Genomic DNA, 57,671 nt, shown 5'->3' with positions numbered 1-57,671 from the left:
ACCATGAACCGCCTTTCCAAACGAATTCTCGGTCTTACCCTCGCCGCCGCAGCCTTGACTTGCTTCTTCGGTCAAAGCGAAGCCGAAGCAGGCGGCTATCGCCAAGCGTATTCCTCGTGGAGCTATCACCCGACGAATACCTATTACTATTCACGATACAGTTACGCACCGACTGTCACGACGACGACCTATCATCATCACTACTGCATCCACTACCCCTCGCGTCCTCGCTACGTCTACTACTACAACCCGGTCCGCCGAACCTACTGGGGCCGTTATGACCTGCAAGAAGCTGGTTATTCGATGTTGAAGAAAGAAGATCGCAAGGAAAAGCTTGACGACATTCCAGAGTCCGCTTTCCCCAAACCAGCTCCGATGCCAGAGATTCCTGAATCGACAGACGGCGTGAAGATGGATCCACCGAAGCTGAAGGATCTTCCTAAGGTTGAAGCAGCCACGGATGCACCGTAGTTCGGCAACCAGTGTTTTGCCGTCCAGATGTTTGATACCAAGAGCCGTGCCTATTCGGTTCCGACCTAGCCAGTTCGGAAATTTGATAGATTCGGCTTTGTGAATGCCCCTTCAATCGAAGGGGCTTTGTTGAGTCCGCTATCAACAAACCCGCTTCCTCGCTAATACTTGTGTTGAGACAACCAGCGAGGATGTGTTGGCGTTCTGAAGATAGAACCCGTCTTCGCTGACGATCGCTAATCGAGCAATCCACCAAAGAAGATGACTCGGCGTAAACTAAAATTTGATTCCCTGGACGAAGTTGTTCAGGAAGCCGAACGCTTGCTTGCGTCGGGCTACATTCGAAATGGTAATTGGTCGTTGGGCCAAGCCTGTCAGCATATTCGTCTGACCGTGGATGCCAACATGGATGGTTATCCGTGGTGGATGTCCATCGCGGCTCCTATACGACCCGTGTTGCGTTGGCTTGTGCTGCCGCGTCTGCTGCGTGGCGATTCGCCTGCCGGAATTAAAACCGCAGGGATGTTCGTGCCGCCGGACGATTTAAGCGATGCCGATGAAGTGGCGTTGCTAGCTGAAACCGTCGCTCGGTTTAAGATTCATCAAGGGACCTTGCACGCACATCCCGGGTTTGGAAGGCTTAGCCGATCGGCGTTTGAGCATTTTCACGCGATGCACGCCGCTCACCATTTGGGATTCCTTGCTTAATCCCAAAGGTCGTCGAGCAGTCGCAAGATGACTGACATGGTGACACTCGAAGGTCACTAAATTATTTACTGGATGGATTCTCATGGACACGCCGCTCGCTAATAAATCGTCGATCGAAGACATTCGTGAACGATTTGACAATGACGTCGAACGGTTCTCTTCACTGGAAACCGGACAAGCCGCCACCATCGATGCGCCACTGGCGATGTCGTTGATCACCGATGCGGCGGTGTCGTGCACCCAACCGATTGGTCGTGTGCTGGATATCGGCTGTGGAGCCGGCAACAACACACTTCGATTGCACCAAGCGGCTGGGTATGACTTCGATGTCGACTTGCTTGATCTAAGCGGTCCGATGCTGGAGCGTGCTGCCGAGCGAATGAGCTCAGTCAATTCAGGCAACGTTCGCACTGTCCAGGCCGACTTCCGATCCGCGCATCTCCCGGAGGGGAGCTACGATGTGATTGTGGCTGCGGCCGTTTTGCATCACTTACGTGACGACGATGATTGGGTTGCCGCGTTCGAAAAGTTGTACCGTTTGCTAGTGCCTGGTGGCAGTGTTTGGATCACGGATCTGGTATTCCACGAGCAACCCGAAGTGCAGGCGATGATGTGGGCTCGGTATGGCGAGTATTTGACGTCGATCGGTGACGCGGACTATCGCGACAAGGTGTTTGCCTACATTGATCGCGAGGACTCACCACGCCCGGTTACCTATCAACTCGAACTTCTTAAAACAGTCGGTTTCAAGACCATCGAGTTGTTGCATAAAAATTCATGTTTTGCCGCCTTCGGTGCGATTAAGTAGTCCACCCAAGCGATCATCATGGTCGTCAGACATGCGTTCTTTCAATTGCCAATGGTGGTTCGCATCAACACGAGGTTGTCATGCACAAGGCTGGATGACCAAATGAATTTTGCATCGGCTTTAGGGTCGTCAAATAGGTCGGTGAAGTTGGTGTAAGCCGGTTTGTTGTCGACGCCGACGAAATCGTTTGTGTAGGTTACTGCGTTGGGCCACGCACTATCGTCGAAGTCGGCTCCGGCCCAGTTTGCGGGAATGGGCCAGTGTGCGGCGAAGTATGCCGTGCCGTCGAGTGTGTCTTCCGTGCTGCATTTCGAACTGTCGCGGATGTTTCCATTGAGTACCAAGCATTCCTTGGACAACAGTGGTGCCGTGTAAAATGTTTGGGCCTTCCAACTTTCGTCGGTGATCGTAACCGTTTCGCCATCGGCGTCTTTCACAACCGCTACCAGGCCCGCGTCACCTTGGTGAAACGGGGCGCCGCGAAATTTCTCGAAACCCAAACCCAGCCTTTCTTCCCAATCGACGCCCATGATTGCGATCGTGAAGGGAGTAGCGGCTCGAAAACGAATCACATTGCTGTTAAACGGTGTCATTGGAACCGGATCGATTGCCAGCAGTTTGCCGTTCACGTAAAGCTCGAAGTAGTTGTCCCCAAAAACGTAAGCGGTGAATACATCTTTGCCACCCGCATCGATGACTGGTACCGCATCCAGATCAAGGTCGGCGACTGAATCGGGCTCGACTCCATTGGCTTCGTTGTAAAGGTCGGGGGCTTTCATCGCCGTTTGGAAATGGGTGTTTGCCGGTACCGTCCACTCGATACCGTCGGTCGACGTGATCGTTCCGATATTGGCAGTACGGGGGTTGTTACCCGTCCACTGGTAAAGTTTGGTGACGTCCGTAGTCGCTTCGCCCTGGGTAAAGGATGGTTGATCGATAGGTTTTCCAACAGTTGCGTTAGAGGTTTCAGCTTGCACAACCGGAGCCGGTACGGTGGAGATCGCGAGCAAGACAATGGTCGCTGTTGCAGTGCAAATCGTTTTTCGATTCATAAGTTTTCTTCAAGTGCCATCTATTGAACAAGCGTTTGGTCAAGGTCCCGATTCGTTTAGAAAGGGGAACGGAATCGCGTCTATGAAGGTATGACCGAAGGAGATGGAATACTGACGCTCAAGGCAGCAGGTTTTGGCATTTTGATCGCATTTGTCACTGAATTAGCAGCAATCGCAGCCGATATTGCCGGCGTGCCGGTTTCAAAAAGGGGCCCTGATTTCAGTGACGAGTATCAACGTCGATAGGAGGATCGACTAAGTTGGCGACTGACACATTCGCTAAAGACGTCGACCAAGCCGTAATGCTTGTTTGAAGTTAACTTGCGAGCCGAGGCCAGATGGGTGCTCTGGAAACTGCCAAACGCTGTCTGTCTATTGATTACGATCAAAGACCAATTCAATTTTGCTCATCAAATGAATCAAACGCGTCGAGTAGACGAGCAACATCTGGCTCAAGCTTTACTGCCGAAGGAAATTGTCAGTGCAACTTTTTCATGGATGCTTTTGCGGCCAACTTTTGTGACGTTCTGGAACGAGATGAAACCGCTGATATTCGCCTTTGGGTTACTGATGGTTCCAGCAAGTCTTGGAACGAGTATCGCCGACGAGCGAGTTTTTGTTTCCAGTGTTCGGCTGACGCTCGGTACCCAATTGAATCGATCGGCCTCTATTCGAAAGGCTGACGTCGACGGAGATGGCGATGTCGACTTAATTGTTGCCAACGGGCGACACTGGCCACAGCAAAATTTTGTATTCCTGAATCAAGGCCGTAGTCGTTTCAATGTGATGCGACCGCTGGGAGTTGACCAGTCGACCAGCTACGCTTGTGAGCCGGCCGATTTCGATGGGGATGGTGATGTCGACATCGCGATCGGCAACGATAACTCACCATGCAAGATCATGATCAACGATGGTACTGGAAAATTTACCTCGGGAGAGGTGTTCGGCAAACCATCCAGTGTTCGCAGTCTTGCCGTGGCGGACATTGATGGTGACGGCGACGTAGATGTTTTGACGACTTGTCGAGGCCAGCCCAATCGCATCTACCTGAACGACGGGAATGCAAACTTTCCGGAGTCGCGGGTGTTTGGCAGTGCCAATGATTCGACGATTGATGTCGCTGTAGCGGACGTCAATGAAGACGGTTTTCTTGATTTGTTGCTCGCCAATCGCGATAGCCAACCCAATGCCCTTTTAATCGCGGACGGGACCGGAAGCTTTCAAGACCCGGTGGCCTTTGGGCGAGATCAGATATCGAGCCGCTGTATTGCAACGGCGGACTTCAACAACGATGGTTATCTTGACTGGGTCGTTGGCAACTTGGCTGCTGTGAATGCGATCTTTCTCGGTGATGGTCAGGGAGGTATTGCCTCGAAGCTTTCACTTGGTGAAACAGCCCGCAATACTTACAGCGTCGATTTCGCAGATTTTGACCAAGACGGTCATCTGGACATTGTCTTCGGAAACGTGGGCCAACCCAATGCGGTCTTCTTTAGCCGAGATGGCGGGACAAGATTCAAAGAGACTTTGTTTGGGGCGACCGACACAGCGACTTATGGCTTATGTGTAGGCGACTTCAACGAAGACCAATTTCCTGACATCGCCGTCGCGAACTCAGATGACTTAAACCGCGTGTTTCTCAATCAAGCAAAGAAGACTCCATGACTCAGTTTTTCGCCTTGAAGACGACGTTCGTACTTACAGTCTGCTTTGTCGTCACGGGGCATGCCAGTGAGACGAACGATTGGCCAGGCTTTCGTGGGCCAGGGGGACGCGGTGTTGCCTACGATCAAACGACGGCTGAATCTTGGGATGCGACCGATCCGAATGAAGCGGCCATTCGTTGGAAGACGAAAGTACCTGGATTAGGGCATTCCAGCCCCACAATCATTGGCGATAAGATCTTCTTGGCTACCGCTGTGCCAGCCGGTGGTGATGCGCCATTGACGGTTGGACGCAACGGTGACATTGCCGCGGCTGACGACGATGGAGAGCAAACTTGGTGGGTGCTGTGTTACGACAAAGCAACCGGAGAAGAGCTTTGGCGGAAGGCTGCTCGTCAAGGGAATCCCAAAGCGACTCGCCATGCCAAAGCCACTCATGCCAACACGACCATCGCCGCCGATGGAAGCCGTTTGGTTGCCTTCTTTGGTTCCGAAGGACTTTACTGCTATGACCACGACGGTAATCTGCTTTGGCACCAGGACCTAGGTGTCATCAACGTCAGTAAATACGGAATTGGTTGGGGCTATGCGAGTTCACCAGCGATTCATGACGATCATCTCGTATTGGTTTGCGATGATCCAAGTGATCCCTATATCGTGGCGTTAAGACTGTCCGACGGTGAAGAGCTATGGCGAAAGTCGCGTGAGGGTGATTGTGAACGAAGCTGGGGAACGGCACTGATTCACTCCAGCGATGACAGCACGCAGGTAGTTGTGAATGGATGGCCTTGGATTGTTTCGTACGATCTTGAAACGGGTGACGAACGTTGGCGAATTGAAGGTGGCGGAGATAATCCAGTGCCGACTCCGTTTGTTCATGACGGGCGGATTTACATTACCAACGCTCATGGCGGGCCGTCACCTATTTATGTCATCAAGACGGACGCGGAAGGCAACTTGAGCGAAACCGAGTCCGCAGCGGAACAGAGCGTGGTTTGGAAGGTTGACCGAGGCGGTAGCTACATGGCAACACCTGTTGTTTGGGGCGACTATCTTTACCTGGGTAACGTGAACGGTGTGGTGCGATGCTTTGATGCCGAATCCGGCGAAAAGATCTACGAGAAACGTCTCGGTGGCGGTGCATCCATTACGGCGTCGTTAGTCGCCGCCGACGACAAAATCTACTGCCCATCGGAAGATGGCAAAATGTATGTCGTCAAAGCAGGCTCTGAATTCGAAGTTCTGGCTGAAAACGAGATGGGTGATCCCTGTTTCGCCACGCCTGCGATCTCTGGCGGAGTGATCTACGCTCGGACGACCACGACTTTGATGGCGATTCAGCCCGCAGCTGAGTGAACGCGAAGGGTTTTCTTCAACAAAGGCACGAATCATGTTCTTTGCGAGCGACGTTTCCTGCGTTCGATGGAACGCTATGCAGCATTATCTCTGTGAATCCCGTGTCTCACCTCAGCGGCCAGCATTAAGCCGGGTTTTCGGTACGGGGCCGAAGCCAAGGTAAAATCCGACGGCCGCCGCTGTATTGCTTAAGATGAAATCTTGAGGCGCGGGGATTGTGTGAACAATGCTGCTGGTGGGCCTAAACGCGAAACTGAAATGGTCAGGTCGGGGCGCGGTAAAAGCTCAATGTTTCACGATATCGGCTACCCAGCTTCTTCAAGAGCCAGGACGAACATCGGAAAAGTTTTCTAAACAGCCTAATAAGTTCGTCGGAATAGCGTCTTCCTTGTAGTGAGGGGGATTAAATCGTGTTTCAGAACCGCCAACGCTGTGAAACGTCTAGATGTTGAACTCGACTCCACGAGTCATCGAGCCCGATTTCCAGGAAGTGGCTGCGCCCACACTGCGGGAAGTCTTTGATGTCGAAGAGTCGCCGTTGCTTCGCTTTGCTTACAGCCTCGTAAGACAGCGTGAGGTGGCTGAAGAGATTGTTCAGGAAGCGTTCTTACAACTGCATATTCGTTGGGATGAAGTCGAGACGCCTCGAGCTTGGTTGTTTCAGACGGTTCGAAATCGTGCATTCGATTTTATCCGCGCACATCGTCGTGAACCTAATGGCGATTCAGAACTGGATGGAAACGATTCTGACGAACGTCAAGAGTCGCCTGACCAGCAACTGCAGCGTCGAGAAGCTGTGGGAGTGCTGTCAAAACTAGTTGACGAATTACAAGAAACGGATCGTGAAATCGTCCAGTTGAAATACTTCGGGGGCTTCCGTTACCGAGAAATTAGCGAACAAACCCAACTCAGTGTCGGAAACGTCGGTTACCGCATGCACCATATTTTGCAAGGGCTTGCATCCAGGCTGCGTCAACTTGGAATCGATGAAATCTCATGAATCAAGAATCAAATCAATCACCGATCGACCCTGACATGGAAATGCGTATCGTTGCGCTTGTTCATGGTGAAGTTTCTGATGCGGAACGTGAAGAACTGCAGCTGTTGATTTCGCAGCAGCCCGACGTTGCAGACTTTTATCAAGAGATCCAACAAGTCAGTGAAACACTCCAGCAGTGGGCGAACGTTGACGGAGCAGGCGGCGACGAAAACTGGAAGCTGTCCAGTGAAAAGCGTGAGTCGCTGCTGTCAGTGATTAGCGAATCGAAAGAGAATCGCAGTGTTGCACCGGAGTCAGTCGAAACGGTCTCTAGCGAGCGAGATTCAATTGGATTGGCAAAGCAAGACGACTCCCAGGCGACTTCAATAAAGTCGCAATCAGACCGGGACGCACAACGAGGGATTGGATGGTTACGCGGTTTTGTGATTGCCGCATCGGTGTTGTGTGTCGCGGGTTTGTTCGGAAGTTGGTTGATTTCTTCGCAACAGGCTCGAACCATGGTGGCCCTTTCGCAGTTTGCGAGTGAAGATGCCGTTCACGTAGAGACGTCGGCCAAAGCGGTCCAAGAGGAATCGCTCGGGCGATCTGCTGGTTCCGTTCTTAACTACGGCGAGATTGACGAGAGTCAGTCTGTTTGGTTGGAAAAGGAAGAGCTTGTTGAAGGGTGGGCGTATGGTAGTGAGACTCTCGATTCTAGTATGGAATCCGATTCCAAGGGATTGAACGGACGGCGACTCAACGAAGCGGGCAGGGCACTGACGCCCACGGACGGTTACGATCGCTTTGGCTACGAACCGTCACCGCCTCCTTCGCCGCCAGTTCAGTTCGACAGCCAATTACAACCGCCGAATGAGCTTGGTATTAGCGGGACTGATTGGCGTTTTCAGCCTTCCGACAGTGTGAACGCCAAAGATCTTGCAGAATACAACCGGCCGTCTTTAGGCGATGGTGATGTGCGTGGGTATCAAGAAAGTCAGTTGGAACTGGAGGCTGCGAAAAACAACGCCTCAATTCCTAGACAAACGTTGGGCCTGCCGATGTTCAGTTCTCGTGATAAGTCGGCGACCCGAGGCATGGGGATGGATGCACTGGCGGTTCCTGAATTGAAGAAACAAGTGCCTTTGCAGGGACAACAAGGCCCCGCAATCGGACGGCGATCCATCAAGTTGGGGGAGGCGGATTCGGTCTCGGAATCCGATGTGGATCTTGAATTGGCAGACCGTTTGAGTATTGAGAAATTGGTACCGGAGGTTCCCCCACTCGAAGTCGCCGGTACTGTTGCTAGAACCCGTTCTGCAGTGAAGGAGAAACGGGAGGTGGCGAATTCATTTGAGTTCGATGCTGAGGAAGAAGTCGCGCAATCGCAGTTCTATTCTTCCGCCGTGATTGGGTTAGGTGAAAAACTCGCTCGGACGGAGCCGTTTTCAACTTTTTCGTTACACGTTAGCGATGTGTCGTTCAAGCTTGCACGTGCAGCGTTAGCACATGGTTCTTGGCCTGCACCTGACAAGGTACGCGTTGAAGAATTCGTTAATGCATTTGACTACGGGGATCCCATGCCGACGCGTGATGAGAAGGTGGCTTGCCAGTTAGAGCAGGCGGTGCATCCGTTTTTGCAACAGCGAAACCTGCTTCGAGTCTCGATGCGGACCGCCGCGGAAGGACGAGCTAGTGACACACCCCTTCGGCTGACATTTCTGTTGGACAACTCAGGTTCGATGGAGCGGATGGATCGTCAGCAAACCGTGCGTCGCGCATTTCGAACGTTAACCGAACAGTTAAAGCCGAACGATCAAGTCACCATGATCAGTTTTGCGAATCAACCGCGTCTGTTGGCTGATCAAATGAGCGGCGAAGGTTTGCAGCAACTCAATACCATCGTCGAAAATCTTCCCAGCGAAGGCGGCACCAACATGGAATCCGCACTTCAACTGGCTTTCGAAAAGGCCCAGGAACAGCAACTCGATTTAGCCCAGAACCGCGTTGTTTTGTTGACTGATGGAGCGGTGAACTTAGGTGATGCGGATCCGGAAAGTTTGTCGCAAACGGTCCAGACGATGCGGGATGCCGGGATCGCTTTCGATGCCGCTGGTATCGGTGCCGACGGGTTAAACGATGATGTTCTGGAAGCACTCACACGGAAGGGAGACGGTCGCTACTACCTACTTGATTCGCAAGAGTCAGCCGACGATGGATTTGCTCGTCAGATTGCAGGAGCACTTCGTCCGTCAGCAAAGAACGTCAAGGTGCAAGTCGAATTCAATCCAGATCGCGTCGGAAATTACCGGCTACTTGGGTTCGAAAAGCATCGTTTGACTAAAGAAGATTTCCGAAATGATCAAGTTGATGCGGCGGAAATGGCGGCTGCGGAAGCCGGTGTGGCGGTGTACCAGTTTGAGCCCAAGCCAGATGGAATGGGGGATGTTGGTTCCGTATCTGTCCGATTCCGAGACATTGTTTCTGGGGTGATGATCGAAAAACGCTGGCCTATTCCTTATCAACCCGATGCGCCGCGATTGGATCAAGCAACTCCTTCCCTTCGCATCGCTGGCACGGCTGCCATGCTCGCAGAGAAGCTTCGCGGCGAAGCACCCGGACAGTCCGTGGATTTGAAGACACTGTTCAACCTCGTGGCAGGCCTTCCTGAACCGGTCCGTCGAGCCGAACGGATTAGCCAGTTGCAACAAATGATCGGCCAAGCTCGGCAGGTCAGCGGGCAGTGAACGAGCGGTGTGCTAGCGGAGAAACGTTTCCGGCACAGACGCTTTCGTTCTGCCAATTCGGCATCGTTTTTCATCATGCGTGATTCCTTGTTCGACAACCAAGTTCCCCCATCGTTCCTGAAACCCATCAACAGAACTATGTACCAGTCACTGCTTACCAAGTTCACATCGCTTGTATTGATGGGGCTGTTCCTTGTGTTGGCAGGTCACGCTGGGGCTCAGGAGAGCCCCGATCGCGAGGCGACGGATGTTGGTGTTACCGACACTCGTTCAGCGGGAATCGAGGGGATTGGGACTATCATTGTCGAAACACGAGGCAAGCAGCCCGAGCCGCCAGTGTTCTTTTCCGCCGCAGCGGAGGCTGATGCAACAATTCGAGATGAACAGATTCATCAGCAGATCAAACTGACAATCAAAGTCATTCAGGGGAAGGCGAAGACTCTCAGTCTGGAGCTCAACGGCGACGGTAGTGTTGTCGACGTGACGGGCGACGAGCTGACTTCGTGGTCCGTTCGGCAAGTGGGTAAAGATCGATTTGTCGATTTGGAATTGAAGGAAGGTGTTGAGGGTGCCGAGTTCGAAATTTCCATACGTTCGAAAAAATTGGCGATTCCTGAGGTCGTTGACCTGACTCATTTAGGACGCGGTGATGCGGTGGGATTCACCAGCACCATTCGTTTGGATGACTCTCCTGAAGTTTCCGTTAGGGTGGTCAAAGCATCAGGTTTTGTTCCGCTTGAATCCAAAGAAAAAGCGATTCGGCTCCAAACATCACTGGGAGGTCAGCTATCACTCTCCTTGAATCATCGGAGCGGTGCGCCCGCGCCAGTGGAGTGGTCGTCAACCACGATTCAAGGCACCCTTCACCCTAACGGGAAATCCATCGATATCCAGTTCGAGGGAACGGCGACGGTTAGCGAGGACGATGTTGAAATTGATTTTTTGTCAGGCAACGCAGCACTCAGTGAGTTACCGGACAACAAAGGCTTTCGATTGCGTCTGGTCAACGCCGACTCCCAACCCGTTTACAAGATGACTTTTCCCGAGGCCGGCCAGTTCAATGTGAAGGTCAATCTGATTGCCTCGTTGATTGACGAAAAGGCGGATGGGCACCGGATGGACTTTAGTATCGCCGCCAGTGCCGTCGTTCCCATCACGCTACTGGGGCTCGACGAAGATATTCAATTTCAGCAGTCGCCCGAGTCCGTGGTGCCGGTACGACAGGACGGTCAATGGGTGGGATATCTTCCGGCCAACGGGCGAGCGAGATTGCAATGGAAACCGATTCGAAAGACCGGCGACGGCAAACTCTTCTTTACCACGACCGGGCAGATTGAAGTTGAAATCGGGGCGGGTTTGATGCGGCAGGATCATCAGATTTCCTATCAAGTTTTACAAGGCCAACTGAAATCACTTAGTGTTCAGATTCACGGTCCCGGTGAGATACTCGACGTTCAGGGAGCCAACATCGTCGCGTGGAAGGTGGAGGATGAAGATGACATGCGTTTGTTGAATGTCACGCTCAGCCGACCGATTTCAGGGACCAGTAGGATTCAGGTGCGAAGCCAGACACCGGTGGGAGCTTTCCCAGTAAGAGTCGAGGGGATGCGGCTTAATCCGGTCGGTGCTATCCGCCATTCAGGATATCTGCGGATCGTTAATTCGGGAGCCGTTCGCTTGGAACCCACCGCGCTCGAGGGGCTCACCCAATTGGCTCCCAACCAGTATCCCGACACGCCAATTGCTGGGAAGCGTCAAGCAGATCCGTCTAAAACAACCACGGGTGAACCTAAGCAAGTCTTCGTCTATCGCTTTCCTCGAGGTACTCACGAGTTCACGGTGATCGCCGACCGTATCGAACCTGAAATTCACGTGTCGGAATTGGTTCTGTATCAGGTTGCGGAATCCGATCGTGTGATCCAGGCGGATATTGAGTTCGACGTGCGTGAAGCGTCCATTCGCGATTGGGAAATTGATATCCCAGCGGGCTATTCCGTCGTCGCGGTCAATGGAGCTAGCGTGGCGGACTATCTCGTTGCCTCGGAAACAAACGCCGAACGTCGATTGTTGAAGGTGATGTTCAGCCATGATGTCGCTGGCCGGCAGTTGCTTTCTCTGTTATTGGAAAAGAGCCAAAACGCGATCGCGGAAGATTGGGTGCTGCCTCGATTGGACTATCCGGACGCCAAGACTGTTCGCGGAAATATCGGCATTGTTGCAGCCGCCGGATTTCGAATCGCGGTGGTGGAATCCAACCGCTTGGTCGAAAAGCCATTGTCTTACTTCCCGAAGCCCGTTGCCGGTTTGCAACAAGCATTTCGGATTCGTGAACCGGCTTGGTCGGCAACGATGCGAATTGAAGTGCTTGAGCGAAATGTGCAAGCCGATGTCTTTCATCTTTATTCGCTCAATCAAGAAACCGTTTACGGCAGCTCGCTGCTGAACTATTTCGTGACCGGATCGCCGGTTTCGGAGTGGCGAATCACGGTGCCTTCGGAGCTCAACAACGTGATGGTCGATGGTCAAGACGTTCGTACTTGGCGGCGTGATGGTGAGACCTTGGTCGTGACGTTGCACCAACCGGTGATGGGAGCCTACACGTTGTTGGTGACCTATGAAGAAAAGCCGGGCGATCAGGAGTCCGCAAGCGAGCAAGGCGGATCGTTTCAAGCGGGGCAGGTTGTACCGTTGGGTGTGCAGGACGAACGAGGGTTCATTCAAATCGTTAGCCCGGTGCAGGTGGAGATGAAAACCGAATCGGTTTCGGAAGACTTGCTCTCACTCGATCCCCTTGAATTGCCTGCTGAGTTTCGCTTGTTGAGCACGGCGCCGGCGCTCGGGACATGGCAATACACTAAACGACCGTTTGACTTGAAGCTGGACGTTCATTGGTTTCAGCCGGGAAGCACGGCCGCACAAGTGGTTGAATTTTCAGAAGCCACCAGCCGGGTATCGGTTGATGGTGAGTTGGTGACCGAAGTGCTTTATTACGTCAAATCGCGTGGTCGCCGTTCGCTTGAAATTCAGATGCCCGATGCCCCCGTTCGGTTATGGGATGTTTCGGTCGATGGAAAAGCCGTTACAGCGAGGCAAGCGGGCGAGTCGACTTTGATTCCTTTGCCTGGCGTGTCGGATCCCAACGCTTCGGTAGAAGTACGGCTTCGGCTAGGAAAGCCGTCTGTCGATGAGTCGCATCCACAGTTGACGCTTCCCAAGGTGATGGTTCCGATTTTAAAAACTCAGTGGAGTATCGCGGGGGACGATAAGTACGTCTTGGTGCCCCAGCATGGAACGGTCCAGCCTGCTCAGCCCGTGACCCGTCCGTCGGGTTTTGCTTGGGTTGCCCAACGCGGAATCATTCCTTTGTTGCTGATCATACTGTTTACCGGAATCGGTTTATGGGCACGGCATCGTTCGGTTGGTCGGGTGGCGGTCGGGTGGCGGTCGCTGGGGCTACTTTCACTAGCGATCGCGATCGTCGGTTCACTGCTTACCGCTGGTGCTGCAGTGGTGGATCGTGAGTTGCTCGGCACGCTTCAGCTTAGTTTGCCAATCTTGACGGAAGGGCAACTTGTTCAGATTCATCTAAGTCAGACTCCCGCGTGGTTAGCTGGCTTGTCGTGGATAGGAGGAATCATGCTTCTGTTCGGTTTGGCCGGCATCGCTGGCTCACTTTTTACAGGCTCGCCAACCGGCGGCGGATTCGCCCGGCAACGATCTGCGGTTTTAGGTAGTCTCGGTGGCGTGCTTGTCGCCTTGGGTGTGTTGCTTCAAGGCGGTGGTGCGCCGTGGTTCTTTGTCCTGCTTGCACTGGCGATCCTGGTACTGCTGTTCGTTCGTCCGGCGATCGAATCCTGTCAACAGATTCAAGGTTGGTTCAAGAACGTGATCGTAAAGCGAAAGACTGCGACCACGACTGGTATCCTGCTTGTGATTCTCGCGTCGATGCAAAGTTCAGGATTCGCCAATGATATCGATGGATATCAAGCCGCGGATTCGATCGAGCAAAAGTGGGTAATGTCCAGTAACGATTCCCGACTGGAAGTCGAGGGGACGATGGTCTTGTCTGGTCAGCCCGGTGACCGTTTCTTGCTGCTACGATCGCCTGGGACGCTGACGGATTTCGAAGGCGAAGGTTTACGGCTGACCAAATCAAAAGTGGATGGAAACGGCCTGTCGTACGTGATCCATATTCCCGTCGAGGGGAAAACGGAAGGGGAAGAATCGGAAGCGGATGATGCTCCAGCGGAAGCCGCCGATGCCGTCCAAGGGCGTTTCGAAGCGAAGTTCCGCTATCAATTGGAATCGGTCAATCCTCTGAAGGGTGTGCCAGTTCTGTCGGGTGCTGCGACGGTACAGCGGATTGATTTCGTATACGACGATGCGGGATGGGAGGTGACTTGTGAGGCGGCGGTTCGGATCGAAAAATCCGAGTCGTCGGAAAACACGCAAGCCCAACTGCTGCTGGGACCCGGGCAGGCAATCGTTTCACTCAAACCAAAAACTCGAGACGTCGCCTCAGAAGAAACACAGTTTTTTGTAGAGAGTTCAAATCTATATGTGCCAAGTCCAGGTGTCGTCGATGGGCGTCATCGTATAAGCATTCGGACCTCGCAAGGTCAAACCCGCGAACTGACACTGCTTGTTCCGAAGGGGTTGACGGTCAGTTCGGTTGCTGGAGTTGCCGATCGGCGTGGCGACAATGCGAAGCGTGAACTGCTCGGCGGGATCGTCAGTTCGTGGCAATTCGATGCCGACTCTGGACGATTGCAAATGGAAATCGAGCCGCCTCAATCGCAACCGTTCGAAGTCATCGTTGAAACGCAGCGTGGGCTCGACCCATTGCCCACCGATGTTGGGCTCAGCCCGATTCACGTGCAGGGAAGCGGCGGTGAGGTTGGATTGGTCGCGGTCGCGTTCGGTCCCGAGGCTCAGCCGGAGAAGCTGGAGGCGAAAGGCATGTCGCCGGTCAACTTGACTGATTTTGATGCATCGTTGGTAACAAATCGAGAAGCCGTGTTGCATCGGGTTTACCGATACGGCGGCGAGCGGGGGGAATTGAAATTGCGAGTCGCGCCGGTGCAACCGGAAGTCCGCGTCAGCAGCAAACAGGTGATTTCGTTAGGCGACGAACGTGTTGTGTTGGCGGTGAACTTCACAGCGGACATCACTCGCACGGGACTCTTTCAATTGAGTTTTCCATTGCCGCCGGGCTTGGAAGTGGAATCACTGACCGGGGATGCGTTGCACCATTGGACTGAGGTGCGTGACGGGGATCAGCATCAAATCATGTTGCATTTGAATGGAAAAACGATTGGTTCCCAGAGTTTCGCAATGACTCTTTCGGGCACCGCACCGATTGATGTGGCGGAGTGGAAAGTCCCACATTTCGCCGTCAATGAAGCGACACGGCAAACGGGCGATTTGGTGATTCGACCGACCACTGGCATTCGTCTTAGGACGATCACTCGTCAAAACTTGTCTGAAACCGATCCTCGCACGATTGGCGGTCAAGCACAGGGTGCGTTGGCGTACCGATTATTGCAACAAGATTGGGACTTGGTGCTTGGCATCGAGAAGCTTGATCCATGGATCACCGGCCAAGTGCTTCATGAGGTTACGCTTCGAGAGGGACAAACACGGTCCGCATTGAAAGCAGACTTCGAGGTCCAGAACGCTTCGATTCGGTCGTTGCAAGTGGTGTTGCCGATTACGGCAAACGACGACTTGATGACCGTTCGGGCGACCGGTGATAGCGTCAGCGACTTGGTCGCCACCGCACCGGATTCCAATGTGTGGGAACTTCGGTTCAAGCGTCGTGTGATCGGGAAGGTGCAATTTGGGATCGACTATGAACGACGGGGGACTCGCGAGGACGAACGCGAAACACTGGCCGCCGCTCGTTTTCCTCAAAACAAGCAACTGTCGTACTACTTTGCGATCCGTCCAGCAGGGCGGTTGGAGTTGGAATTGCCTACGCTGACATCCGGATGGCAACGGGCAGACTGGAACACCGTTCCAACCACGCTTCGCAACGCCGGGAACCGCAATGCACCATCGATCGTGGTTCGCTCGGCAGCCCCATCGGGTTCGTTGGAACTGACCGTTAAACGCCACTCATTGGCCGACGCGTTGAAGCTTCGCGTTGCGGCGGGAACGTTAACCACCGTGTTGTCTCCGCTGGGCAATCAACTCACGTCTGTTGATTTGACCATGGAAGTGATCCAGCGAAGCAGTCTCACGGTACGCTTACCCGAAGGAGGCGAACTGTTCAGTATTTTCGTCAACGGCGAAAGTGTGAACTCGATTCGCTTGAACAGCAAGCAAAACGCTTGGCAGTTCTACATCCTTCCCGGCATGGATGAGCGAACGGCGAAGGTGCGACTTGTGTATTCAGTTACAGGGGACCGGATTAGAAGGTTGGCTTTGACCAGTCCCGAATTGAACGTGCCATTGGAAAACATCCAGTGGAAGGTGATCGCTCCCAAAGGATTTGATTTGATCGATCACGATGGCAATTTGGAACTTGTCGAAGAAGTGAAGCGAGGCATCTATGATCGCAATTCCTATTTGTCCAGTGTCAGTGGCAAACGGAAAGTTCAGGCGAAGCAAGCTGCTGAGCTACTTGAGCAGGCAAATCAGATGCTGCAGGCGGGGGAACAGTCTAAAGCGAAATGGGCTTTCAACAGTGTTGCTAATCAATATGCACTGGATGCAGCGTCGAACGAGGACGCGCGGGTGCAGTTGGAAAACCTGCAAACCCAGCAAGCGATCGTCGGTCTGAACACGCGTCGCCAACGCATGTACCTGGATAACCAGGCGGGCGATGTCGCACTGGGCGATCACGCACAACTCCGCGAGGCGGCCGCGACCAATCCGATCCTACAGCAGGACGAGCTGAATTTTCGTCCTCAGCAATTAAGCGAACTTTTGCGTGGCAACACGACCGAAGACAACGCCGTGCTTCAACGAATCGCCGGGCGCCTGGTGCAGCACCAGCACACCACCGAACCGGCACCGCAAGCCATCTTGATCCACATGCCAGAAGAAGGCTCGGTCTTCACTTTCAAACGCAGCGTCCAGGTCGAAGAGAACGCTCCGCTGACGCTTGATCTGCAGTTCCAATCTCGTCAACGTCTGCAACCTTGGCAAATCTTGGTGACACTTGCTGTGCTGGCCGTTAGTGCTTTGATGCTGATCTGGGGCGGCTTGCGGAAAGGGGCCGATATCAAGTCGCTGTGATGCTTCGCGAGTGACCTACGCTTCATGCGTAGCGTATACGCGAGGCTTGATTGGCACGGATATATGCGAATCCCAGTACACGCCGTGGGGCACTCGTTGTGGGGATCGAAAAGAATGCGAGCGTGCACACCCGCGGCTAGAGCATTTTGAGTTTTGACGTGCCCGATCCCGGTAGCTGGGTTCGCCAGAATTCAGTTTGTGGTTCGTAGGCCGGACCAAGCGCAGCGACGTTCCGGCATTCACGCGACTGCCGGATGGGCGTCGCAAAGCCTCCTTCATCCGGCCTACTTTGGGTCGTTACATGATTGGTTTTTGTAGCTGGATTGGACAGAATTCAGAGCACCGGAGTCTGGCGACACCGCCTACATCCTTTTCTAAAACGCTCTAACGCGGTCGGCTGACTGATGTTGGTGCCAATTCCCTTGGTGCCAAGTATCTAGAGGTTCGTTCTCGCAGAGAGAGGCTTGACCGTAGCCGAAGTCAGTGGGACTCCGGCTACAAACGTATTCTCGATGGTTATCAGGGTTGCGGGCAGAAGCGATTCGGTGAATGCATTCTGCCTGAATGCCTAACCCGGTTGATTCCCCGGGTAGTTGTAGCCAGAAAGCTTACTGCTCTACGGCTTCGAAGATGGCGATTTGGCCATCGTTGCGCAGTCCCTTTTTGTTCTCGCCGCCATTGGGCCAGGACAGGACGATGCCGAAGAGCTTACCGTCTTTTTCAACCGGGCAAAAACCGTGCATGTGCCGCATGTAGGAAAGCGTGTCGTGCGTTGCCGGGGTTAAGAACCCGGCGGGCTTGCCATCTTCAACGACCAAAACGGACGCCGTCTTGGACTTCGGAAGTGGGTTCAATAGTGGCAAGAAGATGCTTTGACCGTTGTGAGAAAGGTTGCATGGGTTGGATCCGGGTGGCAGTTGGACGTAGTAGCCGGAATTGGAACCAGGCATGCGCACTTGAGCACCGCCGGCGGTGAAGGCGTAGACTCGACCGTGAGCACGTGAGGCAACTTCGACAATTTCTTGACCATTGTCGGAGCCGACTTGGACGCCGTGCGCGGTGCTGAATAGACCGCCTTTGCCTTCCTTGCCGCCCCATGCGGTTGGTCCCCAAACCCATTGGCCGTCTTGAATCTCGGCGGTCAGTGCGAAGTCACCGGGAGCGTAACCGATGACGACCACCAGTCGTTTGGCTTCCGGTGCGTATACGACGTCGCAAGGGGTGAACTTGCCTTTGGCCTTGAAGTATGCGTTGACCGTTGGGTTGTCGAATTCGTCGCCTTGGGGTTGGGTAAGCTTGGCGACAACTTCGCCTCGTTTCGAAATGACGACTTGGCCGGTATTGGTCGACGCAAACGCCCAATAGGATTGGCCGTCGATTTCAAAGCAATCGGCACCGTGGGCGTTCATGCCTTTTGCGAAGATCGGGTCTTGGCCTTCGACGAGCGTCCATTGCTTCATGTCCGGGTCCAGCGTGACGAGACCGTGGCGGGCGACAACGGTCACGATTTCTTGGGTGCTGGCATCTTGGTCGGCGTTGTTATGCAGGCCACCTTTGGCTGCGGCGATCATCTTTTCAGATTGTTTGCCTAATTCGGGACGATGTTCCCAGCGGAAGGTTTTGCCATTGGCCGTGAAAGTGTTGGCTGAATCGCTAGCCGATTCCTGGGCTGTCTTTGTGTCGTGATCATGATCGCCATGATCGTGACCCTCATGGGCGAAGCCGTTGACGGCGAAACCGCCAACCAGGGCGAGGTAAACAGCAAAAGTGACTCGGGTGTAAAACACGTTGTCGGAACTCCGGGAGGGGCGAGATGGGAAACTTAGCCCCGCATTGTGGTCGATCGACCAACAAGATTCAATTGCTAAGAATCGACATCGTTTTATGGGGCAGGTAGGCGGTCTCGGGCGGTCTATCCCGAGCGAAGCAGGCGATTTGGCCGGGGCGGCACCTGCAGAAATAGACTGGCAAAATTTTGGCGTTTTCGCTCTCGACATAAAATTCAATCTACCGATACTATTCCGGCTGTCGGTTCCGTCATTGTTTTGGCGAACGGACAGAAGTGTATGGCGTTTTAATGAAATTTCGTTGGGAGCTTCCTGGCGGACGATCGGATGAACGCTGGCAGGACGATCCAAAGCGAGATCACCCAGCCGATAGCACAACGTTGCCATACCCTAGAGGTCCCGCATTGAGAAGCGGGACGTTCGCGAAGGTCAACACGTTATTGCTGCCCCGGATGCGGCCCGATAACAGCGAGGAAAAGTCGGCCATGATTCCCTGAAGATAGGGGAATTTGTTTGGTTGTCGTTTTTTCAGTTTCTCTCAATTGACCTTTTTGAGGCACCCTAGCCATATGATCGCACGGCTACCGCTGCGCTCGCGTAGTAACCACGCTTTCGAATCCCTTCCTTTCATCACCACCATCGGCGACTCATGTGTCGCTGATCCTAGCGAGGCAATCGCCCTCGGACGAACTGCCCAATCGCAGGTCTCGTTTGAGCAAGCTCGCCAGCTAACCGAGCAACACGGCAGCCCGCTGCTGATCGTTTCCAAACCTAAGTTGATTGAGACCTACTGGTCGATGAAAGAGGCGTTGCCAGGCGTCGATCTTTACTATGCGGCCAAAGCGAACCCCGATCACCATATTCTTTCCACGCTATGTGCCGAGAATGGTTTTGTTGATGTTTGTTCGCCGGGCGAAATGCACGCGGCACTAGCGGCTGGATTCACACCCGATCGCATGCTGCACACGCACCCCTGTAAAACAGATTCGAATCTGCTGGAGTGCTATCAAGCTGGGCTGCGTTGGTTCGTCTACGACAACCCAATCGAAGCCGCAAAGATCGCTCGTTTGACCCCCGACGTGAATCTGTTGTTGCGGTTGGCAACGACTGGATCGTCGAGTCGCATTAATCTTTCAGCCAAGTTTGGTTGTGCGACTGACGAGGCTTTGGAAATGTTGGCCGTTGCTCGTTCGATGGGTCTGAATGTTCGCGGTTTCTCATTCCACGTCGGCAGCCAGTGTCTCAATCCTGAAGACTATTGTGCAGTGCTTCGGCAAATCCGCATGGTCTGGGACGACGCGACTGCCGCTGGATATTCCTTGGAAGTGCTCGATATCGGCGGTGGGTTTCCAGCGCCGTATCGAGACGAAGTTCCAACCGCGGAGTCGTTTTGTGGCGTGATTGCGACTGGACTACAAGAAACTTTTGGTGACCTCAACATTCGATTGATTGCCGAGCCCGGACGAGGGATTTGCACCGAGTGTGTGACTCTTGCGACGACCGTGATTGGGAAAAGCACTCGCTGGGGAACCCCTTGGATTTTCATCGATGATGGGATCTATGGTTCGTTCTCTGGAAAGATGTTCGACCACACTGATTTCCCACTGCTTGTTCAAAACGATGGATCGCGGGAAACAGTATCTTGCGTTGTCGCCGGTCCGACTTGTGACTCAAGCGATATCGTTTCGAAGGACCAATTGCTTCCTGAATTGGAACTCGGTGAATTGATCTTGGTTCCGTCGATGGGGGCATACGCTGGTGCCAGCGCTTCGCCTTTCAATGGACTGCCCGTGGCCAAGAGTATTTGCGTGGGTTGACGATGCTGAGTATTGCCATCGTCAGTTATCTGGCGCTGACTATCGTTGTCGGTTGTATTGCCTCCCGCCGTGTTGCGGGGGCACGCGATTTCATGGTGGCTGGGCGATCATTGCCGCTGTACATGAATTTTGCGTGTGTGTTTGCAACCTGGTTTGGGGCCGAAACCGTCTTATCGGTTTCGGCAACATTCGCCGGCGAAGGGCTGAGTGCGATCCCCGGCGATCCGTTTGGGTTTTCTGTTTGCCTGATTTTGGTTGCCGTATTTTTTGCAAAAGCGTTCTATCGACTAGAGCTTTTGACGATCGGCGATTTTTACCGCAAACGATTCGGGAAAACCACCGAAGTGCTTACCTCGGTGGTGATCGCGGCATCTTATCTCGGTTGGGCGGCGGCGCAGCTAACCGCCCTTGGGTTGGTGATCTCGGTTCTATGCAAAAGCATGGGATGGGAATGGATGACCATCAACAACGGGATCTACGTGGGGCTGGTGATCGTCGCCTTTTACACCATGATGGGTGGCATGTGGTCAGTGGCACTGACCGACATGATTCAAACGGGCGTGATCATTGTCGGCTTGATCGTTGTCGCCGTGTTGATGGCGAAAGCGGCAGGCGGTGCAGGCGTTGTCGTTGAATCCGCTTATACCGCTGGACGACTACAGCTATTTCCTGATGGCGGAAAAAGAGAGTGGTTTGTCTATATCGGAGGGTTTCTCACGGCGGCGTTGGGATCGATTCCCCAGCAAGACGTGTTTCAGCGAGTGACGAGTGCGAAGGACGAGCGAACTGCAGTTCGTGGGACCCTCCTCGGGGGACTGTTTTACTGCGTGTTCGCCTTTGTGCCGATGTTCATCGCCTACTGTGCCGTGGTGATTGACCCGGATTATCTCAAGCAATTTGCAAGCGAGGATTTGCGTGAAGTGCAGCGTGCACTGCCTTCGGCGATCATGCTGGCGACTCCATTTTGGGCACAGGCTTTGTTCTTGGGAGCATTACTGTCAGCAATTTTGTCGACTGCGAGCGGGACTCTATTGGCGCCCGCGAGTCTGATCGTTGAAAACGTCGTGCGACCTTTCAGACCAAATATGGATGACAAGACAATGCTGCGATGGCTGCGTAGCGTCTTGCTGGTTTTCGCAATTGCGGCCGTATACCAAGCCGTTAACAGTAACAACACGATGTACCAGATGGTCCAGCAGGCTTACAGTGTTCCGCTTGTCGGCGCGCTGGCACCGCTTGCCGTTGGTTTGGGGTGGGGGCGTGCAACGACGCAGGGTGCTTTGCTTTCCATCTTTGCAGGCGTAGGCACTTGGTTAGCTGTCGACTTTCTCACGCCAGACTTCATCGTGCCGTCACAGTTGTGCGGCTTGGCGGCTAGCTTGTCCGCAATCGTTATCGGATCCTTGATGCCACAATGGATCCCGAACCATCCGAGTTGGGCGAATCCGAGCGTCCACGCGAACGGCGAACCCATCATGGAGATGGTTGCGGAGTCCGCTTGATCGGTGCCGGCCGGCGGACTCTGTGTGACGAGCGATAGGGACGGTCGAAACCCAGTTTCGTAGCGAGGCCAACCGCGGTTTCGCCGGTCACAGCTATTGGGAAAGGTCGTGATTGCCGCTGTTTGCGACGTGTTCTTTTCCCTAATTGCCGAATTGCGTGAAAATACTTGTCTTTGTTGCAGTCGTGGCGTAGAATGGAGTGCAACAAGTCGCTGAGCAGTTTCGGCTCGGTTTCCGCTCTCGACTTGACGTGCTGGGCCGATCATCGGTTTTGGTCGGTTCGCGATTGTCGCAAGATTTCTCGTCTTGGCTGACTCCGGGCCGACAGCCGACCGCTCCTAGGGAGAGGGCGGAAGTGTTGGGAGGTCCACTATGGGTCACCGGCGTTCCAATGATCAGCGATTCAGTTTTTCTCGCTTCGAGAATGACACCGCTTATCGTCCAGCAAACGGGATCAAGTCTTATAAAGACTTGCCTGCCTTCGGCCTTCTTCAGCATGCCGCCGAGCAACTTCCCCAGCGTGATGCGATTGTGTATGGAGATTCGCATTGGTCGTACCGTGAGCTGAATCAACAGGCGATTCGTGCCGCAGCGGTGTTGCAGCGATTGGGTGTGCGACCCGGAGATCGCGTTGGGATTCAGTTGCCCAATGTTCCCGAGTATGTAATCGCGGCCAACGCGATTTGGCGCGCCGGTGGTATCGCGATCGCGATCAGCCCTTTGATGGTTGCCGACGAAGTAGACAAACTGCTGCAGGAAACCGGTTGCCGGCTGGTCGTGTGTTTGGACATGCTCAGTGACACGGTCACCGATCTGGATGTGAAGTTGTTGTTGGTGTCGATTCGCCAGCACTTACCATCGCTGCACCAACTTGGCTACCTATGGATGCGGCACCAGCGAACGGGTTATTGGACGATGCCGTCGGACGAGCGGTGCCGCTGGTTTTGGGATGAAATGCAGGCGGAGGAGATGGAGTACCGCCGAGTGGTGATCCATCCATCAAGCGATGCGGCGTACATCTTGCCAACCGGTGGAACAACGGGAGTTCCCAAAGCGGTGACGCTTAGCCATACAAACCTCGTCGCGAACGCTTGGCAACAGTTTGTTTGGACGCGCCGTTCGTTTGGTCGTGAGAAAATGTTGGCTGTGTTGCCGTTCTTTCATAGCTATGGGATGTCCGCGACGGTTTTGGGAGGCGCTGCGACTGGGGCAACTTTAATCATGCACCATCGTTTTAATAGTAACCAAGTCATTGACCTGCTTCACGAGCATCAGCCAACTGTTTTCCATGCCGTTCCAGCGATGCTGGTAGCGATGAATGAGCGATTTCGCGCGGTGGAACCTGACCTGCGTGGGCTTCGTTGGGTGATCTCCGGTGGTGCGCCGTTGGATGCGGAAGTAGCTGACGAATTCAGTCGCCATACCGGAGCCTTGGTTGTCGAAGGTTATGGATTGAGCGAAGCGTCACCGGTAACCCACGTCGGGCATCTATTCCGTGAACCAGCGTACGGCACGATTGGCTACCCATTGCCCCGTACCGAATCGCGAATCGTGAACGCGGAAGACGGCCTTACCCCGGTGTTGCACGGCGAAGTGGGCGAGCTCATTATCCGTGGCCCCCAAGTCATGATGGGCTATTGGAACGATCGGGCTGCCACCGAAGCGGCGATTCGTGGCGGATGGTTGTATACCGGTGATCTAGCCATGCAAGACACCGCTGGTCGTTACAAGATTGTGGGACGCAAGAAGGATCTGATTATCACGTCGGGATTCAACGTTTATCCCAGCGAAGTGGAGTCGGCTTTAGTTCAAGCCGAATGGATCCAGGAGGCGGCTGTGGTAGGCGTCCCGGATCCCAGCCGCGGTGAGGTTGTAAAAGCGTTTCTGGTGCTTGCGCCGGGATCGAAATGGGATGAAGCGGCTACTCGGGCTCATAGTGAGAAATTGCTTTCAAAGTACAAACGTCCCCGGATGTACGAGGTTTGCGAGGACCTGCCTCGTAACTTTCTCGGCAAGGTGATTCGTCGCTCGCTTCGTGAAGGTGCTCAAACGTCCTCGTCCCAAACGCCCGTGAAAGACGAGGCGATGAATGATGAGACGCTCAGTACCGGCGACTCAGCAAAGGAGACCGCAATATGAAACCGCTTGAACCTGTAGCGATTGTCTCGGGAGTACGCACTCCGTTTGCCAAAGCGATGACCGACTTGAATGATGTCTCAGCGGTTGAGCTAGGGCGAGTTGCTCTATTGGCCGCCGTAGAACGAGCCGGTGTGACGGCCAAAGACATTGATGAAGTCGTGATGGGAAATGTATCGGGGCCACCCGATGCCGCCAACGTGGCTCGTGTGATCGCACTGAGCGCTGGCGTTCCTCAAGACCGAATCGCGCACACCGTCAATCGTAACTGCGCGTCGGGCATGGAATCCATCCTGTCGGGGTGGGATGCGATTCACCGAGGTCGGGCTTCGACCGTGGTCGCAGGCGGGACCGAATCGATGTCGAACATTCCATTGCTTGTTCATCCGAAGGCGGCAAGTCGCTGGATGGAATTGGCACGCGCCCGAACTTTTGCACAAAAGATGAAGGCCGTCATGAAGTTTCGCCCTCGTGACTTCAAGCCAGTCATTGGCATCGAGCTGGGATTAACCGATCCGGTTTCTGGATTGAATATGGGCGAGACCGCGGAGGTTCTTGCGAAAGAGTTTGGCATCACGCGCGAGCAGCAAGACAAGTTCGCGATGGAGAGCCATCAGAAGGCAGAAACGGCTCAAAAAGCTTGTTTTCTGTCCGGTGAGATCACGCCAGTTGCGACGGGAGACGCGGTATCGTTCGAGAAAGACAATGCGATTCGATACAGGCAATCCATGGCGGCGCTCGCCAAGTTGCGTCCGATCTTTGATAAACAAGGATCTGTTACTGCTGGTAATAGTTGTCCGTTAACGGACGGTGCGGCATGTCTTGTCTTGTCGGCGGCAGACCGGCTGGACCGTTTCTCCGGTTCGCCGATTGGTTACGTGACGGACTATGCAATCGCGGGATGTGATCCTCGCCGGATGGGTTTAGGGCCAGTCTATGCAATCGCCAAACTGCTCGATCGGACCGGATTGAAGCTAGACGATTTTGATCTGGTGGAGATCAACGAGGCCTTTGCGGCGCAAGTGCTGGCGTGCCAAGTGGCGTTAGCTTCTAGAAAGTTCGCGCAAGATGAGTTGGGGCGATCGGAGGCCGTTGGCGTGCTCGATCCAGCCAAGCTAAATGTGCACGGCGGAGCGATTGCTTTGGGGCATCCGGTCGGCACAACAGGAACACGTTTGGTGTTAACGATGCTTCGATCGCTCAAACAAACCGGTGGGCGGCGAGGGTTGGCCAGTCTTTGTGTGGGGGGCGGCCAGGGTGTGGCGATGATTTTGGAAACAGAACTGGGAGAATGAAATGAATACGGCGATTTATCACAACTTCACCGTGACCGAAGACAAACGCGGTGTGGTCACCGTTTCAATCGATGTGCCGGGGAAACCCTTCAACATCCTGACACGGGATGTAATGGAGGAACTCAGTCAGATTGTCGATTCGATTGAGCACGCTGCTGGAATTCGATTGGTGGTGTTTGAAAGCGGCAAGGAAAGCGGTTTTCTCGCTGGCGCGGACGTGTCGGCGATTGCGGAAATCGATTCTGTTAAAGAGGCGACCCGGTTGATCGTCGCTGGGCAATCTTTGTTTCAACGCATTGCATGGCTACCGATGACAACCATGTTGGTGATTGACGGGCCATGTTTAGGCGGAGGTTTGGAGTGGGCGTTGGCGTGCGATTACCGAATCGCCAGAGCAAACAGCCACACGAAGATTGGACTTCCCGAGATCAAGTTAGGGTTGATCCCCGGATGGGGCGGAACCCAACGTTTGCCCCGATTAGTAGGGATCGGTACTGCCTTAGACATGATCTTGAAAGGCAAGCACCTTAATGCGCAAGACGCGGTGCGAGTCGGACTAATTGATCAAGCGATTGATCCGGAACAGTGGCAAACGCAACGCGATCACTTTGTTACGAAAGTGCTTTATCGTAAGCAGGGACGTGCACATGGGTGGATGACGAAACTCAAGATCCGATTGTCACAAATGGGGTGGATTCGTCAAGGAATCTTGTCGGTAGCCCGTAAAAAGGTCGCATCGAAGTCGCTTCATTATCCAGCTTTGAACGCCGCCATTCGGGCAATCGATGCGGGCTTTGAGCGTGGGCCGATCGGTTATCAAGTGGAGCGGGAAGAGTTCGTTAAGCTTCTCAATACGTCCACATCCAAGCGGTTATTGGGACTGTTTTTTGCTCGCGAAAAGGCTCGCAAGTTTTCAACCTGGACCGAAGACGTGACGCCCGCTCTGCATCATTCACCGATTCGCCGCGTCGGTGTGATCGGAGCAGGGGCGATGGGAGCGGGAATCGCTCAGCTTGCGGCGGTCCGAGATTTTGACGTGGTCGTCAAAGAGATCGACGACAAGCAATTGCAATCAGGGCGAATACGAGTGACGAAGCTCATGAAGAGTTTGGCCTCGCGTCAAGATTGGTCGGAAGCGAAGCTGAAGTCGACACTCGATCGAGTTTCTTACACGACCAAGCCAATCGAATTGAACGGTTGTGATTTGGTGATCGAAGCAGTTGTCGAACGCGATGAAGTGAAGGCGAAGGTGTTTGCTGAAATGGACCGCGTGACTCGCCCGACTGCCGTCTTGGCTAGCAATACGTCCTCGCTTTCGGTGTCCCGAATGAGCGAGGCGACCGAGCATCCTGAACGGGTAGCCGGCCTGCATTTTTTCAATCCTGTTCATAGGATGGAATTGGTGGAAGTGATTCGCTGTGAAAACACGGATCAGGCCACCGTTGCTCGTCTAATCGGCTTTGTCAAAGCGATGGGCAAGACACCGGTGGTGACCGCTGACACATCAGGATTTCTGGTCAACCGAGTGCTGTTTCCTTATCTAGGGGAAGCAGTGCGGATGTTGGGCGAAGGCTATACGGTGAAGCAGATCGACGGTCAGGTGCGGAAGTTTGGTATGCCGATGGGGCCGCTGGAATTGCTCGACCAAGTGGGGCTGGATATCGCGGTCCATGTCGCCAGTTCGTTGAAGTCGGTTTCTCGCGGGACCGCTGAGGTTGTGACGCCATTGTCTGAAATGGTCAGTGCGGGCCGTTTAGGAAAGAAGACCGGTCGCGGCTTTTACGACTATCGCAAAGGTCGCATCTGGAGGGCGATGGATCGGCTCAATAAACCGGCTGAAGCAAAGTTGGTTTCCAATCGAGATGGCTTTGTCGTCGATGGCTTATCGGAGATTCAGCGTCGGTTGGTTTACCCGATGCTGATTGAAGCCATCACCTGCCATCAGGTGAAGGTGGTTGAGGAAGCTTGGGCGATTGACTTGGCGATGGTGCTTGGGACCGGCTTTGCACCCCACCACGGCGGTCCGTTGCATTTAGTTGACACGATTGGATTGAAACGGGTGGTTCAGAACAGCAACCACTTATGCGTTTTGCACGGCGACCGATTCACTCCGCCCGAGGAGTTGCTGGCGATGGCCGAGCGTGGCGAGACCTTCTTTGGTCCTCGATTGCATCGTGAGCCTAGGTCGACCCATTGAATGACTTAGCCGGCGGGGGCGAGAGCCTGATTCGCCGGCGTTTTCCGCTCGATATCGAGTGCGGTGATGTCCCTATCGTTGAGGAGATTTCTGATGAGTACCGATATTCATAAAGACGAGACGCTGGCACCAACGGAAGCTAACCGTGTGGAGGCCGGTCCTGTCAAACAAGGTGAGTCGTTTGCTGAGGTTGCACTACGGTTAGGCGGTGCCTCGGCCGACGAAGCTCGTCGTACTGGTGTGCTAGACAGTGCTGATGATCAGGTGGAAGACCTGTTCGCACCGCAGTATCAAACCGCCAACAGTCCCGCGCACCGAGCGGTTTGGGATCGGTTAGTGCCGACCGAATTGTTCTACTGTGATCTCGATATGCCGTCCGAAGACGTGAATCGGGTCAGCGAGCGTTCGTTGTCATTGGTCCGCTATCACCGGGATCGCGGGACATTGTTGAACGATCAGGGCAAAATTGCGGATGATGTGTTGGCGGATCTCGGTGACGCTGGGTATTGGGGAACCCTGGTCGATCGGGAATACGGCGGAAGCGGCGCTTCGATGCAACAGTTCGCTCGTTTGGTGACCTCCATGGCAACGATCGATCCGACGGTCGCCGGTTTGGCCTCGGTTCATGGTTGCATTGGGGCGGTCGATCCGGTGCGATCATTCGGAACCGCGGAACAGAAACAACGTTTGCTTCCTAAGCTGGCTGATGGGACGCGATTGTCGGCTTTCGCATTAACTGAACCGGGCGCCGGTAGTGACTTGACGGCTTTGAAAACGACAGCGGTCTTGGACGGTGATGAGTACGTCGTTAATGGCGAGAAGCTGTTCATCACCAATGCGATCGAGGGCCGGACGATTGGTTTGGTGTGCAAAATTGACAATGTGCCCAGCGTGTTGATTGTTGATTTGCCCGATCACCAAGACGAGCATTTTCAGCTGAATCAATACGGTATCTATGCTTTACGCCGGGCACATAACAACGGTCTTGTATTCAAGAATTTCCGTGTCCCAGCGGAAAACCGGTTGATACCGGTACGTGGTGACGGACTGACGATCGCATACCACGGATTGAATCTTGGCCGAGTCGCGTTGTGTGCCAATGCCGCAGGCACGATGCGTTGGATGTTGTCAGAGATTTTGCCGTGGGCAAGTTTCCGGAAAACGTACGGGCAGGCAATCGAACAACGCGAGTTGGTGCGTCGACGGATAGGTCGAATGGCGGGCCTAATCGTGGGCTGTGACGCGATGACGCAGTGGTGTGCTGGCTTGCTTGATCAAGGGTTCCGCGGTGAGATGGAATGCATTGTCGCGAAAATATTTGGCAGTGAGGCGCAAAAAGAAGCGGCGATCGAGTTGTTCATGAAGACGCATGGTGGGCGTTCGTTCCTGCACGGTCACATGTTCGGCGACAATGTGCATGAGTTTCTGGCGCCGTGCATTTACGAGGGTGAAGGCGAAATGCTGGGGATGGCTTTCTTCAAGTCGCTCGTCAAGCATCACGGTAAGACGTTCTTCGAGCCGATCGGTCGAACGCTGCATGATCTTGGGATTTCACAGCCAAATCTAGCCAACCCGTCGCATCTTTGGGCGCTGCGTGAACCAATGATGCGGTATTCGAAGTGGTACGCTGGTCGACGATTGGGCGGAGCGCACTGGACACGGTTGCCGGATATGTCGGCGAAGTTGCACGCGCATGCCAAGTTTGCACAACGCACCCTTTCCGAAGGCGGTTTCGAGATTAGTTCGACGATGCGTAAGCATCAATTGAAGTTGGCTGACCGACAGTGTCGTATGTCACAGCTTTCATCCAAGATGCAGGATGCGTTGGTGATCCTAGTGACAAGCCAATACGCAGCTTTGTCTCGCGACTCGGTCACCGAATCGGCCGGAGTCGCTCTTTGCGCTGAACTGCGTCGCAGAATCACGGGAGCCAAGGCAACCGATCGTGAATTCCATCAGGTGACCCAGCTAGGCAAACGTATTGCCGAAAAGGGTTGGCACGAGTTGGACGGTGTTGAGTCAAGTGGAATCTTGCAGTCGTACGAGACAGCTTCGGAAAATTGAGTGGGAGGACTTATGAAACTGTTCGAAATATTTTCGCCTTGGATCCAACCGGATAGCAACGACAGGATGCCGGATACCGATGTGGTATCGCGGCGGGCTGTGGTTGCGCTGGGAGGTGGAGGTGCGCGGGGACTGGCGCACTTGGGGGCGATGCAAGCCATCGGCGAGTCAGGAGTCCAAATCGAGCGCATCGTAGGCGTTAGCATGGGAAGTTTGGTTGGTGCCATGTGCGCTATCGAACCGGACATCCGGAAAGTGCAATCGCAAGCGTTGCAGCTTCTGCACTCGCCGATCTTTCAACTTAAGCAGCAAGAATTGTGTGGGGCCGCTCCACCGAGTGGCGATGAACATTCCGGAAGCACGTTTTCTTGGTACACACGATTGACCAAGGTTTTGTCGGCTCATCGGCGATTAGCAAGGGCAGCGACCGGACCGAGTTTGATATCGGATGAATCTTTGTGTGATGCGATTGAACACTTGTTGCCGGACATGGATATCGCGGATGTGAAGTGCCCATTGAGTATCGTGGCGGTTGATCTGTATAGCGGTCAACGCGTCGTGCTGGAAAAGGGATCGCTTCGCTTGGCAGTGCAGGCTTCGTCGGCAATACCAGGAATCTTTCCGCCGGTTCGGTGGGGCAACATGTTGCTATGCGATATCGGGGTAATCGAATCGCTTCCCACACTGCTTGCCCGCAGCTACGCAAGCGACTTAACGATTGGAGTGGACGTTAGCCAGGATCCGACTTGTATCGATCGGTGTGATACGGCATTGGATGTGATGATGCGATTGGACGATGTTTGCGAGCGGATGATGCGGCGACACGTGCTTGAGGCTGCGGACGTGATCATTCGTCCTGAAGTCGGAAACGTGGCCTGGTTTGACTTCAGTCGCCCAGAAGATTTGATCGAACGCGGCCGGAAAGCGGCACACCTATCGCTGGCTATGTTCGAAAATCGCCACGCTGCTTAAAACGCATCAACGTTAGTCGACCGGGTATGGTGATTCGTTGCGAATGAAGGCGGCGACAGGGTGTGGGGTTTGGAAGCGGATTGATTTGGACCGCGCCAGTCGCGATCGTAGATCGCTGCTGCTGACTTCGATTTGTGGCATGCGGATTTCGGCGTTGCGGCACTTCTGCACAACGTCGGGATCAGCGAAGTCGTTTAGAATTTGGTAGTCGGGTTCAGCGTGACCTCCCCGAGCGATAACGGCTAAGGTGCACCGCTGGAGAATTTTGGCGGGATCTTTCCAGCGGTCAAAAGAGGCCAATGAGTCGGCGCCCATGATCAGGAACAAGGGGGCGTCGGGTTGAGACGCATGTAAATAGTTCAGAGTGTCGACGGTGTAGCTAACGCCTTCTTGCTCCAGTTCCCAAGGGTCAACTACGTGACCTTTTTGTCCGGCCAACGCCAGTTTTAGCATTTGCAGACGTTGGGAATTGTCAGCGACCGGACCATGGGGTTTTAACGGGCTGGTCGCGGCGGGGAACCAACGCACATGGCTTACGGGTAGTTGTTCTAACGCGGATTCGGCCATCCAAAGGTGTCCGACATGAATGGGGTCAAACGATCCTCCGAAAACCCCAATGCCGGTTTGCACCTGAGCGCCGGCTTCATCACGTTGAATCCGCACCTGATCGCTATTCATCAAGAACGTCCGACGGAGGTGACTGGTCGGAGTCTTCGTCCGATGGTGGATCGGTTTCGGCTTCCTCGTCCGACGGGGTGTTTAGTGGAGTGTCGGAGAAGGTGAAAGTGAGCAGTTCGCTTTGGACCGTAGCCAGGATTTGATTGCGATGGGGCAGTAGCCGCACGTCGGTTTCGATTTTGGAATTAGGGCTGTTGATTTGCTTTTGTTCCAGCTCGACAAGCGTTTCGCCAGTCTCGACGCTCAGTCCCCAAACATCCAGTTCTCGCCGGCGGGCGGTGGTGCTGGTGTTGTAGAAGTGCCCGCGGGTCAGTAGCAACATCGGAGTTGCAAAGGGTTGGTGGGTTGTGATACCGCGAGCGGAATCAAACGAACGGCTCCAAGCAAGTTCCGCCGTCTCGGATTCGGGTGATGCCTTGATGCAGTGCACATCGGTGATGCCCTGAACCGAGGCACCGCCAGCAACTGTGATGGAGCTGACCGTGCGGAGTGTTGTTTGGGATAGCTTGCAGCGTGGTAGAAGTAGAAAACGATCCTGCAAACGCATCGCGGACAATCGGAATAGGTTAGGCCGAATGGGCACGCTCACATCGGCGATTTCTTCACCAGTCAGAACGTCCCAGATCGTCGCACGCCCTTCGTTGTCAAGCAGCGTGAAGTAGCGGCCTTCGATCAGTTCGCCGTAGCCGGAGGTCCGATCTTGATCGGTCAAGTTAACTGGCGAGGCGACGCGGCGTTGGACACGTTGCATCGAGATTGGGTCGAAGATTTCAACGATATACGGGTCATGCAACTTGGAGGTCGCTTCCTCTTTCGTCGCATCGTATTTGGAGACCAAAAGGGCATGATTCCCGATCGCGGTCATCATGGACGAGATCAGCAACGGCTTCGATTCAATACGCCGACCGTCATGCCAATCGAACGTGATGACTTCGTTGTTGCGTTCACTAAGCACAGCGACACGTCCATCACGTGCGACGACTCCGCTTCCGGGGGCGCCGATGTCGCTTCGCCAAAGTGGTTCGCCGGTCACGCAATCGAAACAGGCCAGTTCGTTTCCTTGAAGCAGGAATAGACGATTGCCTAAGACGGGACCCAAACGCAATTGGGCCTCATCGGCGTTTGCAGTTTTCGTATTGGTGAGGTAGCGATAGACCTCGTCACCGAACTTGGAAGTTTCACTTCGCAGTTTGGCTACCGGTTGTCCGTCCGGACTGTGGCTACGTCGCCACCGAACCGCTGGGGAATCGGAGCTTCCCGCTAGAACGCGAAAGAGGTCAATCGCGATCAGTTCGGATGGCGTAAGGACGAGCATCAAGCCGCCACTGATCGTGACTTCTTTGTCGCTGGAATTACGCGCCGTGAGGCCTTCGACAGGAATCGATCGGGCGATGCCGTTTCGTTCCAGCAGCGCGATTGGATTGTTGTCGCTGATTGCTTGCCAACCCGCCGTCGTTTGACCCATCAAGTGAATCGTTTTGGCGTATCGGCGGTCAGAGGTCAGGCCATGGATTGGACGTGCGCGGGTGGATTGCCATTGCAAGCTGACCGACGGCGGCCATTGGACTTGGCCACGCATGACGCCGATGGCGGGGAACTCTTCAAGCGTGTTCAAAATGGTTTGCGAATCGTCGGGGGTGAGACCGTCGCGTGTTTGAAGCAACGTTGCGATTCGGTTTCGATCCTGTACCCAAGCGGCACGACTGTAAGTCTTGGCTAACGCTAGCAGGCTGCTGAGGTCGAGATCAGCGGCATGTTTATCGGTGGGCAGTTCTGTCGCCCAGGCCAGCCGTTCACAAGCCAGGTAATCACCCTGGCGAAGGTACCGATTCAGTAGCAGTTGTCGCTCGGAATCCATGATCGACGACATTGGAGCGAAATGTGCCAATCGGCGACTGGGGCTGGATTGTCCAACATGCGCGAATTGGTTGAGATGATTTTGAAGGGCTTCGCCAACTTGTTGGGTTGTGGTTTCGTCCCCAGCGGCTGCGATTTCAGCAACGCGAGCACTCACCCATGACGACAACAAAAACTGTCGGCCATCGATGGGCAAAATGTGTGATTGCTGATCGTTGATACTCGGGTATAGGGCGAGAAGCTCGGAAAGCTCGAGCAAGAGTTCGAAGGCTTTCGCATGCTCCCCGTTTTGCAGTAAGTGGGTGCTCTGCAGAACCAGTAATTCCGCTCTTTGATCTGGACGATCAATCAGCGTTTTTAACGTTTCGAGATCGGCGTCGGATAGCGATTGTTTTTCACGCAGGCTACCGAGCATGGCCTCGACCGATAGCAAGATGACCTCATCGTTTTCCGGATCGATATCGCGGGCTTTGGCGAGTAACGCGAGTGCGGGTTCGCGTTCATCGAGTTCCATCAACAGTTCCGCCTTGCGAACAGTGGCGAAAAAGTCATCGGGGTCCGCGGCAAGAATCCGATCCACCGTAGGTTCGAGCGAATCTTGGCCGTAGGCAACCGCAAGCGTGGTGGCGCCTTGGGACACGATTTCGCCATCGACAACGATCAGATTGCCCAACGGAAAACGAACCACTCGGCGAGACAGAATGCTGCCGTCATTGGTCGAGATTTCGATAAGTTCGTTGTTGGATGTCGGCAAGAAGTAGCTTGACTTCCCAAACACTCCACGGCCGCTTACGCGCTGATTCGACTTCATCAGGGTGTTGGGAGTGGACCAAACTTCGTCGCCCGAGTGAATGTCATAGCCCATCACTCGGTCAGCGCGGACGATGATGTATTGGTCGTTTCGAATTCCCGCGAGATACAGATTTTTGATACGAGGTTGCGGCTGGAACCGAGTTTCTCCAGTAACCGCATCCAGGATGACTAGGCGATCTGATTCGACCGGCGTCAGCGCGATGTGGTTGCCTTCGGCGATGGCGACGGACGAAGCCCAACGCTGGCTTAGTTGTGTCATCGATACTTCCGGTGGCGGCCGGAAGACATTGCGAACGAAGTCTTGGTTGCGTGTTTGGCGATGGACCCAACGCAAGGTGCGGTCGATCAGGTCGACCGCGACCGTCACACCGGTTCCGGTCGGACAGACTAGAAGTCCATTGTGGTACGTCGGCATCGCACCGGCGACGCGGCGAACGGGATCGGATGTGATTCCGCTGGACTCAATCGAAACCAGGACCTGCCGCCAGTGCTCAGAGCCCGTCGCGGGATCCAAGCAAATCAACAAGATTTCGCCGGCCAGCTCCGCCATCACATAAAGTCGATCGCGGACGGGTAGCGGTGGACCCAAAAAGAAAGCGTCAGCCAAAGGCGAGGGTTCGTTTTCAACGGCACCCAGTCGCCAAATGAGTTTGCCTTCGGTCGCGACATCCAGAGCAACGAGCGTGTTCTTGCTGGCCTGGATGGAACGGATGCCTCGCATCCCAAATGGGTTGATACGTTCGATCTGGATTTGTTCGAGATTGTCGATCATGTAGACGCGTTGTCCGTCGCTGGACAATTGACCATAGGGCACATCATTCCAAACGCGTTGCGCCAAAATGTCGTTAGGGTCCGCTTGGCGCCGTAGACTGCCGGAATCTTCGTCGTCTTCGTCAGACACCGATTCCGGAGGCGAGAACCAAGGGTATTGCCAGATGCGTTTGCCGGTTCGTTGATCAACACCTAGCAATCGTTGGGTTGTTCGCATCAACAACTGATCGCCAACACGCAGCGGCGTCCATGAAGGAGGCGGTAACAACCCGGTGGCCTTGAGTTGTTCCGCTTCCGATTCGATCAGGCGTTCCTGGCGTGGGCTGCCGGATGTTTCTAGCATCCAGCGTGGGTTGCTGAGTGGCATTTGGCCGCCCGAGACACCGTTGCGATCGGGACGTCCACCGAACATGGCATATTGATTGGCTTCGGCTTGGGCGGTGATCGACTTGCCCGAAAAACGATCCTTGACGGCCGCTTGCCATCCTTCGATGTTTCTCGCGTTCTTGGCCAGGCTAGCCGGCCAGCGTGTGGGTGGTGTGATCTCGCGTTCGGTCAGAGCTTGGGATCCAGCGTGAAGCCAGATCACCTGGTCACCGAGTTGTTGCACGGCTTGAGGCGACGTGACCACATCGGTTAGTAGCATCAGGGTCGCCAGTGGGTTTCCGAGTTGCCACTCTCGCATCGCTAATAGGAATGATGCCTCGTAGCCAGCCTGAGTGTGAAAGAACTCTCGCCGGACCTGTTCAACGGCGTGCCAGTCGCGTGTGGTTTCGGCATCCTTGAGCGTCTTGGCGGCAAGCGGACCGTAGCGAAGTTCGTAAAGTTCCAAGCCTGACTTAGGCAGTTGGCCAATCTTGGCCCGAACCAATCGCATGATGGTTGGTTGGTCGGCTGCGTCCTGTTCAGATGGTAGCGATTGTTCGTCGATCAAGTCGGGTTCAGGATCCTGTACGCCACGATCTTGTGCATCGCGATCGAAACCCGACGAGTTAGGATTGATGAAATAGTCCTGGGCCGTTTCAGGCAAGTTCTCTCGGGATACCCGGCGAAGCAAATTGCCGAGTCGGACGACAGCGTCGCTGTAACGTTCTTGCTGGATCGCTTCGTCGGCTTCGCGGATTTGTTGACGAACGCTTCGGGGCGGCGGCAATAGTTCCGATTCGTTTGGGTTCTGCATCCCCACACGGATTTGTGCGGCGCAGTTTTGTTCAAACAAACCGGTACCTTGGAACGTTCCGGTGGAGAGGAACGCGCATACCGCAAACATACAAACAGGAACAAAACGTTTCACTGCTATTTCCTTAGAACAGGCTAGCCGGATCGGCTCGCAACAATTTTCGAAGCGCCAGCATGCCGCTGGTCAGGCACATCGCTGTCGTTAATAACAATACCATCCCGGCACGCATGACGTTCAAACGCATCGGTAACCCAGAAACCCATTCCACGCCCCAATACAAACCGAACGTCACGATAAGTGCGGGAATGAATCCAAACAAAGACAGTAAGACCGATTGTTGGGTCACCAAACCGACGAAGTAGCGATTGGGATAGCCCATCGCTTTGAGCGTCGCAAATTCGGGCATCGCGTCCTGTAAGCTTGTGTACAGGATTTGATAGCAAATGATCACGCCAACGATGAAACCCATCAGCGTTCCGATTGAAAAGATCTTCCCAACTGGGGTTTGTGATTTCCAGAAATTTGTTTCGCGAGTTTCCAGTTGTTTGGGAGTCATCACGACCCACTGGCCATTGGACATCTCTTGCAATTGACGGGCGATGGATGCGATTTCCTCGGGCGACTTGCGATCACCGTCCTTGAGTTTAATCATTCCCACGTCAACCACTTCGAGCGGCTTGCCGGAACCTCGGATGGGAAAGTAGTCGGCAAAGGCTTGCTCACGCACCATCAGCGTGCCTTCGTTGGCAAAGTCAGTTCCCAATTGGATCGTGCCGACCAAGCGGATGCGTTTTTTCGCTAGTTCAACAACCTGTTTTTTGGGTTGCCCATCAGCGTCCCATTCGAACTTGTATTCTTTTCGAGATTGCCGATCAACGAGCGCGGTGCCAGCGGGCTGGATCCGTGAACGGGATGCTTCCAAATTTTCGATGTTAAGCCAGCCTGGAGAGTCCGGGACTGAAATGACCCGAATGGCCCTTGCCGGGTTACCAGCGACCCGCACCTGAGCGAGGGACAGTTCAATCAATAGCGGCTCGACTGCATCGACGTCGGGATTGGCCAGGGCTCGGCGGAGAAGGCTTCTGGAAAAGCGTTGATTGACGGACAGCATGTAGCGAGCCGGGCTAACGGCGACCAAATCGCAATCCAGTTTCTTAATGATCGCGATTGGGCTATCCAGCAACGCATGTTGGAAGCCATTTTGCGTGAACATTAAAACAGCCGCAAAGCCAACACCTGCGGTCGCCAGGACAAGTCGACGCGGGGCGTGAACCAGATTCTTCCAAGCAAGTGCAGTGCGGCCGCTCACGACGATTTTTCCGTTTTAGACTTGTTCTTGGCCGGCTTCTTGGATGCTTTCTTGGCGGATGCGGGCGGTTTCACGTCCTCGCTATCGGCGCGGGATGTTTGCAGCCCAGAAACAATTCGCAGGAAGTCTTTGGCGTTTTCGAATTCACGATACACGCTAGCAAACCGGATGTAAGCGACTTCATCGACGCCAGCCAAGAATCGCAGGACGACCTCGCCAATCTTTTCGGCTGGGATCTCGAAATCAAATTCGGAATAAATTGCCGCTTCAATCTTCTGGACGGTGGATTCAATCGTCTCGCTGGGAACGCTGCGTTTGGAACAGGCTCGTTCGATGCCCCGGCGAATTTTTTCGCGATCGAATGGCTCACGAGTTTCGTCACTTTTGACGACCCGAACGCTGAGATCATCGATTTGTTCGAGCGTGATGAATCTTCGACCGCATTGCTGGCAAAGACGTTTGCGTCGCACGCGGTAACCGGCTTGGGCGGATCGGGAATCCAGCACCTTGTCGTTATCCGAATGACAAAATGGGCAACGCATGGGGACTCGGTGAAAGAAACAGCCAGAATTGGGATGAAACGGACACGGCGTCAGCCGGACGCTTCGTGTTCAGATTGTGGATCTTGGTTGAGGGTCTCTGACGGCATTCTGGGCACTGTGATATATTCATGCTAGTCGCCGCGCCTGATCCTACCAGGAATTAGGCCTGATTCATCAACAGTGTTCATTATTCATTGAAGCAGGTCCATTATGAGCGAATCAGCCAACCCTGACGCACCCGACAATAACCAAGCCCAAGATGCCGCTCCACCCGCAGTAGGCCAAAATACGGATCCCGCAGCAGAGCCAGCCAAGGCACGTCCGGTCACTCAAAATGCGGGATCGGTACCGCCAAACTCGCCGCGTGATCGATTTTCACAAGAAGTCGCGGCCAAACGTGATTCGATGGACGACCACGAAGAGGAAGAATCGCTGTGGAACGGCGGTTATAGCCCGAAAGCGATGGTGGGATCGTGGATTGTGTTGACCTTAGTCAGCGTGGCCCTAATTGTTGCCGCCATCATGATGGAGCAGGTACCCTTCGGGATTGCTTTGGCGATTATCGCCGTGCTTTGGGTTCTCGTAGCAGCCAACTACGCTCGCATGCGGTTGGGTTACCACTATGAATTGACCAGCCAGCGGTTCATCCACAAAACCGGACTTTTGACTCGCCGGACCGACCGCATCGAAGTGATTGATATCGACGATGTGAGCTACGAACAGGGCCCGATTCAGCGAGTTTTTGGCGTAGGGTCCATCAATATCACCAGTTCGGATCGTAGTGATCCTGAGCTTCGTCTATTGGGAATCGGAAACGTCAGCGAGGTTTCGGGACTGATCGACGATGTTCGTCGAGCGGAACGTCGTCGCCGTAGCCTGCATATCGAGTCTATCTAGTCCGATGGCGATTTGGTTTGTCCGCGCTGAAAGCGGAGATCTCGGGCCGTTACGTCCCGCTGATTTACTGACCCTGGTGCGAGATGGCACGGTGGAACCGACGACGATGGTTCGCAAGGACGATTCGTCTTGGTTCACTGCGTCGGAAGTGGGTGGGCTATTCGAGGCTGCCCGCCGTCCGACGATCGAGCACTATTGCCCGGGGTGTGATGTGCGAGTGCCGCCTCCGCCGTCGCAATGTCCGCAGTGCGGCAGTTCGATGGACCGAACACGCAAACGAATCATTGAACACTCGATCGGAAAGAAGGCGAAGTCCGAAACCGACCTTCCGAAGGGGCCAGCGGCGTCGGCGAAGCGTTGGCTTCAACGACGCATCAAGAAAGATGACGCTTAAAACTTAAGCGTGGCTCCGAAGTTGAAGCCGACGAACAAGACGTCGTCGCTGGTGTTAACGCTTCGGCGATTGGCATTCAGACCAACCAAGCTAGGAATTTGATTCTCAGCCGTTGCGACTTCGGTGATGTACCACAGTTCGGTGCCGGCATGCACTGCAAGCAGTTCGCCGAGTTGGTATTGCAAGCCGTTGCTGATTTCGAACATGCCAGCCAATCCACCGTCGTCATCCGAAGATCGGTATAGGGGGGTGGCGGCGTCGTCTTGGACGATGGCACTGCCTTCGGCCAGATTCCAGTAGGCACCCGCTTTGGCTCGCAAGAACGATGACACGTTGTTGCAAACCGGGGTGAAGATTTCGAGGCCCACTTGAAGGCCAATCATGTTGTTGGTTGAATCGCTAGCGATACGACCGGTTCCGGGAGTAGCGTGGGTGCCTGCGACGGTGGTGCTGCTAGCGGTGTAGGAGTACTCTTCTTCGAAGCTGATGTAGCGACCACCGAACGAGAACTTGGCGATGTCCCAAGCCATCATGGTTTGAACCGCTTCAGCGGACCAATAGGTTGACTCGTATCGTTGACGTTGAACGTCAATCAAAAGGTCGGCATCACCACCCGGAGGGGCGAACAGGAATACGTAGCCGACGTCGGGGTCAACCGCGTCATAACTTTCAGTTAGAAAAGTTCGTCCGTTGCCGTCATTGAGAGTTGCGCTCGTTTCCCAGTTCAGAGGGCCAGTGAAACTGACTTCAGTTCCGTTGACACAATCCGGCACGCTACCGATCGTGACACGCGGTGCCCATTCGAAATCGTATTCATCGAGTTCGAAAAGCTGAGAACGTGTGAAGTTGTCGAGCCCTTCGCGACGCATGTAAACCGCTTCGACTCGAGCGTACTTGTAAGGTTCGCACGTAGGGCATTCCATGCAACCGCCTGAGTTGCAAGAGGCTCCCGCCCCGTACATGCTCGACCCTGCACCGTAGTTCGTGCTGGAACAACCGCCGCTGCATTGGCTATTGCCACAATTGCCACGGCACTGGTGCCCGACTTGCTGGATCGCATTGTCGAGATTGGTAAGCGGTGCTGTTTCCTGCGGAGTCGACATCATCGCCAAGGCATCTGATGCTTGCACCACTGGAAACGATTGGCCGCCGTGCTGCACGAATTGGGCTTGCACGTCCGCATCGGCCGTAAGCATTCCTGCCAAGGCGAATGCCATGCCCCACTTCAGTGTTCGTAAGCATTTAATTTTCATAGCGCAACCAATGGTTGGACGGTCAGCCGTGGTACTGGCAGCTCGAGTGCTGGCAGTTGCTGTGCTGGGGAACCAAGTCATGTTCATGATAGAACCTCGAAACTGAATATGTGGTCACGTGACCGACAAGCTACGAACAATGGATGGGAAAACGTCAAATCACTAGCGGATGACGAGTTGGTCGTCGACAGGGACCAAAAATTGACTGCGAACCATACGAATGATTTCAGTGGCCTCTTCGCGGTCACTGCACGTACCGGATACGATCAGACGATCTTTCGATTCGCGGATGGAAACCGATGACGCGGGATAGTCCCGACGGATCGTTCCAGTAAGCCGATCGAGCTTGCTGATTGTCTTGGCCGGTTTGGCAACCATTTTGCTGGTTGTTTCCGAAGCTGAGGCCTCGGGTGCTGGTTTCCTGTTGGCAAAACCAGCTAGGCTTGCCGAGACGATGGGCGCGGACCGCACGTGAGTATTGGATTCTCGTGAGCTGGCTGGAGCTTGATACGAGATCATGGGTGGTGCGGCGACTTCGACGTGGGGTCGGAATCGTTGCGGATAACGCGGGCGTTCAGCCAGACGTGCTTGAATCTTAGGATTCTTAACCACTTCGCCAATTTCCGCCTTCGTAACAACGTCGCCCTTGGCGACCCATTGATCGTTAGGCGTTGGCAGCAGCGGTAGGGATTCGACATTCAGGACCACTGGATCCGGAAGCGATGAGTCGTCTGATTGAGCGAGCACCTTCTCTGGAACTGCGATCGGTTCGGCGGTTACGGTTGCCGATGGCTCGTTCATGGCCAGTTCGGATGGCGGAGCGTCGGTAGCGGCTTCGTCCATGACGGCTTCGTTGCGAGCGATTTGATTCGATGGAGCGTCCAGGCTGGAGTCCATCGTCAAGTCGGTCATCGAGAACGTGACGCTCGATTCTTGCTGAGCGACCTGATTTGCCGCAGGATTTGTATCTGCGTTAGGTGCTGCGAGTGCTAGTTCTTGGACGGCTTCAAACGGTTCGGTCTCCGCAATCTCGATTGCCGGGACTACCATCTGTTTCGCGGGAGTAGCGGTTTTCGCAATGCTGTTCGGTACAGATGCGGTGGTGGCTTCCGGGCGAACGACCGGTTGAGTTTTGGCGGTTTCGGGTGCCACAAACTCAAGCGTCTTGGATTGGCTCGGCGCCGTCGGGGCGAAACCAACGATGCGTGGCTGGCTGCGCTGCGATCGTGGCGAAGCCGTTGTGGTTTGTGGTGCGACCGACGGTACAGCCTGGTCAGCGGCTTCGTTGTGACCGACAACGTGTTCGTCGACTAAGCCGACAACCGGAGCATCGAAGCCGGTGTGGGCTGGGTTTGCCATTGGGTTGACGCGAATTTTGGATCCCGATGGCTTGCTGATTTCCAACGCCATCGTGTTCACTCGCGGACCGCCGATGGGAACCAAGCCAACTGCGGTGCCAATGCTCTTGAGCCGAAGTTCGGAGAGCTGCAGGTCCGAAGTTTGCTGGATTTGCCGAGCACCCGCTGGGACGCCGTGGCTTGGGCTAGCGTATGGATTGCTGCGTACCTCACCGCCCATTGGACGTTGCTGTTGAGGCAACGAGGTTGGTTGACCGGCGGTTGCAATCGCACCCGCCAATCCGACCGAAACACCGGCTCCCAGGCTCAACAAATTTGCAAGCCAAATTCGTTTTTGTGACGCTGGACGTGATCGTCTAGCGAGTCGCGGCTTGTCTTTGTACATAGCGGATCCTTACGCTCATGATCTATGGATCATGTACCCCCCCGGCACACTTTCCGCATCCGTTGACCATCTGTGTGTCCGTGTTGGAAACTACCGTACAAGGATTCACCGACAGATCGTCGAATACCCTCTGTATCGTCGGCCGGTCGTGTCGACATTAACGATTCTTTGGTTTGAGCCGCTTGTTCTGGATGGATTGGTATTGCCAGACGTAGTGGTTCTGATGCGTCGATCGGCGTGGTAGAGGTATCAGCCGCGTTGCCGAACGGCCTCAAACGCGACGATGGCAGCCGAAACCGACACGTTCAGGCTATCGACCCGGCCAGCCATCGGCAGTTTCACGGCCTGGATTAGACGCGGAACCGAAGTCGTATCCGCCGACCGCGTGCTTCCACAATGCGTCCAGCGGTCGCCTAGCCCGTCCGCTTCGCTACCTAAGATGACCGCAACGCGGTTGGCTCGCAGATCGGCGTCGTAAAATGAACTCGCTCCTTCGACCCGCATCGAATAGACATCGTCAACGTATCGCGAAAGGTACTCGTTGACATCGGCCTGGGTTCCTGATCCCGATGCAACGGTGAATACCGCGCCTAAGGAACTACGGATGGCGTTGGAGTTAAATCGATCACTGGGGCAGTCGCTCAACAACACTGCGGAAACCCCCGCCGCATCGGCGGTGCGAAAGACAGCACCGATGTTGCCTGGCTTTTCGACTCGATCAAGGACCAGGATCAGACCGGGTGGTGGCGGGCCCATGCGGTCGATGGAATCATCGATCGCGGCGAATTCAGCCACGCACCGCTGTTGAGCTTCGCCATAACAGATCTTCGCAAACAGTTCGTTGGAAATGCCACGATGAACGCCGATCTTGCTGGCGTGTTGACGAGCGGAGTCCATGCCGTCGACATCGATCGAGGTCTCGCCCGCCGCGTTGACGGGTTCATAAAATGCTCGCATTGTCAGTCCGGCCTCGATTGCACGCAGGGTTTCCCTCGCGCCGTCGACCAGAACGGCTCCCTCGGCCCGACGTCGCCGGTTATTGCGTAACGTCAAAAGACGACGAATGGCAGGGTTTCGTGAACTGCGAATGATTTCCAAGGTGGCGGGCCGATGTCGAGTCGAGTCAGGTAGTTGCAGCGGAAGATCGTTTCTGCCAAAAGGGCATGGCAAACGATCATGGGCTGATCGGGTTTGATTTGCTATTCTCACGGGTAGGCACTGTTTTAGCCACCACGTCATTTTGACACTTTTTTCACCTTGATTCGGAAACCCCAGCCACCATGTCGGAGGTCATTTGCCGTCCCGTCGAAAGCCGTCGCGACCAAAAGGAGTTTCTACAGCTCGAAAAACGTCTCTATCGTGACGATCCTAATTGGATTCCACCGATTTGGGATGAACGCAAGAAATTGGTGGGTTTCAAGCCGCATCCATTTTACTTGGACGCCGAGGGCCAGACCTTCTTGGTCTATCGCGACGAACGGGTAGTGGGGCGAATTTTGGCGGTGGTCAATCATGCCCACAATCGGACCCACGAAGAGAAGACGGGATTCTTTGGATTCTTCGAATGCGAAAACGATCCTGATGCGGCGTGTTGCTTACTGCAAACCGCGTCGGATTGGCTACAAGAGCGAGGGATGACGGTCGTTCGTGGCCCGGTTCATCCCAGCCTGAACTACGAGGTTGGCTTGCTGGTCGACGGTTTTGATACACCGCCGACGTTCTTGATCCCGTACAACCACGATTATTACGAGTCGCTGATTACGTCTTGTGGTTTTGAAAAGTCACAAGATCTGTACAGCTACGAAGTCTCGATCGAGATGCTCAACGACTTGGACCCCAAGTTGTTGTTCGTTATCGAAGAGTCCACCCGTCGATTTAAGGCAACGACGCGGCCGATTCGTCGGTCTCATTTCAAGGAAGATGTGCGCATCTTTTTGAACATCTACAACGAGTCGCTCAAGCAAACGTGGGGCTATGTCCCCATGAGCGAGGCGGAAGTCGACGAGCAAAGCAAAGGACTCAAGCAACTCTTGATTCCGGAACTGACCAGCATCGCGGAGATCGATGGTAAGCCGGTCGGTGCAGGGTTTGGTTTGCTCGACTACAACCCCATCATCAAACGAATCGGCGGCAAGATCCTACCGTTCGGCTGGTTCCACATTCTGTTTGGTCGCAAAAAGATCAAGCGTTTACGATTGGTCAGTGCAAACGTGTTACCCGAGTACCAAAAGTGGGGGCTGGGTTTGGTAACGCTGTATCCGATTTTGCCCGTCGCACTGGAACACGGGATTGAAGTGGGCGAGTTTTCGTGGGTCTTGGAAAGCAATCAACTTTCGCGAGGAACGATTCAGCGGGGTGGTGGAACGTGTACGAAGACGCACCGCATCTTTGATCGCGTACTCAGCACCGACAAGCCGGAATCCGAGTCGAGCGACCGTGCAGAGACCAGCCCGTGACATCGGATTCGAATCAAGAGACTGAACCGGATCAGCCGCCGCTGGATGTGGATGCGATTCTGGGTCCGGACGGCAGCATCAGTCGGCGGTTGCCCAACTACGAACCTCGCGAGCAGCAAATCGCGATGGCTCGGGAGGTGGCTGCAGCGATTGCCGCGAAGGAGCATCTGATCGTCGAAGCGGGAACGGGAACCGGCAAGAGCTTTGCCTATCTCGTGCCAGCGATTTTGCACGCCACGGCCGATCAAGCGGAACCAGGGCATCCAGCGAGTTTGGATCAAGAAGAGGGTGACGACGAACTGGATGATGTGGTGAAACCATCCGGTGGTGTCGGTAAACTTTCCGACGCCGGCAATCCAACTGGGGATGCAACGGACAAGCCGCCCAAGAAACGCCGTGTCCTAATTTCAACGCATACGATCAGCTTGCAAGAGCAGTTGATCGGCAAAGACATGCCGCTGCTTAACAGTGTCGTGCCGCGAGAGTTTTCAGCCGTGTTGGTGAAGGGGCGAGGCAATTACCTGTCCATTCGGCGGATGAATCGGGCGATCGCGAAGTCGACCTCGTTGATGGCTAACGACTTCCAAATGCGGCAGCTTCAATCCGTTCAACAATGGTCCAAAACGACAGGTGATGGATCGCTGGCGACGCTTCCCATTAAGCCCGATGCGGCGGTATGGGACGAGGTTCGTAGCGACACAGGGAATTGCTTGCGATCGAAGTGCCCACACTTCAAAGAGTGTTTTTACTTTCGCGCACGTCGCCGAGCCCAGAACGCTCAGTTGTTGATCGTCAACCACGCGATGCTGTTCACCGACATGGCGATGCGCCGCCAAGGGTTTTCGTTGCTGCCCGATTACGACGTCGTGATTCTGGACGAATGCCATACGATCGAAGCGGTCGCCGGCGATCACTTGGGGATCCGTATCACCTCGGGGCAATTTGATTATCTGTTCGATCGTCTTTACAACGACCGACAACAAAAAGGATTGCTGGTCGCCCATAACCTGCTGGGTCTGCAAAGCGAGGTCGAACGATGTCGCCATGCAGCCAGTATTCTGTTCGCCGATATTCTGGATTGGTACGAACAATCCAAGTCACGCAACGGACGGGTGCATCACCCGGACCTTGTCGAAAACTCACTTAGCGAGCCGATGGAAAAGCTCGCTCGCCGTCTGCGTGGGCACGCCGATGCGCAGGAAAACGATTCCGATCGACAAGATTTCCAATCGGCCCACGACCGTTTACTGACGCTGGCCGGTGGATTGCGGGAGTGGTTGGGGCAGGCGATCAAGCAGGAAAGTGTTTACTGGGTTGAAAAGTCGGGCAACAAGCGCGGCATGGATCGTGTTTCGCTTTCGGCATCGCCCGTCGACATTGGTCAAACCCTCCGCGAGGAACTGTTTCAAAGCGAAGACATCGACTCGGTGATCATGACCAGTGCCACGTTGGCCAGTGGTGATGGTGAGAAGTTCCCGTTCTTTCGAAGTCGGATCGGCCTGACGGGTGGACGGAATTTGCAAGTCGGAAGTCCGTTTGACTACCAGAAGCAAGCGAAATTGATCGTCGTCAACGGCTTGCCGGATCCGTCGGCCAATCGGGAAGAATTCGAACGCACGATTCCGGGCCAGATCAAACGCTTCGCCGGACACACCGACGGGCACACCTTTGTTTTGTTCACCAGTTACGCGTTGCTGCGTCGATGTGCCGAGGCGATCACGCCTTGGTTGATTGAAAACGACTTGCAGCTTTACAGCCAAGCGGGTGAACAGAACCGAACTCAGTTGCTCGACGCGTTTCGCGCCGACCCGAGAGGCGTGTTGTTGGGGACGGATAGCTTTTGGCAGGGCGTGGATGTCCCCGGTGACGCGTTGACCAACGTGATCATTACCAAGTTGCCTTTTGCGGTCCCGGACCATCCGTTGCTGGAAGCGAGATTAGAAGCGATCAAAGCTAATGGCGGCAATCCGTTCAGCGACTATCAGTTACCCGAAGCGGTGATCAAGTTCCGCCAAGGTTTTGGCCGCTTGATTCGGACGCGAAGTGACGAGGGGATGGTCGTGGTGCTGGATCCCCGCGTTCGGACGAAGCCCTACGGCCGCCGCTTCCTGAGTTCACTTCCCGACGTCAAAGTTCATCACGTTAATCCCACGCCTCGACGTCCCGCAAAATGATCCAAGGGGTGGCCTGTTTGCCAAATTTGTGTTTTGACTGAACCATCATCTCCATCCTTGTCAAACGACTCCGATTCGGCGGAAAAGAAGCTTGAATTCGAGCTAATGACGCCGCTTCAATACATTCCCGGTGTCGGGTCGGCACGCGCCGAGCGGTTCCGGAAACTGGGGCTGCGCAAGCGCAAGACGTGTTGTTCTTCTTTCCACGAGAACATCAATTCCCGCCACCGCCGACGCGGGTCGACGATCTTCACGAAGGAAAAGCGGCCACGTTCATCGGCAAAGTCACCGATGCTGAACTGGTATCGCGAACTCCCGGCAAATCAATCTTCGCAGCGATTGTCGAAAATGAATCGGGCGTTGTCCGAATCGTCTTTTTCAATCAACCGTTTCGCGCCGAGCAACTGACGCTCGATCGTCTGGTCCGGCTTAGCGGGACCCCGAAGCTTGCAGGTTTGCGGTGGGAGTTCACGCATCCGAAGTATGAGCTTATCGATGCGGATGAGGCGGACGACGCAAGCACGGGCAGCATCCAACCGGTTTATCCGCTGACCGAAGGGGTGAAGGAATATGAGCTTCGTCGACTGACGAAACAGGTTTCCGAAGTGTTGGCGGACGAGATCAAAGAGGTCATGCCAAGTAACTTGCGGACGCGAGCGGCCGAGGTTCTCAAGCAAGATGATTTCGAGGTCGGTGAATCCTTGCCGTCGATTGCGACGACGCTGCGGGACATCCACTGCCCGCCATCAGCAGAAACGCTTGCGGCGGCTCGGACGCGGTTGATCTTTCAAGAACTGTTGGTGATGCAGCTGGCCTTGGCGATGCGGCGTCAAACCTTGACTGGACGTTTGCGATCGACGCCACTGGATTGCAGTGCCAAAATCAAACAACGGATCATTCGGCGGTTTCCGTTTGAACTAACTGGTGACCAGTTGCGTGTGATCGATACCATTTCAGGTGAACTGCAGCGGCAGTTTCCGATGAACCGATTATTACAAGGCGATGTGGGTAGCGGCAAAACGGTCGTCGCGATCTTTGCGATGATGTTGACGGTTGCTTGTGGGCACCAAGCGACACTGATGGCACCGACTGAGGTACTTGCACGCCAGCATTTCAAAACATTGCAAAAGATCCTTGCCGGCAGCAAGGTGTCGGTAGGTTTGCTGTGTGGATCATTGGGTGCCGCCGAGCGTCGCGAAACTTTGCAAAAGATCGCTTCGGGCGAGATCGATTTGATTGTCGGGACGCAGGCGTTGGTCTTCGATATCGAGTTTCATTCGCTTGCCTTGTGCGTGATCGATGAGCAGCACAAGTTTGGTGTCGGGCAACGGGTGCGATTGCGGCAGGGTGGTGTCGATCCGCATTGTCTGGTGATGTCGGCGACCCCGATCCCACGAAGCATCGCGATGACTCAGTTCGGTGATGTGGACTTAAGCACGATCCGCGACAAGCCGGCCGGCCGAGGTGAGGTTCATACCTACCTGGCGCATGATGGATGGAAAGATCGATGGTGGGACTTCATCCGTCAACGCGTTGCCGAGGGACGTCAAATCTATATCGTCGCCCCACGGGTTGGCGATGAAGATGCTGATCAATTGGACGACTCGGGCAAGGAAAAGACCCAGGAAAAGATCCAGCAGATGGACGAGTTCGTTGCCGACGAAGACATCGTCGCGGAAGACATCACGTCGGTCAGCCGCACCTTTGAGCATCTAAGCAAGGAAGTGTTTAAAGAGTTGCGGGTGGGATTGTTGCACGGCCGGATGAAGCCAGAAGCGAAACAGGAAGTGATGGAGCGATTCGCTGAGGGCGACATTGACGTGTTGGTGACCACAACGGTGATTGAGGTTGGCGTGGATGTTGCCAACGCCACCGTGATGACGATTCTGGGTGGCAATCGATTCGGCTTGGCTCAGTTACACCAGTTGCGCGGTCGGGTTTCGCGAGGAGTCCATGCGGGACACGTTTGCGTTTTCACCGACGGTGATCGATCGCCGGAGGAAAGTGAACGGCTGAAGATTTTTGAATCCACCAACGACGGATTCGAATTAGCGGAAGCCGATTTCCGGCTCCGTGGGCCTGGCGATTTGTTGGGCAAGAAACAAAGTGGTCTACCACCGCTGCGAATCGCCGATCTCACACGGGATGTTCAGATCCTACAAGCAGCTCGGAAGCTAGCTCAAGAAATGATCGACGACGATCCCGGGATGGAAGACGAATCCTTGAAACTACTACGTGAACAAGTGATGCGCCGCTACGGCCAACGCCTGCACCTAGGCGACGGAGCCTAGCCAAAGCCAATAATTGTAGAACAACTATCCCCAGTTGTTTGGGCGCGTGCCGTTCTGCTGTTGGGGGCCCCGAACGATTGAGGACAATCTTTCTACTCTTGCGAACCTGTAATCTGTCGTACGCCAAACACCCAGTGCTTACTGTAGAACAACTGTCCCCAGTTGTTCGGACGCGTAGGTTGGTATCCCGACCCTGAAAATAATCTCTCTACTCTGAACGATTTCCCGAAGCCAGGCACCCAGCAAGTCCCGTTCTGCTGTTGGTGGTCCCGAACGATTGAGGACAATCTTTCTACTCTCGCGCCCCCGTAATCTGTCGTGCGCCAAGCACCCAGTGCTTACTGTAGAACAACTGTCCCCAGTTGTTCGGGCGCGAGGGTTGGTCGCCTGACCCTGACGATAATCTCTCTAACCTGAACGACTTCCCCGTGCCCGAATATCCCGAAGCCAGGCACCCAGCAAGTCCCGTTCTGCAATTGGGGGTCCCGAACGATTGAGGACAATCTTTCTACTCTTGCGAACCTGTAATCTGTCGTGCGCCAAGCACCCAGTGCCAATTGTAGAACAACTGTCCTCAGTTGTTTGGGCGCGTGGGTTGGATCCTGACCCTGCAGATTATCTTTCCAACCCGAACGATTTCCCGCTGCCAGAGTTTCCCGGTGCCAGGCACCCAGCATCTCCCACTCCGGCTCACCGCCTCAAACACCGACGAAACATCAAAAAAACTACTCAGTATTTCGTCCGAACAAGCAAGCCATCGGGTTACCAAAGAATCCACCGGAATTTGCTTGACTCCGAACCTCGCATACACGAACTTAGTCTCGCCCAACGGCGGAGCCGGGCACTCCCCATTTCTACTGAAGACGCGTGGTTGCACCCAGTCGTCAAAAGGACGACGAAAGAAAGCAACCACAACCCACACAGGAGAAATACCGAACACCCCTGTTCACCGCCCGAACTAAAAAGGTGCATTTGCACCGAGTCGAAGAATATCGCTCGAATCGCCTGCTGAGTCTGGCGGTATAAGACACCGATGCCCAATATCCCCTGCTGAGCAGGGGATAACTTAGTAGTTATCCGACTGAACCTTGAACGCGAGTTGCCTCATTGAAAATTAGCCAAGACGTCGTCGAGATCCTTGAGTACCTGCTCCCAGGATTTCTCGCTGCATGGGTGTTTTACATCCTCACGGGCCATCCGAAGCAATCGCCGTTCGAGCGAACGGTGCAGGCCCTCATTCTTACCATTGTCGTAAAGGCCCTTGTGTACGTTGTCGAGGGAACCGCATTGCTGGTTGGGACCCATGTATACAGCTTCGGAAGATGGGATGAATCTACTGCAGTTCTCTGGTCCGTTTTAGTTGCCTTCGTTGCCGGACATGCCCTGGCGTGGGCGGCCAACAATAACGCGTACCATAAGTGCCTGTACGGCTTCAACATTACCTCCAAAACCTCACTCGTTTCCGAGTGGCATTCAGCTTTCACTTCTACGTACTGCTATGTGATCCTGCATCTTGGCGACGACCTCGACAATCGTAGGCTGTTCGGCTGGCCTGAGGAGTGGCCAGATGATCCGATAAATGGTCACTTTGTGATCAATGATCCGGAATGGCTAATTGTCGAAGACGGAGAATATCGGCGGGTGCCACTCCCCGAGAATGAATTGCTAATGGTTGGCGGTAAAGATGTCATGATGGTAGAATTTGTACGAACGCCAAACGCTTCTGAAATTGAGGAACCTAATGAGCGACGAGAAGAAACCGGAACCGCGGATAAGTGTTGAAGCTGGATACAATCCGCCACCCAAGGTCATTACTGAGGGCCGAAACACCAAAAGCAAACCGACAAACATAAAAAAGCCTGATTCTCTCCCTGCACCTCCTCCGGAGAAAAAGAAATGACTGATGACGCAAAGAAAAAAGGTCTAACGACCAACAGCAAGAATGAAGGCATGCGAAAAGAAGCTGGGTACAAAGGACCAGTCAATGTCGCGAAACCCACTCAACTGCCTCCACCACCGCCTACGCCGCCGTCGTCCAAATCGACGGACGAGAAGAAGTAGCTACACATCACGGACGGATAACAATGCCATGCACCGGAGCAGGTGTGCTCTCCGTTCCGGCGGTTGCCTTCGGCATTGCACCGCCTCCACTGCGGTCACCCCTGCCCGGTGATGGCCAACGTTACACCAACACAAACAAAACATGGCAAAGCAGTTTCAATCGTTCGCTGATCTTATTGGCCAGCCGAGTACCATCAAAGGGGGCAGGCCTCTTTGATGAGGTTGTCTGGCGATTCTGGTTGCCCCGTTGAGAGTCAGCTATGCGAGGAAGACGGATGCGACTCGCTTTCCAAAAGTTGCCGCCAAAGAGGCCTGACCCCTTTGGTGCCCTCCTGACCACTTTGGTGCCTCGCTTATGGCCAACGTTATGTTGCTGATCGAGATGATGAACGCATGACAAAGCTGTACGTTCTGTCAAGCGTTGCGAATCGTTTTCGCGACGACTTCTTCGCTTGCGGCACTCACATTCGACGGGACCCATGTGCTTCTTGTGAAGCAAATCTCAGCGGCTGGTCAGCGCCGCTTCTTTATCGGTGGGAATACGAATTCGGCGATCCGCGATCAGCGTTGGAAGCTGGCCACAATTGCTATTGGGGCGGCTTTCGCTTGATGGTCGATCCAACTGGTAAATCACTGCTTTCCAAATTGAAAATCCCATTCAGCTTTCACGCTACCGAAATGACTGAAGGTGAGCTGCTCTTTAACGACCAGTCTTCCTTGGAATGCGTAACGATTGATGCAGATGTTGCTTCGGACGCTACCGAATGCAAAAACACGATTTGTGAATCATGCGGACGCTTTACGGAACGCAGACGGCAGATCACGCGATTGAGAATTCCCGCCTCTGTTATCCCGGAATTTGGCGTTTTCGCGATCATGCAGAATGGCAAAAACAGCCCGATGTTCGCAACGGAAGAGGCGCGTGCAGAATTAGCGGACACCGGCATTGCTGGTATTGGCTTCTACCCAGCGGGACGCGTGATATGATGGAAGGGATCGATCAAAGGGGTCAGCCTCTTTGATGAGGTTGTCTGGCGATTCGGGTTGCCCCGTTGAGAGTCGGCTATGTGAGGAAGACGGATGCGACTCACTTCCCAAAAGTTGCCGCCGAAGAGGCCTGATTCCTTTGGTGCCCTCTGACCCCTTTGATGCCCTTCAGAGCACGGCTTGCGCGATTTCACAAATGGAAAGTCGTCTCTTTGTGCCGGGAGACGCCTAGCGTTATCCGGCTTATCCACAGGCCGAGCCTGTCGCCGAGTTTCATGACACCAATCACATGCACTAAACTGAGACGTCACAATGTTCTTCAGCGTTTTTCTGCTTGCCGCGACCTTGTTGTGCTCACTCGTTGCAGGCTTTCTCTTCGCTTTTTCGGTTGTTGCAATGCCGGGAATCGGGCAGCTCGATGACCGCTCGTTCATTCGGGCATTTCAGAGCGATCAAAGGGGTCAGGCCTCTTTGATGAGGTTGTCTGGCGACTCTGGTTGCCCCCGTTGAGAGTCAGCTATGCGAGGAAGACGGATGCGAACCGCTTCCCAAAAGTTCCCGCCAAAGAGGCCTGACCCCTTTGGTGACTTCTGATGCATCCCAAAGACGGGACATCTTTATGTCGAATCTCGTATAATGTCGGCTATCGAGTTCGAGTTTTCACTTGAACGCGAAAACAGCAGAACAACGCCGTGCACACGGAGCACGGCTTCCCATATGGAAAGTCGTCTCTCCGTGTTTGGTGACGGCGGCCGTTCTACTTAAGAAAACTGCATCGAGCGAAATGCGTATTGTGCCATATATCGGATTATTATTGATCCTCACATTCAATGCGGTGGCCGCGCCGGCAGGAATTTCAACCATAGACGCCTTCGGTTCACTCGTTCGGGTTTCCACTTGGACCGAATCATGGCCTGATGAAGATGGCAACACTCTTCCTCGTAAGGTTGAGGGCGAGATCTGGAACGATGTGATTCAAGCGGCTCTCGAAAAAAACGACTCCGTTCACCTTCCGCAGCGCGACCAACCCTACTATCTAGACGGCCCGATTGTCCTTCAATCCGGGCAGAGGTTCACGGCCGATCCGAAAGCGGAGATTCGTCTCAAGCCCAACTCCAACACCTGCATGGTGCGCAATGCGAGTGTCGCAGGATTTGGGGACAGACCTTTGCCAACGGATTTGCTTATGGATACGGACATTCATATTGAGGGTGGAATCTGGACCACGCTCGCCACTACGCACAAGGAGGTCAATGGCAATCAATACGGACGGTCAGCGAAGGAAGATCCCGTGGCAGGGACCCATGGTGTGATCCTCCTTCAGAATGTCCGTCGTGCGGTCGTCAAGAATGTCACGGTCAGGCAAAGCATGCCCTTCGCGGTGCATTTGGCCAATGCGCACGAATTCATCGTCGAAGAAATCGTCCTCGACCGACATCATCGAGACGGCGTCCACGTGAACGGTCCCGCCAGCGACGGGACTATTCGAGGGGTGAGCGGGGATTCTCGGGACGACGATGTTGCTCTGAACGCGTGGGATTGGAAGAATTGCGCACCTCTTTCGGCCCCATCGAACGCGTTCTGGTGGAAGATGTCACCGGTTCGCCGCAGGATGAATACCCCGAGAACATCTCCATCCGCCTGCTTCCGGGTGTAAAGGACTTCGGCGACGACCGTATTCTCGATTGTCCGGTACGCGATGTCACTTTGCGACGCATCCATAACATTCGGCATTTCAAAGCATACGCGCAACCGAATCTGGAGTTGGGTCGTGACAAAGATTCCAGTGCCGGTATCGGCCGCATCGAAAACCTGACGCTGGAGAAACTTGTCTTTGACCGCCCCGGCGTAATCGAACTCCACGCTGATACCGTCGGTCTCGCTATTCGGGACGTGCATCTGAACCACGAAATTCCGACTGGCTGGCACCTTCTTGCGATCGGTCCCAAGTCGCAGACGTACAAATATGGTCGTTCAGAAGATCCGGCCCGTTGGACGGAAGTCTTTTCTCCTGATCTTGACTGCACGGTGCGCAACTTTTCGATTCGCGGCGTGCGGATGGAGGGTTCTGAAAAGGAACGTTCAATCGATCAGCTTGTGCGCATCATCCAACAGAAGCCCAATCCGCTTTATCCACGTACCACTCCACGCGGAGGAACAGGGAAAGGAATCTTGATTCGTTGATGCTGCAGCCTCCACGTTTCATCCGCAACACGCTGCTGACCTTCTGGCTGCATGATGGGGTTGAGGCATTAGCTTGTCGTTTTTTCGCCGGCGGGTGAGAAAAGGGGGGGACAGGCCTCTTTGATGAGGTTGTCTGATGCTTTTGGTTGCCCCGTTGAGAGTCAGCTATGCGAGAGTGACAGAAGCGCTCGCTTCCCAAAAGTATCTAACAAAGAGGCCTGACCCCTTTGATGTTTCTGTAACAAAGAGGCCTGACCCCTTTGATGTTTCTGACCCCTTTGATGTTTCTCGACCGTTTCGATATCACCACGGCCGTTCCACGATCCATCCGTTGGGACTGCGTCGGCCTGTCGCTACACTGAATCGAGATGCAATGATTGCATGACCGTGCGACGCAACGGAGTCGCGCTTGCACGGTTTTCGGCAAGATCACGTCTAATCTCCCGACCCGCTGATCACGGATTCTTCGTCTGACTGTGTGCATGCACCCAAATTAGCTGTTTCCCCACTAGGCCTGATTCAATGCAACGAAACTATCTGATTTTACCGTCAACCCTAGCAATTGCATGCCTGCTTGGCGCAACCTTTACGCTGGTTGGTGCTGAGGAGGATGTCATGGCATCATCTCGCAAAACAAATTTCTCGGCTGACTCGGTGATCATGGTCCAGTTCGACGATGGAACGGACGAACCTGAGCGTGTTGCTTTGATTGATGTATCCATCGTCGAACTTGGAAATAAGGTGTTCTTGCATGGAGAAGTATTTAACAAGCTTCCTTCGCTTCCCAATAACTTTGGCGCTGCGCCTACTTTCATCGCTATTGAACGGATCATTCTGCTGCAACAATTCGAGTTGAACGAGATCCCGGCCAATGCGCCATCGGTGAACGATCTCTACAATTGATTGTGGCATTAGGTTGCATCCGGCACAGCGCGGAGCCAGTAAGCGCCCTTCGCTCTGTGGGTTATTGCTGAAAAGGTGATCGGTCCGTGGATAGGAGCGATGAGGGGTTGGGCAATCGCAGTTACAATACGCGGTTTTGAGATTTGGATCCGAAGGACAAGTGTTGATGGATGTCTTGATCACCGGGGTTTGCGGCTTCGTGGGTTCGTCGATTGCGAGAGCATTGGCTGCTCACCCGGATGTCAATCGAATTTTCGGCATCGACAACTTGGCTCGAAAAGGTAGCGAGCTGAATCGTGAATCGTTACGCACGATTGATGTGAAGGTTTTTCATGGTGACCTACGTTTGGCGAGCGATTTGGAGACCTTGCCTGCCGTTGATTGGGTGATCGACGCGGCGGCGCTGCCGAGTGTGTTGGCAGGCGTTGACGGGAACAGCTCTTCGCTGCAACTGGTCCAGCACAACCTGGTTGGCACGATCCATTTGTTGGAGTACTGCAAACGGAATCAAGCAGGTTTGATTCTGTTGAGTACCAGCCGTGTCTACTCGATTGAGGCTCTGTTGGACGTCCCGTTGGTGGAGAAAGAAGCAGCCTTCGTCTTTGATGAACAGTCCGGCAAAACGGGAGCGGGGGTCGGGCTAAATGGAGTGCAAGAGTCGTTCTCGACCGCGGCGCCGGTTTCGCTTTATGGGGCGACCAAGCTGGCTTCGGAAGCGTTGGCCTTGGAATACGGTTTAACGTTTGATTTCCCGGTTTGGGTTAACCGGTGTGGTGTGCTGGCGGGCAGTGGTCAATTTGGGCGGCCGGACCAGGGGATCTTTTCGTTCTGGCTGAACAGTCATCTTCGTCGTCGTCCGCTGCGTTATCTGGGCTTTGGTGGATCGGGGTATCAGGTGCGTGATTGCTTGCACGTGAACGATTTGGCGCGGCTAGTAATCAAACAGCTTCGCCGAACGGATGTGGATGGGATTCCACGGACGGTGAATGTGGCAGGTGGTGCGGCGTCAGCGATTTCGCTGCGTCAACTGACCGCTTGGTGTGACGAACGGTTTGGAGTTCATCCGGTTGAGTCCAGTCAGGAGGAACGCCCATTCGATCTTCCTTGGGTGGTGCTTAATTCCAGCTTGGCGGAGCGTCATTGGGGGTGGCGTCCCGAGATCTCGCTAGATGAGACGTTGGAGGAGATCGCCGGTCATGCGGAAGCTCATCCAAATTGGTTGGAGATGTCTCGATGAGTAATGACCACGACGACGTTAAGCTTCAACCGGCGCAGCAAGGCGGACGATCACGCTGGCAACTGGCTTGGGTTGTATTGCCAGTCTTGTTGTACGTGGTGCTGCGTTTGCCGATTTTGGTGCATGCACCGGGTGGCCAGGACGAGCAATGGTTTGCGGTTCCGGGGTGGACGGTTTGGAATGAGGGCGTGCCTCGAATTCCTTACGTGCCGACTCGCGATCGGTCGACGTTCTTTGAAAACGCCGATCGATGCTTGATGACGTTGCCACCGGCGTTGTTTTATGTGCAGGCCCCTTTTCACGCATTCTTTTCGCCGGGATACGCGACTTCACGCATTCCTCTTTTCTTAGGTGCGTTGGCGTCCATTGCGTTCACGTTTGTGTTAGCGAGACGATTGGGGGCGTCGGTTCCGTCATCGCTGTTGGCGTCGACGTTGATGGCGGTTGGCCGTCCGTTGATGTTCACTGGGTTAATGGTGCGGCCTGACTTGCTTTGCGCGTTTTGCGGGTGGCTGAGCTTGTGGTGGTTATGGAGTTTTTTGAAAACGGTCGAATCCGCCGAGGGGATTTCGTGGCGATACGTCGTGGCCAGTGGCGCCGCATGCGGACTGGCGGCTTTGTTTCATCCCTTTGCACTGGTGTTTGCGATCCAGGCTTTTGTGGGCTTGGTGTTCATGAGCGGCGTGTCTCTGGCGGGCGTGCGTTGGCGCGACAGGGTGTTTGCGTTCGCTGCGTTTGGGGGCAGTTGCCTGGCGATCATCGGGCTGTGGACGCCGCTGATCATGCGGTTTCCCTATGAGTTTCGAAGCCAGTTCTTTGCCAACGTGCTCGACCGGGCGGGGCCTGGATTGCCGGCACGCATGTTATGGCCGTTCCCGTCGCTACGGCATCACGCGACGTTGCTATGGGAGTTCGCGGGGCCATGGCAGTGTGCTTTTTTTGCGTTCGCGATCTTGGTTGCGACGTGGGCACTTTTGAAGCGGCGATCTGTTGAAGATGCGACCGAACCTCTTTCGCTGAATCATCGGCTGAGCGGTCTTCGGCCACTGGGTCTTCGGCTACTGGGGCGTTCGTCATACGGTTATCTGGCTTTGATGTGGTCGAGTGTTTTTCTAACCGCGGTGGTGGCGGGGCTGCATCCGACCAA

The 57,671-nt window shown here is 54.5% G+C and carries 37 protein-coding genes and 2 pseudogenes (1 of these 39 only partly in view); 30 read left to right on the top strand and 9 right to left on the bottom strand.

Annotated elements, in window-relative coordinates; genetic code table 11:
- The first annotated feature begins 3 nt into the window (after nt 1-3).
- The 3 genes from ACR3ZL_RS00360 to ACR3ZL_RS00350 all read left to right on the top strand — a co-directional run bounded on the left by ACR3ZL_RS00360 (nt 4) and on the right by ACR3ZL_RS00350 (nt 1,987).
- A complete protein-coding gene (locus ACR3ZL_RS00360; RefSeq protein ID WP_473649857.1) occupies nt 4-471 on the top strand; it encodes a hypothetical protein in 468 nt (155 codons plus the stop codon).
- Between the two features lie 261 nt (nt 472-732).
- Nucleotides 733-1,179: a DUF1569 domain-containing protein gene (locus tag ACR3ZL_RS00355; RefSeq protein ID WP_473649858.1), complete on the top strand. Its 447-nt coding sequence runs from the start codon at nt 733-735 to the stop codon at nt 1,177-1,179.
- 82 nt (nt 1,180-1,261) lie between these two features.
- A complete protein-coding gene (locus tag ACR3ZL_RS00350; RefSeq protein ID WP_473649859.1) occupies nt 1,262-1,987 on the top strand; it encodes a class I SAM-dependent methyltransferase in 726 nt (241 codons plus the stop codon).
- 41 nt (nt 1,988-2,028) lie between these two features.
- Here the strand turns inward: ACR3ZL_RS00350 and ACR3ZL_RS00345 are convergent, their stop codons facing one another.
- Nucleotides 2,029-3,039, bottom strand: a complete 1,011-nt coding sequence (locus tag ACR3ZL_RS00345) for a hypothetical protein (protein WP_473649860.1) — start codon at nt 3,037-3,039, stop codon at nt 2,029-2,031.
- Between the two features lie 90 nt (nt 3,040-3,129).
- On the opposite strand from ACR3ZL_RS00345, the gene ACR3ZL_RS00340 reads away from it, so the two are divergent.
- The 6 genes from ACR3ZL_RS00340 (at nt 3,130) to ACR3ZL_RS00315 (ending at nt 17,024) form a co-directional block, all read left to right on the top strand.
- Nucleotides 3,130-3,285 carry a hypothetical protein gene (locus tag ACR3ZL_RS00340; RefSeq protein ID WP_473649861.1) on the top strand — a complete coding sequence of 52 codons (156 nt, stop codon included), beginning with the start codon at nt 3,130-3,132 and terminating at the stop codon, nt 3,283-3,285.
- Nucleotides 3,286-3,453: 168 nt separating this feature from the next.
- The gene (locus ACR3ZL_RS00335) at nt 3,454-4,704 is read left to right on the top strand and encodes an FG-GAP repeat domain-containing protein (protein WP_473649862.1); all 1,251 of its coding nucleotides are present in this window, start codon (nt 3,454-3,456) and stop codon (nt 4,702-4,704) included.
- Nucleotides 4,701-6,059 (top strand): outer membrane protein assembly factor BamB family protein, encoded by a 1,359-nt coding sequence (locus ACR3ZL_RS00330; RefSeq protein WP_473649863.1) that lies wholly within the window; start codon nt 4,701-4,703, stop codon nt 6,057-6,059. The genes ACR3ZL_RS00335 and ACR3ZL_RS00330 overlap by 4 nt, the downstream gene beginning before the upstream one ends.
- A gap of 445 nt (nt 6,060-6,504) precedes the next feature.
- Nucleotides 6,505-7,059 (top strand): RNA polymerase sigma factor, encoded by a 555-nt coding sequence (locus ACR3ZL_RS00325; RefSeq protein WP_473649864.1) that lies wholly within the window; start codon nt 6,505-6,507, stop codon nt 7,057-7,059.
- Nucleotides 7,056-9,782: a vWA domain-containing protein gene (locus ACR3ZL_RS00320; RefSeq protein WP_473649865.1), complete on the top strand. Its 2,727-nt coding sequence runs from the start codon at nt 7,056-7,058 to the stop codon at nt 9,780-9,782. Before ACR3ZL_RS00325 ends, ACR3ZL_RS00320 begins: the two co-directional genes overlap by 4 nt.
- Before the next feature lie 138 nt (nt 9,783-9,920).
- Nucleotides 9,921-17,024: a class I SAM-dependent methyltransferase gene (locus ACR3ZL_RS00315; protein WP_473649866.1), complete on the top strand. Its 7,104-nt coding sequence runs from the start codon at nt 9,921-9,923 to the stop codon at nt 17,022-17,024.
- Nucleotides 17,025-17,632: 608 nt separating this feature from the next.
- On the opposite strand, the gene ACR3ZL_RS00310 is transcribed toward ACR3ZL_RS00315, so the two are convergent.
- Nucleotides 17,633-18,811: a hypothetical protein gene (locus ACR3ZL_RS00310; RefSeq protein WP_473649867.1), complete on the bottom strand. Its 1,179-nt coding sequence runs from the start codon at nt 18,809-18,811 to the stop codon at nt 17,633-17,635.
- A 290-nt stretch (nt 18,812-19,101) separates the two neighbouring features.
- On the opposite strand from ACR3ZL_RS00310, the gene ACR3ZL_RS00305 reads away from it, so the two are divergent.
- From ACR3ZL_RS00305 to ACR3ZL_RS00270, 8 genes are all read left to right on the top strand, one after another.
- Nucleotides 19,102-19,308 carry a hypothetical protein gene (locus ACR3ZL_RS00305; protein ID WP_473649868.1) on the top strand — a complete coding sequence of 69 codons (207 nt, stop codon included), beginning with the start codon at nt 19,102-19,104 and terminating at the stop codon, nt 19,306-19,308.
- Nucleotides 19,309-19,380: 72 nt separating this feature from the next.
- A complete protein-coding gene (locus ACR3ZL_RS00300; RefSeq protein ID WP_473649869.1) occupies nt 19,381-20,628 on the top strand; it encodes a type III PLP-dependent enzyme in 1,248 nt (415 codons plus the stop codon).
- A 2-nt stretch (nt 20,629-20,630) separates the two neighbouring features.
- Nucleotides 20,631-22,130, top strand: a complete 1,500-nt coding sequence (locus tag ACR3ZL_RS00295) for a high affinity choline transporter 1 (RefSeq protein ID WP_473649870.1) — start codon at nt 20,631-20,633, stop codon at nt 22,128-22,130.
- 372 nt (nt 22,131-22,502) lie between these two features.
- Nucleotides 22,503-24,269 (top strand): AMP-binding protein, encoded by a 1,767-nt coding sequence (locus ACR3ZL_RS00290; protein ID WP_486173131.1) that lies wholly within the window; start codon nt 22,503-22,505, stop codon nt 24,267-24,269.
- Nucleotides 24,266-25,561, top strand: coding sequence for a thiolase family protein (locus ACR3ZL_RS00285; protein ID WP_473649873.1), 1,296 nt, complete (start codon nt 24,266-24,268; stop codon nt 25,559-25,561). Before ACR3ZL_RS00290 ends, ACR3ZL_RS00285 begins: the two co-directional genes overlap by 4 nt.
- A 1-nt stretch (nt 25,562) precedes the next feature.
- Entirely contained in the window at nt 25,563-27,758 is a 2,196-nt protein-coding gene (locus ACR3ZL_RS00280) for a 3-hydroxyacyl-CoA dehydrogenase NAD-binding domain-containing protein (RefSeq protein WP_473649874.1), read from the top strand.
- A gap of 93 nt (nt 27,759-27,851) precedes the next feature.
- Entirely contained in the window at nt 27,852-29,822 is a 1,971-nt protein-coding gene (locus tag ACR3ZL_RS00275; protein ID WP_473649875.1) for an acyl-CoA dehydrogenase family protein, read from the top strand.
- Between the two features lie 12 nt (nt 29,823-29,834).
- Complete coding sequence (locus ACR3ZL_RS00270) at nt 29,835-30,794, top strand: patatin-like phospholipase family protein (protein ID WP_473649876.1); 960 nt, start codon at nt 29,835-29,837, stop codon at nt 30,792-30,794.
- Between the two features lie 12 nt (nt 30,795-30,806).
- On the opposite strand, the gene nadD is transcribed toward ACR3ZL_RS00270, so the two are convergent.
- The 4 genes and pseudogenes from nadD to nrdR form a co-directional block, all read right to left on the bottom strand.
- Nucleotides 30,807-31,472 carry a nicotinate (nicotinamide) nucleotide adenylyltransferase gene (gene nadD / locus ACR3ZL_RS00265; protein WP_473649877.1) on the bottom strand — a complete coding sequence of 222 codons (666 nt, stop codon included), beginning with the start codon at nt 31,470-31,472 and terminating at the stop codon, nt 30,807-30,809.
- Complete coding sequence (locus ACR3ZL_RS00260; RefSeq protein ID WP_473649878.1) at nt 31,465-36,207, bottom strand: outer membrane protein assembly factor BamB family protein; 4,743 nt, start codon at nt 36,205-36,207, stop codon at nt 31,465-31,467. Before ACR3ZL_RS00260 ends, nadD begins: the two co-directional genes overlap by 8 nt.
- A 10-nt stretch (nt 36,208-36,217) precedes the next feature.
- A complete protein-coding gene (locus ACR3ZL_RS00255; RefSeq protein WP_473649879.1) occupies nt 36,218-37,402 on the bottom strand; it encodes an FtsX-like permease family protein in 1,185 nt (394 codons plus the stop codon).
- Nucleotides 37,403-37,500: 98 nt separating this feature from the next.
- Nucleotides 37,501-37,944, bottom strand: a pseudogene (gene nrdR / locus ACR3ZL_RS00250) (transcriptional regulator NrdR); the annotation flags it as partial.
- Between the two features lie 210 nt (nt 37,945-38,154).
- On the opposite strand from nrdR, the gene ACR3ZL_RS00245 reads away from it, so the two are divergent.
- Together ACR3ZL_RS00245 and ACR3ZL_RS00240 are read left to right on the top strand one after the other, a co-directional pair.
- Nucleotides 38,155-38,841, top strand: coding sequence for a PH domain-containing protein (locus ACR3ZL_RS00245; protein WP_473649880.1), 687 nt, complete (start codon nt 38,155-38,157; stop codon nt 38,839-38,841).
- A gap of 4 nt (nt 38,842-38,845) precedes the next feature.
- Nucleotides 38,846-39,235 (top strand): DUF4339 domain-containing protein, encoded by a 390-nt coding sequence (locus ACR3ZL_RS00240; RefSeq protein WP_473649881.1) that lies wholly within the window; start codon nt 38,846-38,848, stop codon nt 39,233-39,235.
- Here the strand turns inward: ACR3ZL_RS00240 and ACR3ZL_RS00235 are convergent.
- The 3 genes from ACR3ZL_RS00235 to ACR3ZL_RS00225 form a co-directional block, all read right to left on the bottom strand.
- Nucleotides 39,232-40,488 carry a hypothetical protein gene (locus tag ACR3ZL_RS00235; RefSeq protein ID WP_473649882.1) on the bottom strand — a complete coding sequence of 419 codons (1,257 nt, stop codon included), beginning with the start codon at nt 40,486-40,488 and terminating at the stop codon, nt 39,232-39,234. The genes ACR3ZL_RS00240 and ACR3ZL_RS00235 overlap by 4 nt on opposite strands.
- Before the next feature lie 162 nt (nt 40,489-40,650).
- Complete coding sequence (locus ACR3ZL_RS00230) at nt 40,651-42,231, bottom strand: hypothetical protein (protein ID WP_473649883.1); 1,581 nt, start codon at nt 42,229-42,231, stop codon at nt 40,651-40,653.
- 249 nt (nt 42,232-42,480) lie between these two features.
- Nucleotides 42,481-43,284, bottom strand: a complete 804-nt coding sequence (locus ACR3ZL_RS00225) for a TrmH family RNA methyltransferase (RefSeq protein WP_473649884.1) — start codon at nt 43,282-43,284, stop codon at nt 42,481-42,483.
- 227 nt (nt 43,285-43,511) lie between these two features.
- Between ACR3ZL_RS00225 and ACR3ZL_RS00220 the strand changes: the two genes are divergently transcribed.
- The 11 genes and pseudogenes from ACR3ZL_RS00220 to ACR3ZL_RS00170 form a co-directional block, all read left to right on the top strand.
- Nucleotides 43,512-44,687: an N-acetyltransferase gene (locus ACR3ZL_RS00220; RefSeq protein WP_473649885.1), complete on the top strand. Its 1,176-nt coding sequence runs from the start codon at nt 43,512-43,514 to the stop codon at nt 44,685-44,687.
- Entirely contained in the window at nt 44,684-46,861 is a 2,178-nt protein-coding gene (locus ACR3ZL_RS00215) for an ATP-dependent DNA helicase (RefSeq protein WP_473649886.1), read from the top strand. Before ACR3ZL_RS00220 ends, ACR3ZL_RS00215 begins: the two co-directional genes overlap by 4 nt.
- Before the next feature lie 105 nt (nt 46,862-46,966).
- Nucleotides 46,967-49,152, top strand: a pseudogene (gene recG, locus ACR3ZL_RS00210) (ATP-dependent DNA helicase RecG).
- Nucleotides 49,153-50,259: 1,107 nt separating this feature from the next.
- On the top strand, nt 50,260-50,934 hold the full coding sequence (locus ACR3ZL_RS00205; RefSeq protein ID WP_473649887.1) for a DUF6338 family protein: 675 nt from the start codon (nt 50,260-50,262) through the stop codon (nt 50,932-50,934).
- A gap of 114 nt (nt 50,935-51,048) precedes the next feature.
- Nucleotides 51,049-51,213 (top strand): hypothetical protein, encoded by a 165-nt coding sequence (locus ACR3ZL_RS00200; RefSeq protein ID WP_473649888.1) that lies wholly within the window; start codon nt 51,049-51,051, stop codon nt 51,211-51,213.
- Between the two features lie 609 nt (nt 51,214-51,822).
- On the top strand, nt 51,823-52,200 hold the full coding sequence (locus tag ACR3ZL_RS00195) for a hypothetical protein (RefSeq protein WP_486173130.1): 378 nt from the start codon (nt 51,823-51,825) through the stop codon (nt 52,198-52,200).
- 664 nt (nt 52,201-52,864) lie between these two features.
- The gene (locus ACR3ZL_RS00190) at nt 52,865-53,857 is read left to right on the top strand and encodes a hypothetical protein (RefSeq protein ID WP_473649890.1); all 993 of its coding nucleotides are present in this window, start codon (nt 52,865-52,867) and stop codon (nt 53,855-53,857) included.
- On the top strand, nt 53,785-54,384 hold the full coding sequence (locus ACR3ZL_RS00185) for a hypothetical protein (RefSeq protein ID WP_473649891.1): 600 nt from the start codon (nt 53,785-53,787) through the stop codon (nt 54,382-54,384). The genes ACR3ZL_RS00190 and ACR3ZL_RS00185 overlap by 73 nt, the downstream gene beginning before the upstream one ends.
- A 522-nt stretch (nt 54,385-54,906) precedes the next feature.
- Nucleotides 54,907-55,287, top strand: coding sequence for a hypothetical protein (locus ACR3ZL_RS00180; RefSeq protein ID WP_473649892.1), 381 nt, complete (start codon nt 54,907-54,909; stop codon nt 55,285-55,287).
- 166 nt (nt 55,288-55,453) lie between these two features.
- On the top strand, nt 55,454-56,524 hold the full coding sequence (locus ACR3ZL_RS00175; RefSeq protein ID WP_473649893.1) for an NAD-dependent epimerase/dehydratase family protein: 1,071 nt from the start codon (nt 55,454-55,456) through the stop codon (nt 56,522-56,524).
- On the top strand, nt 56,521-57,671 hold the 5' portion of the coding sequence (locus ACR3ZL_RS00170; protein ID WP_473649894.1) for an ArnT family glycosyltransferase. 505 nt of this gene lie beyond the right edge of the window; only the first 1,151 of its 1,656 coding nucleotides appear in the window; the start codon lies at nt 56,521-56,523; its stop codon lies off the right edge, out of view. Before ACR3ZL_RS00175 ends, ACR3ZL_RS00170 begins: the two co-directional genes overlap by 4 nt.

It is taken from the genome of Rhodopirellula sp. J20-39 (assembly GCF_057365095.1).
This window is presented reverse-complemented; position numbering and strand designations above follow the sequence as displayed.

What these genes read in the sequence shown, in the direction of transcription:
- ACR3ZL_RS00360 (WP_473649857.1), top strand. Translation starts at nt 4, where the DNA reads ATGAACCGCCTTTCCAAACGAATTCTCGGTCTTACCCTCGCCGCCGCA.
- ACR3ZL_RS00355 (WP_473649858.1), top strand. Translation starts at nt 733, where the DNA reads ATGACTCGGCGTAAACTAAAATTTGATTCCCTGGACGAAGTTGTTCAG.
- ACR3ZL_RS00350 (WP_473649859.1), top strand. Translation starts at nt 1,262, where the DNA reads ATGGACACGCCGCTCGCTAATAAATCGTCGATCGAAGACATTCGTGAA.
- ACR3ZL_RS00345 (WP_473649860.1), bottom strand. Translation starts at nt 3,039, where the DNA reads ATGAATCGAAAAACGATTTGCACTGCAACAGCGACCATTGTCTTGCTC.
- ACR3ZL_RS00340 (WP_473649861.1), top strand. Translation starts at nt 3,130, where the DNA reads ATGACCGAAGGAGATGGAATACTGACGCTCAAGGCAGCAGGTTTTGGC.
- ACR3ZL_RS00335 (WP_473649862.1), top strand. Translation starts at nt 3,454, where the DNA reads ATGAATCAAACGCGTCGAGTAGACGAGCAACATCTGGCTCAAGCTTTA.
- ACR3ZL_RS00330 (WP_473649863.1), top strand. Translation starts at nt 4,701, where the DNA reads ATGACTCAGTTTTTCGCCTTGAAGACGACGTTCGTACTTACAGTCTGC.
- ACR3ZL_RS00325 (WP_473649864.1), top strand. Translation starts at nt 6,505, where the DNA reads ATGTTGAACTCGACTCCACGAGTCATCGAGCCCGATTTCCAGGAAGTG.
- ACR3ZL_RS00320 (WP_473649865.1), top strand. Translation starts at nt 7,056, where the DNA reads ATGAATCAAGAATCAAATCAATCACCGATCGACCCTGACATGGAAATG.
- ACR3ZL_RS00315 (WP_473649866.1), top strand. Translation starts at nt 9,921, where the DNA reads ATGTACCAGTCACTGCTTACCAAGTTCACATCGCTTGTATTGATGGGG.
- ACR3ZL_RS00305 (WP_473649868.1), top strand. Translation starts at nt 19,102, where the DNA reads ATGAAATTTCGTTGGGAGCTTCCTGGCGGACGATCGGATGAACGCTGG.
- ACR3ZL_RS00300 (WP_473649869.1), top strand. Translation starts at nt 19,381, where the DNA reads ATGATCGCACGGCTACCGCTGCGCTCGCGTAGTAACCACGCTTTCGAA.
- ACR3ZL_RS00295 (WP_473649870.1), top strand. Translation starts at nt 20,631, where the DNA reads ATGCTGAGTATTGCCATCGTCAGTTATCTGGCGCTGACTATCGTTGTC.
- ACR3ZL_RS00290 (WP_486173131.1), top strand. Translation starts at nt 22,503, where the DNA reads ATGGGTCACCGGCGTTCCAATGATCAGCGATTCAGTTTTTCTCGCTTC.
- ACR3ZL_RS00285 (WP_473649873.1), top strand. Translation starts at nt 24,266, where the DNA reads ATGAAACCGCTTGAACCTGTAGCGATTGTCTCGGGAGTACGCACTCCG.
- ACR3ZL_RS00280 (WP_473649874.1), top strand. Translation starts at nt 25,563, where the DNA reads ATGAATACGGCGATTTATCACAACTTCACCGTGACCGAAGACAAACGC.
- ACR3ZL_RS00275 (WP_473649875.1), top strand. Translation starts at nt 27,852, where the DNA reads ATGAGTACCGATATTCATAAAGACGAGACGCTGGCACCAACGGAAGCT.
- ACR3ZL_RS00270 (WP_473649876.1), top strand. Translation starts at nt 29,835, where the DNA reads ATGAAACTGTTCGAAATATTTTCGCCTTGGATCCAACCGGATAGCAAC.
- nadD (WP_473649877.1), bottom strand. Translation starts at nt 31,472, where the DNA reads ATGAATAGCGATCAGGTGCGGATTCAACGTGATGAAGCCGGCGCTCAG.
- ACR3ZL_RS00245 (WP_473649880.1), top strand. Translation starts at nt 38,155, where the DNA reads ATGAGCGAATCAGCCAACCCTGACGCACCCGACAATAACCAAGCCCAA.
- ACR3ZL_RS00240 (WP_473649881.1), top strand. Translation starts at nt 38,846, where the DNA reads ATGGCGATTTGGTTTGTCCGCGCTGAAAGCGGAGATCTCGGGCCGTTA.
- ACR3ZL_RS00235 (WP_473649882.1), bottom strand. Translation starts at nt 40,488, where the DNA reads ATGAAAATTAAATGCTTACGAACACTGAAGTGGGGCATGGCATTCGCC.
- ACR3ZL_RS00230 (WP_473649883.1), bottom strand. Translation starts at nt 42,231, where the DNA reads ATGTACAAAGACAAGCCGCGACTCGCTAGACGATCACGTCCAGCGTCA.
- ACR3ZL_RS00220 (WP_473649885.1), top strand. Translation starts at nt 43,512, where the DNA reads ATGTCGGAGGTCATTTGCCGTCCCGTCGAAAGCCGTCGCGACCAAAAG.
- ACR3ZL_RS00200 (WP_473649888.1), top strand. Translation starts at nt 51,049, where the DNA reads ATGACTGATGACGCAAAGAAAAAAGGTCTAACGACCAACAGCAAGAAT.
- ACR3ZL_RS00195 (WP_486173130.1), top strand. Translation starts at nt 51,823, where the DNA reads ATGGTCGATCCAACTGGTAAATCACTGCTTTCCAAATTGAAAATCCCA.
- ACR3ZL_RS00180 (WP_473649892.1), top strand. Translation starts at nt 54,907, where the DNA reads ATGCAACGAAACTATCTGATTTTACCGTCAACCCTAGCAATTGCATGC.
- ACR3ZL_RS00175 (WP_473649893.1), top strand. Translation starts at nt 55,454, where the DNA reads ATGGATGTCTTGATCACCGGGGTTTGCGGCTTCGTGGGTTCGTCGATT.